Raw genomic sequence first — 57671 nt, 5'->3', positions numbered from 1 at the left:
GAGATCCAATCCCAAACGATTTGATAAATCGACCAGGGCCTCACCCACTGTAGATGCGGGAGTCCGAGCCGGATACACTTGTCCATCCACAGTCAACTCCACAGGGAGGCTTCGCGTAATCTTAACTTCTAATCCTTTCGTGATTCCCGTCTCGCGATTCGGCTTCACGATATCCTCAGGGTAAATACCAAGCTTTGAATGCTCAAGGGCTGCACCGACAGTTGAGTAGAGGGTTGTGAGGCTCTGTGTTCCTCCATCAATCACAACGGTGATGGTCTTGGCTTTCAACAAAAATACTGATGCTACGATGAATACTACAGTCAGTAACGTAACGGAGATTTGGGCTTTACGGGAGCTACGAACTAAGGAAAAAACCGAAGTTCGTGTCTTCTCTGACATCTCATCCCTCCATAATTTAACTCTGACCTACCCCATCATTTTAACCAAATCTCCCTCATCTGTCAAAGCTTTTTGGTTATATTTCCCATTTTCTTATGCATTTCCCAGTATATGGATAACTACCGGCCTTCTTCCCCATTGAATACATCGCTGTAAACTTGGAAAAAAGACATCAATAATATTGCCTTTAATCGCCCCTCCCGTATCAGCAGCTATGGCATAGCCATACCCTTCCACATAAACTTCAGTCCCTAAAGGAATCACGCGCGGGTCCACCGCAATCAACCCTTCTCGCGGCCAAACTCCCGTCGCCGTCGCGTTGCCTGTATAGGTATAGGCCGTAGCTTCCACCTCAAAGGTCTTGACGATACTGTACTGGCTGAGATCCACATCCTCCCGTTCTACAGGCTTTGTATTCTGGATTACCACCCTTTTCTTCGGGGCATTGAGCTCAAATCGATGAATGATGAGCTCATCGTTAATCTCCCCCCCTACGGTGGTGGTACGGATAACATGGCGCTCCATACCTACCTGGCCCTCTTCCTGAACCTGACTCGTACCAGGAAGCATATTATTCGACTCAATATACTCTGTACTGATGGGGATTTCCACATCTTCGATACGATAGGTCATGGCCACTTGACCACCGATAGTGGGAATGAGCGGTTCCCCATCCCCATGGACACTCTCCGTCACAGATCCCTCGGCAGCCCCTATCTCCCCTTCCGAAGAAAGAACCGTCCCCTCCGGATTCAGGAGGGTTCCCTCCCTTCCCAAAGCTGGGGCGTCGGGTATAGGAGATAGGGCTGGATTGTTTCTTTCGAACACAGGAAGTGTCAATTCGATTCTTTTGGGAAAGGCATCCGCTGGAGCATAGAGCAACGTACTTCCTGCCAGCACCAACGTCCCCCCCATGGTCAGACTACGATTTTTCGCTGAACGCCAATAATCCGTATAGGTAGCTATAGGTAATGAATACATACTATTCCCCCCTGCTAAAAAGGTATGTTAACCAAAGAAAAAAAAGAACATTGTAGCATAGAAAGCAAAAATCCCGGAGACATCCTCCAGGACTCTTGCTATTATATCCAGCTCATGCTGTGCTTTTAATCTTACAGCCCAAACAGCCTATTCCCATTCTCAAATGCCAGTCTTGCGACCTCCTCGGCCTCCAGACCCCGAATATCCCCAAACTTCTCCACCACCTGCCGCACATAAGCCGGCTCATTCCGCTTTCCGCGGTAAGGCTCCGGTGTAAGATAGGGAGAATCCGTCTCGACCAGGAAACGGTCCAGGGGGACCTTCTCAGCCACTTCCACCGTATGACGTGCATTTTTAAAGGTAAGGGGGCCCGCAAAAGACAGATAAAATCCTAAGTTAAGGATAATTTTGGCCATTTCCCAGGATCCCGAATAGCAATGGAACACTCCACCCTTTTTCGGGGTATGGGCCTTCACGATGTCTAAAAGATCCTGATGAGCATCCCGATTGTGGATAATGATGGGAAGCCCTGCTTGATCTGCCAATTCAATCTGGTGGATAAACACCTCCTGCTGAACTTTGCGCGGAGAGAGATCACGATAATAATCCAGCCCGATTTCACCCCAGGCGATGACCTTATCTTCCTGAGCCAGCTGAGTCAAACGTTTCCAGGTTTCTGACCTTGCCCCTTGAGCATCATGGGGATGAACCCCTATGGCGGCATAAATGGCATCATAGTGATGGGCTAAGCGAACGGAGCGCTCCGAAGAAGGCAAGTCATACCCTACATTGGTGACCCTGGTAATTTGGGCCTGGGCCATATTGTCCAGAACCCCCTGGAAATCCCCTTCATAGCGGGGATCATCCAGATGGGCGTGTGTATCCCAAATCATTTAACCCGTGCACCTGCAGGAAGTTCCTTATCCAAGGTCAGGACTTCCAGAACTCCTTCATGGGAAGCTGCCAGAATCATCCCTTCCGAAGTGATTCCCCGTAATTTCGCCGGCTTTAAGTTGGCTACGATGACCACATGCTTGCCCACTAAATCTTCCGGTGCATAATGCTGAGCAATTCCCGAGACGATGGTGCGGGGTTTGCCTGCTACCTCGATTTCCAATTTTAAAAGCTTATCGGTTTTTTCTACTTTTTCAGCGTGGAGAACCTTAGCCACCCGAAGGTCAATTTTGGCAAAATCATCGATGGAGATTTCTTCTTTTATCGGTTCAAATTCCACTTTATTTTCTTCGATTTTTTGAGTTTCGACTTCGCTCACAGGTGCTTTCTCCTCTTCAACACTAAATTGTGCCATATCAATACGGGGGAACAAAGCCTCTCCCCGTTTCACTTGAATCCCTTCTCCTAAAACATCCCACCGTTTGGCATCTTCCCAAGCGAGCATTTCCTCACCGACTCCACATTGCTGGAACATCTTCGCCGTAAGCTTGGGCATAAAGGGTGCACAAAGAATACCCAGGATCCGAATCGCCTCAGCAAAGGTATGGAGTACTGTGTCCAGACGGGCCTTCTGATCCTCCTGCTTGGCCAGAGTCCAGGGAGCGGTCTCATCCACATATTTATTCATGCGGGAGACCAGGCGCCAAAGGTTTTCCAGAGCCCCTGCCGGATCATGAGCCTCCAGTCGCTCTTCCACTTTAGCAATGACCTCATTCCCCAAAGCCCTAAGCTCTGCTTCAAGCTCCGTGGGTTCGCCGGCCTTAGGTATCACACCGCCCCGGTATTTTACGATCATCGCCAGACTGCGGGAAACGAAATTTCCCAAATCATTGGCTAAATCACTGTTTAACCGTTCCACCAAAGCATCTTCCGAGTATGCGCCATCGGTCCCTACCTGCATTTCCCTCAGTAAGAAATAACGAATGGCATCGGAGCCATAACGCCGGATCAACTCGAAAGAATCTTGAACATTCCCCCGGGACTTAGAGATTTTACCCCCTTCTTTACTGAGGTACCAACCATGGCCATAGACCACTTTAGGCAGGGGGACTCCTAAAGCCATTAAAATAATCGGCCAAATCACAGCATGGAAGCGGACAATATCCTTGCCCATCAGATGAACTTCCGCCGGCCAATAACGCTGATACAACTCCCCGTCGGGATACCCCAAAGCGGAAATATAGTTGATGAGGGCATCCAGCCAGACATAGACCACATGCTTGGGATCAAAAGGAACCTGAATTCCCCATTGGAAGGTAGTACGGGAAACGCACAGATCCTCCAATCCTCCCTCGATAAACTTAACCATCTCATTGCGTCGGGAAGCAGGCTGAATAAAATCCGGATGATCCTTGATATAGCCTAAAAGAGCATCCTGATATTTAGAAAGCTTGAAAAAATAGCTTTCCTCCTTAAGCAATTCCACATCCCGTCCACAGTCAGGATTCGGGCATTTTCCGTCGATGAGCTTATTTTCCGTCCAGAAAGTTTCACAGGGTGTGCAATACCAGCCTTCGTACTCTGATTTATAAATATCCCCTTGCTCATAAAGCTTGGTAAAAATCTTTTTAACCACCTTATGGTGACGATCTTCGGTCGTCCGGATAAAGTCATCATAGGTGATATCCAGCTCTACCCATAAGGCTTTAAACCGGTCCACCACCCCATCCACATAAGCCAAGGGATCCATTCCCTGGCTTTCAGCCGTACGAACAATCTTCTGGGCGTTCTCATCGGTACCGGTCAGAAAGTACACATCATGTCCTTTAAGCCGATGATAGCGGGCAAGGGTGTCAGCGGCTACGGTAGTATAAGCCGTCCCAATGTGGGGGCTGGAATTGGGGTAAAAAATCGGTGTTGTAATGTAATATTTCAATTTTAACCTTCCTCTCTTTCAGGACAGGCCACCGCAGTTTGTTCTGTTTACAGCTGTCCTGCTTATTAATATTATCATCCAGAAGGAACCCCTGCAAACCTCTCTGCAGAAAGTTTCTGTGCAGAGTCAGAGCCGAAAAAACTGAAAGCTGATTCTCCATGATTTTGCTTTTGGCGTTCACTCCATAAGCTGCGCGGAGCAATCTAATCGCTCAAGACCTCCGCTGCGTCGGGTGCCCGCCCAAATCGCTCCTGCTCAATGGGCGGTTGGAAACGTCCTGTTTCCAACCCGACTCCGCTGCGGTCTTTTCGCGAAGATTGCTTACCTGCTCGCTTAGAATCCGTTCTCTGCCTTAAAGCAAAATCCTTGGGTGGTTTTTCAAATATCTTTTCAGGATATTTCTTACCCGGACAAAGACTCGCAAGAGGCTCATAAAACGCCTCAAAAGAAAAGCTGAAAAAGACCCGCAAGCGTAGCTTTGCGCACAAAAGCGAAGGATTTTAGCGGAGGGGCGGTCGGGTCAAGGTCGCTTTCTTAACATAGCGGAGCCACCGGTTCACCTCAGGTATTACCCGGAGGTTTGGCGCCGAAAGTGTCCGGTGGACAGTTTCGCTCAAGGCGGCATTCCCCAAAGCATGCTTATCCGCCGCAGATGCAGTTAAGAAAGGGGGTTGACCAGCCCTGGAGCTATTAACTGAGCGTTGTGCGTAAAGCTACACGCCCCAGCAACTTTTTCGTCCTCCGCCGTCTACAGATACTAATCCATAGGATAAGAAATATTCTGAAAAAAATTCCATTTTTATTACAAAAAATCATTGACTTTAAATGGTACCATTGGTATCATAAGGGTGTTACATTGTGTCGAAAGATGTAGTTTAGAGGAGGACTAGTCATGAAATCAACCGGTATCGTAAGAAAAGTAGACGAACTAGGTCGGGTGGTATTACCTATCGAATTACGCAGAACCCTGGGAATCGATGAAAAGGATGCTCTGGAAATCTATGTAGACCAAGAAAAGATCATTCTCAAAAAATACGAACCTGCTTGTGTATTTTGTAATAATGCCACAGATGTTCAGATTTTCCGTGGGAAAAATGTCTGCCGTGAATGCGCCACTGCCATGGGCGAAGCTGCATCCGGCAACCAACCCGAAGCCGTTTAATTTCACCTAAGACAGATAGAAGCTACCTCATTGGAAATTATAATTCTACATAATAGAAGGCGTAAAGCCTTCTTTTCCTTTTTATGCGCTTTTTCTACATTTTCTTAAAGTTCTTTTACCTAATGCCGGTCTCTCAATCCTTATTTGAGAGAACTGCTTGGTAAACCTCCCTCTTGCTCACTCCATACTTTTGGGCAACCATTTTCATGGCATCATTGGGCTTCATCCCCTGTTCAGTGAGCGCCCCCACTTCCTCACGCCATTCCTGTTCCCCTCCCACAGGCGGGGCAGGAACATAGGGTGAAGTCAACACACAAATTTCCCCTCGGGGGGAAGTGACCTTAAATTCATGGATAAGGGTACTCAAAGCACCCTTATGGACACTTTGATGGAGTTTCGTAATCTCCCGGACCACAGCCGTCTCCCGGTCTCCGAAAATCTCCAATAAGTCTCCTAAGGTTGCTACTAAGCGATGGGGTGCTTCATAGAAAATTTGAGTAAAAGGCAATTGGGCATAACTCTGTAATTCTTTCTTGCGCGCACCGGATTGGGAGGGCAAGAAACCATGAAATAAGAAATGATCATTAGGCATACCTGAAAGGAGCAAGGCCGTCAGTCCGGCATTGGCTCCTGGTAAAACATCCAAGGGTATTCCTTTCTCCAAACAAAGCTGAATAACTTCTTGACCCGGATCCGATATACCCGGCATTCCCGCATCCGAAATCAAAGCGATGGCTTCCCCTTGCTCTAATCTCTTGACCAGTTCCAGAGCTTTTCCTTTTTCATTATGTTCGTGATAACTGGTCAGGGGCGTGGTGATTCCAAAGTGATCCAACAGCTTTCGTGAATGACGGGTATCCTCCGCCGCAATGAGATCCACATCTTTAAGCACTTCTAAGGCTCGCAAAGTGATATCCCCCAGATTCCCGATCGGTGTCCCGCAGATATAAAGGGTGCCTCTCTGAACCGTAGCCAAAAGAACCGCTCCCATCTTACTCAATCTTTGCGTAAAAAGCCCATACAGAAGAGACAATCACCCTCCTCTAAAGGCTGTCCAAAATGAAGATGACAGACATGAAACCCTTCTTGATAGAGGCGTTCCAGGTTATCATGGGCAACGCCCTGAATATGTTCAGCATTAGCAATGACCCGTGACCTTTCCTTCTCCGGCAGGGCACATAGCTCACGCTTCAGCCTGGCATTCTCTTCTTCCAGGCTTTTAACATAGGGCAGCAAACTCTGCACTTCTTCAATCAAGGAGTTAAGCTTCTCCTCCACTTCCGTTAAGGCCTGGGTTAATTGACTCATACCTTCTCACTCTTTCCTCTGTTCTTTTCTCCTTTCTTATGGCGTCCTTCTTGACGCCCTTTGCCGGCGGCCGCTACGGCAGGACCACGTTCTTCCTTAAGCTCTTGATCCTCCAAAGCTTTGAGCACCGAATCCTCGCTGAGAACCAGGATGTCTTCTTCCCTTTGATGGCATTGTTTTCCGCACTGATCTTTGCAGTGAGACTCTTCATAAGCCCCATTCTCATATTTCAGACAGCACATAAGGCGTCCACAAATCCCTGATATTTTCGTCGGGTTAAGAGAGAGCTTCTGATCCTTGGCCATGCGAATGGATACAGGCTCGAAATCCCCTAAAAAGCTGGAGCAGCACAGCACTCTGCCACAGGAGCCGATACCTCCCAGCATTTTGGCTTCATCCCGAACACCAATCTGGCGAAGTTCGATGCGGGTCCGAAAAATCGATGCCAGGTCTTTAACCAACTCCCGGAAATCCACCCGACCTTCTGCAGTAAAGGAAAAGATAATTTTGTTCCCGTCAAAAGTATATTCCACATCCACCAACTTCATGGGCAGCTGATGATCTCCTATTTTTCTCAGGCATATGTCAAAGGCTTCCTTCTCCTTGTTTTGATTGGCCTGAACGATCAGTTCATCCTCAGTAGTAGCCTTGCGGATAACCGGTTTTAAAGGCATGACCACGTCTTCCTCTGATACCTGACGGGGTGCCAGGACGCATTCTCCATACTCGACTCCCCGCGCGGTTTCCACGATCACCTTATCATTGGCATTCAGGGCAAGATCCCCTGTAGAAAAATAATATATTTTACCTGCTCGCTTAAAGCGAACCCCCACGACCTCAACCATTCTGATTCCCTCCTTACCGGAATAATTTTAAGGCTAATCCTTCTATGACTAATCTGGGGTTAGCCTGCATTTGAATTTGATCTATAGCTTGACCGATCGCCAACATAGCCTGTGGATTGACTTTATGTTTTCGAGCTACCCCTAAAGCCAAGATATGTAAATAGATCTCAGCTTCTTTTTTCTCCAGAGGGAAAAGAGGGAAAAGCTTGAGAAAATCCCCGTCCTCTACAGCCTGTTCGAATCCCTGAGTCCACTCCTTAACCTTTTCTACTCCCAGCGTCAAAATCTCGTAAGCCAATTCAGGATTATGGCTGCTCAAGCGAAAAGCCTCTTGGGCTTCCCAGGAATCTATGGATTCATCAAGGGATTCCAGCCATTCCTTCTCCCCTCGGAAGGGAAAATAAACTGCCTGGGCCCTGCTTTGAATAGTAGGTAAGAGAACTTCGGCATTCTGAGCGCTTAGAATGATAATGGTCCTTTCCGGTGGCTCTTCAATGACCTTGAGCAAAGCATTAGCTGCGGGAATGGTTAATTTATCAGCCTCTTCAAGGATAAAGACTTTATATTTTCCCTCATAATGCTTGCGGTATACCCGCTCCTGCCAGTCCAGAACCTGTTCGATCCCCATGGACATCTTGGCAGGCTTGACCACCTCCACATCCGGATGGTTCCCGGAAAGAATCTTTTTGCAGGAAGGACAGTGTCCGCAGGGCACCTCCTGATCCGAAGTGCAATTCATCCTCTGGGCAATCTCTAGACCAGCCTTACGTCTCTCCGGACTACTCCCTCCATGAAAGAGAAGCAAGTGAGCAAGCCGCCCATCCCGAGCAGCTTTTTCGATAAGATGAAGTGCAACGTTCACATTAAACCTCCTCAACAATCCAGACTTCTCGGCCAATATCCTCCCAGCCTTGCCAGCGTCCCCTATGCCGGGTCAGAAGCTCTAGGATCTCAGGAGTCATCTCCTCTCCCATAACGATCAATGGGATACCTGGAGGGTAAGGGGAAATGCTCTCACCCAATATTTTACCCACACTCTCCTCAAGGGGGATCTTGCGCTTCCGGGCGAAATAGGCCTGGCGGGGAGTAAGTCTTCCGGGGGGTAAAGGCATTTCGAAAGCTATCTCCTCAGCAGATGTCGTAATGCCCTTTCTTAAGCCCTCTAAGCTTAATAAACCCTTGGTCAGGATCTCCACCTCTTCGGGAGTATTGCCAATCCCTAACAGAAATAAAATATTCTCGTCATCCCATAATTCAGGGTCAATTCCATAATTCCTGCGTAAATGCTTTACACAAAAGGGGGCCGAAACTCCCAGTCTTTTGGTATTGATGAGGATCTTCGTCCAATCCAGTTTGGCAATCCCGTAAGTCCCCACATCCTGAGGGTTTAATATCCGTAAAGATCCACCTGCACGGCGATGGAGTTCCTGTACCGCTTCATAAAGCAGCTCCCAGCGTCTGCCTTCTAAAGCATGCTCGACAGCCCTTTCCAGGGAGGCCATCAATAGATAGCTAGGGCTGGAAGATTGCAGAAGTTCAAGAGCCTTCTTAATAGCGGACAGGGGAACCCGCGATCCCTTTACATGAAGCATAGCCGCTTGAGTCAAGGCGCTTAAGGTTTTATGAGTGCTGCACAGCACCAGATCCGCCCCATATTCCAGGGCCCCCTTGGGGAAGAGTTCATGTAAATAATGGGAACCATGAGCCTGGTCCACCAAAATACTCACTTGAGGAGCCTGGCCATCTCTCTGGGTTGCTATCTTTTCTAAATCCGGCAATGTTCCATAATAACTGGGATAAGTCAGATGAACCCCGAGAAATTCACCCAAATCCACTTCATCTATGGATTTTAATCCCAAGGGCAGTCTGAATTCCGGATGAATCACACTGGGAATATATTCCGGTTCACATCCTGATAACACCAAGGCCGACAACACGGAGCGGTGGGATTGCCTCTCCACCAAAACCCTGGATCCCTGAAGGCTCTCCCCTCGCTTCCCGGTACCGGCCAAAGCCATGAACATCCCTTGGTTGCCCACTGTTGCCCCATTGATTAAGTAAAAACTGGCATCACTTTGATACACAGCGGCAGCCCGGGCTTGAGCCTGAGCAATCACTCCTTCGGGGGAGTGCAGCATATCCAAGCCCGGCAGTTCTGTAAGATCCTGACCGGGAAAATGCAAATCCGTAAAAAATTCCGATTTCCCTTTATGTCCTGGAGTATGAAAGGAAATCAGCCTTTGAGCCTCATACTGCAACAATTTATGGCCTAAATACAACACATTCTCTCCTCCAGGGTTGACAAAGGTAATACACATCATTATATCATAATATTTCCATTGAAGCACCTATTGAAGAGTATGGGAGCCTCCACTCGCTCCATTTTCTTGAGGGCTTACCGGTGAATTGCGAGCCAGCCCCGCATGCTTAATACAAACCTCGATATCATAAGCTACCGGAATATCTGCAATCCCTTGGGGCCAACTCCCCTTGATTTCTTTCCAGTACTTTGGTTTTTTAATTTCTATCTTTCGTCCAATCCCGATAAAATCCAGCTTAAGCTTTTCGCTTTTCGCCACAGCCGCTTCGCATTCTTCCTGAATTGCCTGAACCAATAGGGGTTTTAATTCTTCAGCAAATTGCTGCCAACGTTTGGTATTCATTTGTTCATGCGTCCCCATGATTTCATTGATTGCAACCTCGGCCTTAATTATGAATCGAATCCCCATTTTACCCTCGATGTTTTCGACCTTATACTTTGTTTTAGAGCTCAAGACCCAGGCCGTCACTTTGAGACCCTTTCCATCTCCCTTCTCAAGAATCCGGCTTTGAATCTCGTCATCCAGCCAGAGATAGCCCTTTGTTTCTTGGTCGTTAAGAGTCGCCAGTAATTTTCCGCCATCAAATACTGCCGATTCATGAATGAGGATTTCTTGCGCTCCTTCATCAGGATAGAATAATCCATGCTCCCCCGATTTGATACTCTCAACCAGAGGAATAAGAGGATTCTGGCTTTCCCGCCCTAAAACCGTCAGATAATGCCCTAAACGAGTTATAGGGAAAACCGACTGCCTTTTTTGCCCCTCGATGGTATCGAATAAACTTAAGCTGGGAATCTGTCTTGTGCGGAGCTCTGTCTCCATGATGTCTTTAGCTTTTCCTTTGGCGACGACAAGATAGACCGTCCTCCGAAACTCATAAAAGCGTTGGAAATAATCTAAAGCCTCATTGATCCCTGATTCAGCAAGATCTTCGCCAATGACAATGACCCGCACTGTTCCTGCAAAAGGCTGTTTGTCAAAAGCTTCAGCCACCCGTTCTGTCGTTGTGGCCAGACTCGGAGTTTCCACACTGATTGTCCAATTGTCAAGCTCTGCGGCCCCACCTCCGCTCGCTTTAGGTTGAGCGGTCTGCATGGTAACGAGATAGGTCCCCTCTTCCTTTCCTTTATCAATACCTATACCCAGCACATAGGCCAGTTCATCGGCTTCACGCTTCCCACCGCATCCTCCGAGGAACAGAATACTGATAATAAGGAGCAGTACGACGGAAAGCTTTAAATTGAGAGACTTTTCTTGCGACGCTTCCATCGATCCACCCCCCATACTAATGCTACCCATATAACTGTAAAGGGAAGAATTAAATAGTCATCTACTAACTGTATTTCCACTACTACATTGATACCGGTAAAAGCATATAAAGGGACCAGCACATAAATAATTCCTAAAATAACACCCACTTTACGGCTTTTTATGCCAAAAACACTTCGTATACCCCATACTCCTGCAAAAAACAAAGCTGTAACTTTTAAAGTTAAGGCGCCCGTCCAGATTAGAGTAAAAATCACCTCAACTCCGGTTATGGTCCGGGAGATCTCGATCATGTTCCCAAGAACCAAAAGGCCATAGGTAAGGCGGGCCGTTTCAAAAGGACCAAAGGTCATGATTTGAACCATAACCATCAATGTGTTTAACAAAATAACCATTAAAAAGGCTTTGAGGACACCCTTTTTTAATACTTTTAAATCTTTTGCCTTACGCGGCAAAAAGGGTAACAGCCCTGCTAAAAAAAGAATATATTCCATAGGCCAAGGCGCGACTCTCAGCGTGGCCTCAATCAAGGGCGTGACTCCATTGTCTAGAATGGGAAAAAGCTCCCCTCTCTCAAAGCGAGGGATGCTGGATAATGCTATAAAAACTAAGGATAAACAAACAAAAGGAAATACAACTTCTGAAAAGCGGCTTAAGACCTCTATTCCACTAAAATAGAGGTAGGCAACAAGAAGGAAGGTTCCTAAAATCACTACATATTGAGGCATCAGGGGAAGAACACTGCGGTTATACATATCCACTCCCTGACCTAATAGGATTGCGCCAAAGTAGATCATAACAGCGCTGTAGAGAAGCCCCAACCCCTTACCGAGCCATTTCCCCAGAACCTTCTCTGATATCTCTATTAAATTCATATTAGGGTATTTGGGCATCAAGGAAAAAACCATGAAGGCCAGGGGGATCCCCAGCGCAAACCCGAACAGGATAGCCATCCAGCCATCCCTTCCTGCTGCTCCCGCCGTCATTGACCCAGCAACCATATAAGTTGTCCCCAGTATGACTGCAGCACTTAATATAGTAAATTGATGGGTGGATATGCGTTCCACTTATTTTTTCCTCCCTGACTTAGTATCGTGAACATCTACTAAATCCGGTACATCACCGGAAGCCCACCAGGGTGCCCTGACGAAAGTATCTTGAAGAAAGGCACGGAGTTTAAACGGGGCAATAGGACTAAGGTAAGGAGTACCAAAGGACCGCAACCCAAGCAAATGGATTATAGTAAGGTAGAGCCCGATTCCTAGGCCGAAAAAGCCCATCGTTCCCGACAAAATCATCAGGGGAACCCGAATCAGACGGATGGCAATCGCCAGGTCGTAGTAGGGAATAGTATAGCTGGAAACTGCTGTAAGACCGATAACAATAACCATGATAGGGCTGATCAGACCAGCCTTAACAGCTGCGTCTCCTATGATCAAAGCCCCGACGATCCCAATCGTCTGTCCGATGGGCTTCGGGAGCCGCAGTCCCCCCTCTTGAAGGATCTCCAGGGCAAGGAGCATGAGCAATGCCTCCCCAAGAGCAGAAAAAGGAACCGCTTCACGATTGGCTGCAATACTCAAGACCAAGGTCGTGGGCAGCACTTCCTGATGAAAGGTGGTTACGGCAATATAAAGGCTAGGAGCCAAAAGCGCTATAAATGCCCCCCAATATCTTATCGTACGTACAATAATAACAATCATCGCTCTTTGATAATAGTCATCATTGACTTGCATAAAGATGGGTAAGGTAACCGGAACGATCAGAGCGGAAGGAGTGCCGTCCACCATAATGGCAACTCGCCCCTCCAAAAGGTCGGAAGCCACGATGTCAGGACGCTCCGTATTAGAGACCTGAGGGAAGGGAGAATAAGGATGATCCTCAATCAATTCCTCCAGCATGTCTCCCGAAACTATACCGTCGATTTGGATACGACTCAGTCGTCTAAGAACCTCCGAAACCACGTCCATATTGGCCATATTCTCGATATAGGCAATCACCACGTCCGTTTTCGAAAGATCCCCAATTTTCATGGAGACCAGCCGCAGTGACGGATGTTTAATTCGCCTTCTTAGCAAGGAGGTGTTGGTTCGTAGTGTTTCATTGAACCCTTCCTTAGGTCCACGGATGGAGGATTCATTCAGAGGAACATTTACTCCTCGATTTGCCCAGCCACGGGCACTAATCACAAGAGCCTCTTGGCCTTCCTCAAGGAAAAGAACTGCATCCCCGGATAACATAGCATCAATGGCTTCCCCCAAGTGGCTTATCTTCTTCACTTCATTCGTCGGGGTAAAAAGATCCAGCAATCCATCAAGGACATGTTCAAAAGTCATTGCTTGAAAGAGAGGATCATCGACGGCCTCGACCATGAGCGCCCGCAGTACATAAGCATCCAATATATTTTTATCAACTAAGCCATCGACTACCCCAAGCACACAGGGTATTTCCTCTTTAACCCGCAAAATGAACTTCCGAAAAATTATATCACTGCTTTTGGCTAATTCTTCTTCAATCCGTGCAAAAGAAATGGGCTTATCCCATTCTTGATCTATGGGAGTCCTCTGGACAGGTCGTATTTTTTTCTTATAAGGACGCTGAGTTAGCTCCTTTATTACGGTAAAAAAACTTTTTGACAATAATACCACCCCCTCCTCATGTCCTTATTGTCCTCGAAAAGCTTTTCCCTTATACACGAATGCAGCATTTGAAAAAGGAGATAGAACCCCTTCTCAACAAACAGGTTCTATCTCCCCTAGTTTAAATTCAATAATTTTCATGCAAGAGTCTTATATTCCTCCAATCTTGTCCTCCATTAAGTTTTCCCTTAGGGTATCGAATAGCGCCGCATGCAGATGTTCATCAATGAAATTATGCTTCAGCTGAGTACAGAATTCCCCGCCTGGGTCTTCTCCCCCTGCGACTAAATCTTTAATCAATTTCTTATAATCACTCATGGCCTTTCTTTCCAGCTCAATATTCAGCTGAAGAGCCCTCTCCAGACCGGTTAAAGACATTAAATTACCTAAGGACATGCCGATGATGGGAGAAGCCACTTCTCCTAATAGTGTAGGGTTGCCCCCTAAACTCATAATGCGGCCGGCCACATTATCTACATGGGATTGTTCTATCGAGACCACTCTCTCAAAGACTTGCCCCGCATAGTGATCTTTAAACTGCTTGCTTTGCGCCTTATACACTTCCACTTGGTTCACCTCTAAGCTGTAGAACCAATTCAGCCTTCGTATCAGATCCTCCCGCTCCATGCCCATCTTCCTTCCTTATAGAAGCCTTTTTCATATACAATTTCTGATAGTTTAACTCCGCTTAGAAAGAATTATTCTTCTGAAAAGAGCTCCGGTCCAGACTCCCTGGGACATTTTGTCTTCGAATAAATTCCATACCTGAAGTTAATGAGCGGTGTAGGATAAGTTATAATCGGTTAATGTCTACAAAAGCTCCGCATTCTGGAGTAGAGCTATAAGAATGAGTATGGTACAGAACATGACAAATCCATCAAAGATTAAGCTTTTTCCTGATGGCCGGGTTCCAACTGAATTTGTCTCAATTGTTTTTGACTCAACTTGTTTTTCATTACCTTGCTGTCTATCCATTGAACACAACTCCTTCTACAAGTTACTAAAAAGTCCAAAATTCCTCCTACTGGGCAAAAGAACCGGCACCAGATCCGCAAGATGAATACTCCGGCAAACAGCATAACCGGCAGCATTAACCACTGGACTGCAGTTCCCTCCCAAGCAAAAAGCGGAGCAAAGATCTCGTAGCTGCTGATACTCGGGTTCATCATCAAAAAAGCAAATACTAAAGCAATCCAGGCTAAGAATAAACGTAGATGTTTAAATCTTTTTATACTTCTTTCACAGGGCTTGTAACTCGTTCGGCTAAACCTCCCGAACGCCCCCAACAATTCAGACAGAGCTCCATAGGGACATATCCAATAACAATAAAGATTGCGTCCAGTAATGAGGATCAGAGCGAACACTCCAATAAGCAAGATTAACCAGAAAGGCATATTCTGCCAAGATATATTCCCGGAGATTACTGAGGCAATATTACCTAACGTAAGAAGTGCCTTCTGCCAATAACCTATTAAGAGGAAACCAGCGATAAGAGTTACATTCCTTAATTTATTCAGTTTGAATTTTTGAAACAAAAACACTGCAAAAAGGAGTCCCAAAAGCAAATAATGCTCTAAGGATAGTTTCAAACTAGTTGTCTGCGGTACCTCCATATTTAATTGAGTCATTGCTATCGTATGAGAAGCCTTGCGTACCGCTTCGGCTATTGCCCTGGAAGTAAACGTGGCATTGGTTACGCCATCTAAATCCTGACCAAGTTCAAATTGGCTATTTGCTTTTTTACCAAGGATATTATCCACGAATCCTACAGACATAACTTTATTAAAAAATGAAGGAGTCTCAGTTTGCTGAACAATCTCCAGCTTTTTAAGCTGACCCTCTTTGTCGATGAAAACCAAAACATCCACAGGACCGGCATAGCCAATTGCACTTTGCAAATTGAAGTAACCAGTAATCTCTCCCTGTTGTGAAGCTTCATAGATCTCTCCTGCGAGTTGCTTTACTTCACTTCCCTGTCCAGCCATTTCTCTCATCTTGGGCAGGTAATCTCCACCTGCCTGTACTTTATAAACTATTACACTGGCAGCAAGAATTAACAACGACATAAATAGCAAATACTTTTTTTTCATTCTAAACTTTTTCTCCTTAGCGAATATTAAAACTTATTCCTTCTTCCACCAAGTTTTTAAAATATTTTCATTAATAATATATTTTTTGAAACCAAGTGCTGGCTCCGGCTTATTTTTTGAGGAAACCATAGACAGATTTGCCATAGATTCAGTTAGCTCATCAGCCCAACTTGTGTACTTATTGTAGGGACAAGAAATAATACACTTATAACATTTTGTATTATTCTCAACACAGTATCGATAGCATTTTTCGGTATCGACGCTCTTATCAAATTCAGAACCATTCGAAGAACTAGAAATAGCATGAGCCGGACATACCTCGGAGCAGATGGCACAGGAAACACAAAAATCTTTCAATCCAAAAGCTATTGGTATGTCGGGTTCTAAATCCAGATCCGTAAATATCTTACACAACTGAACTCTTGGCCCATACTCCTTGGTAACCAGTAGTCCATTTCTACCGCATTCACCTAATCCAGCCATTATTGCTAAAGGGATACTGGGTGCAGTTTCATCGCCGCAGGGTTTAGCCTTGAAGCCTAATTCCCTAATAAATGTTGCGACTTTTTTTTCAGTTCCTGCCATTTGAGAATGGCCAAGGCCCGTTGAAGCGGTAGCTATTATCGAAGAGTTTATATAGCGGGTTTCATCTTTCATGACGAAGCCCATTACAATCACACTTTTAGGCTCGAAGGATAAGCCACTATGCATGTATCGCTTGTCATAATCGGCTATGCCGACTAGGTTAGCACCTAAAAACATGGCGGCTCTTTTTACTATATAGGAAGCTTGTGTAGCGTCTTGAAATTTCATCTTACTCTGATTGTGTTTGCTACTCCATTCACATAAATCTTGTTCATGAATTACGAAGCAGTTATCTTTTGCTGTATAATCACTAATTGCCGCTGCTGCTTTACAGATGGCATAATCAACTATGTTGTATTCTCGTTTTTTTGAAGATTGGTCCGCCATTGAAGTTCCTGGCTCTGATGGAACAGTGTTCTTCTCTATGCCACTATCGTTCTTCTCAGCCTTCTTCACGGAGGGCTTGTCCCTTATGGATTCTTTCAATCTCTGGGTTAAACCATGATGCCAGCTGGACCACTTATTATATGGGCAACAAGCTATACAATTACTGCACTCTGCTCCGTTTAGTGCCCAAAATTTATAGCATCTTTCAGGATCGGTATACCACTTTAATACCCCATCGCAATTAGACATAGAGTCCCCGTACATTGTAGGCTTGGAATCTAAGGGAATAGCACCCGTTGGACAAGAATAAGCACACTTTTTGCACTTCATGCAGAACTGACTCACTCCAAAAGTGATGGGTTTATCTGGTTGCAAGGGCATATCTGTCAATACTTTTAGAAGTCTTACTCTCGGGCCATATTCTGGGGTAATGAGCATTCCATTTCGGCCCAATTCACCGAGTCCTGCCTGTATTGCAAGAGGAATGCTTATGGCGGTATCATTCCCACTGGGAATAGCATTATAGCCAAGCATACGAATGAATGTTGCCATTTTTCTAGCTGTTTCTGCCATTTTAGAATAGCCAAGTCCTGTGGCAGCACTGGAAATTAAGGAGGGTGACGTAAGGCATCCCCTATAATCAGTGTCTACCGCTATGACGATAACACTCTTAACTGGAAACGGAAACTCGGCAGGAATACTTTCTTTTGTAGAAAAATCGTACCAAGTGGAATATACCCATTTTTGATCGTATTCAGCTATACCCACCAAACTCGCACCCAGGAACCTAGCAGCATCCTTGACGATCAGGGAAGCCTCCTTTAAATCAGTAAAGGTTGCCTTCTGACGACTCTTTTCTTCATCCCAGGCATACAAACCGGAATTCGCGCAGCCGTATTCATTTTTCGGAGCATATTCATAACAGGTTGACCAGGCAGCGATATTCAGTGCTCTATCAATCACTGTAAATCCTTCTGAACCGTCACCTTGTTTGTATTTATTTTCCCTTATTCGCTGCCGAATTGGAATGACTTGCGAATCCCAAAATCCACGAATGGTGACTATCTCCTTTTGCTGCATTCGCTTAAAATCTTTTGCCAATACTATGGGCGCCTTACTATGCTCTATGATCATCAGAAATCCCTCCCATCTCCAAAGGAAATAACCAACTTAGGGTTCACCTGAAATTTTGGTGAGAATATGGTAAAATTATAATGAAGATTTTTTTTGGAAAGCGAGGTGTTGACCAATATGGAAGCTAAGCCTAATCACTTTCCTTATATAGATTCCAATAGGGTGCCAGCCTTTTTCCAACATGTGGGTAAGAAAATAAGATATAACCAAGGGGAAATTCTAATTTATGCTGATGATCAGGTTGAAGATGTTTACTTCTTATTAAGCGGTAAAGCCAAGCAATACGTCATGTCTGAGGAAGGACGCGAAAAAATCCTGTTTATCCTTCAATCTGGTGATATTGTAGGAGATATCTCTATCTTTGAAAAAGGGGAGACTGGATTTTACGTAGAAGCCATCGAAGATTTAGAGCTACTACATCTTACCTTATCGGATCTCCAGGAGGCCTTGCGTAAATATCCGGAATTTAATTTATATATCCTTTCTTCATTAAGTAAAAAAGCGAGAAACTTAGTGGCTCAACTTGAAGATACTTGTTTTAAAGATGCTGAGACACGGGTATGTGATCTCCTTATAGAGTTGGCTTTTTATGAAGGCAAAATGGACAAGGATAATCCTAAAATCACGTTCCGAACCAGTCAGCAATTTATCAGCGATATGCTGGGGATCAATAGGATTACAACCGTTAAGATAATTAAAAACTTAAAGCTAATGGGATTGCTTGATGTAAGAGGCAATCAGTACACCATCAATGACCTTTCATTACTGCAAATGTACTCTCTAAAGGATTGTTAATATCTATTTTAGCACCAAAAAGCACATATTATATGTTTCAAGATTCGAACTTGCAAGCTGTAAAACGATACAGGGGAAGACCAACGATTGGTCCTCCCTTATTTTTTTAAACTGCCTCTTTTGGCGTATTCTTACTTGTACCGGGAACCGGCTTGTAAAAGACAAATCTGTAGACCAAAATGGAGAAAATCAGGAACAATCCCCCGAAAATCAGTGTTGCCATTCCGGCAGCTTGAGGTTCTCCTTCAGCAAGACTGGTTCCGATAAATCCCAGAACAAAAAGGCCTGACAAATACCATATTGCTATGATAACCCATTGATATGCTTTCACACTTAATTTTCCAGCTTTAATGTTTTGGTAAAGTGCCAAAGAACCAATCCCTGTTAAAATACCTATTAACCATGTTAACACTATCATTATAGTACCCTCCTTACCACCATTTAGGGACATTTTTATCGGAATCCCAAAATTCCTTTGGATTCTTATCATGAGTACCATATCCTAGTGCATCATCTAGCGTAGCAAAAGTACTATTAAATACAGTTGTCTTAGCTGAAACTCCTTTTACTACATCATGAATCCAGGTTTTTGGTTTATTGTAAGGACAAGCAGATAGACAGATATTACATCCCCCTCCATTTTCCACCCATTGATTCAGGCATGTCCATGTATTAACATACCATTTTTTCATACCTGGGTTGTTAGAGGCGCAAGCGACTTTATCTGAGGGATCTTTGTCTTTGGATATAGACTCAGAAGGGCAGGCCTCAGCGCATTTCATACATGTGCGGCAAAACTCTGCGGCTCCAAAACTGATCGGTTTATCAGGTGCAATAGGAAGATCCGTCAATACTTTAGATATCCGAACTGAACTACCATATTCCGGATGTACCAGAAGTCCATGACGGCCCAACTCTCCAAGACCAGCATCAATAGCTATAGGTACACTTAAGGAAGCGTCATTCCCCATAGGGATTGCATTATAACCTAGGCCCCTAATAAATTCGGCCATCTTACCTGCGCTTTCAGCCATCTGAGAGTACCCGGTTCCTACGGTAGCCTCTGATAAAGTCGTCGGTGCATACTTTAACATGTTTGGATTCATAGGCGCCAACATAACAATGACTCTATTCATGGTTTTGGGGATATAGTAGGCTTCTTCAGTAATCGTAGGCTTGCTATGCTCTGTAGAGAAAACGTATGGTTTTCCTTTTTCATCTTGGCTTAAGAACCATTGCTCATTTAAAACAGCGACTCCCGTGTCTCCAGACCCATATTCGTTAGCAACCTTTTTTATATATCGATTGTTTTGCTCCGGGGTAGCTTCCCATTTACCTACCGTTTCAGCTCTTTTTATATTGCTAACTCCCAGAGGCTCCCAAGAAAAGAGCGGTGTTCCTTTGTAACTAGCCCAAGCAGCATCATAAAAGGCATTGTCCATAAGTGAATAACCAGGAACGCCTTCTTTAATAAACTTCACGATATATTTTTCTGCCTCAATATGCCAAGGGTTGCCTCCAAACTTGTCCATTGATAATTCCTTACTGTAGAAGGCATTTTTGCCCAGTTCATAACGCTTTAAATTTTCTGCGTTGGCAAACGGGGGCAAATTATAAGGTGACTGATCGACTTCTTGGACTGCAAAATTGACTATTGCAGATTCTGACTCCTGTCCAGCATAAACCGGCTGACTCTTAGTGACCAACCCCAGAGCAGCTACTCCAGCCGCAATTCCTGATGCCTTAAAGAAGTTCCTACGACTTATTCCAACGCTTCGCTTCTCCTCCTTTTGATCTAGAGTATTTTCCTTTTCGCTATCCATTATAAAAACCTCCTTATACGTGAAAAAAATCCCATACACTATTAAAATAACATATAGAAAAAGTAGTCTAGACTACATATACGTACAAGGGACTGACCTTCTCAAGATTCGGCAAGGTAAATCCATAAACTGATACTTTATCATACCAACGTGCAAGTAAAGGGAGACCCTAAAAACTTATACTTTCCGATCAATCAAAAAAGAGCGGGACCAGCCCGCTCTTTTTGCCATATAGCATGAATCTTATTCGTATTTGTAACTTGCTAAGCGTTTGTAGGAATCCAAGCGAACCTTAGCATATTTCTCGGCACCTTCAAAGAGTTCTTCTGCAGTTTCCGGGAAGGTGTTAATCAAGGAGGTGTAACGAACTTCGCCCATGAGGAAGTCACGGAAGGAAGCTGTAGGTTCTTTGGAATCGAGGGTGAAAGGATTTTTACCTTGATCTTCAAGATCGGGGTTGAAGCGATAGAGATGCCAGTAACCGGCCTCTACAGCTTTCTTCGCTTCGGTAACGCTCTTCGACATACCGGACTTCAGTCCATGGTTGATGCAAGGAGCATAAGCAATGATGATGGAAGGTCCTTTGTAAGCTTCTGCCTCTTTCATCGCTTTAATGGTTTGAGCCATATTAGCGCCAAGAGCTACTTGAGCTACATAGATATAGCCATAGCTCATAGCCATCATACCCAGGTCTTTCTTGCGGATCTTCTTACCAGCAGCCGCGAACTTAGCAACAGCGGCACGAGGTGTAGCCTTGGAAGATTGACCACCGGTATTGGAGTACACTTCAGTGTCCATAACCAGGATATTGACATCGTCTCCGGAAGCTAAGACATGGTCTAAACCACCATAACCGATATCATAAGCCCAACCGTCTCCACCGACGATCCATTGGGATTTCTTAACAAGATGATCTTTTCTGCCTTTAATATCGGCAATCAAAGCGCTATCGCCTTCGTAAGCGTCCAGAGCCGCACGAACCTTAACCGTTGCAGCTTTAGAAGCATCTGCATCATCCATACCGGCGATCCACTCTTGGAAAGCTTCCTTCATGTCGCCGCTGATTTCAGTTTCGCAAGCTTCTTGCATCAACAGAACCAGTTTTTCCCGTTGTTGACGAACGCCAAGATACATACCGTAACCAAACTCAGCATTGTCCTCAAAGAGGGAGTTAGCCCAGGTAGGACCTTGTCCCTTAGCATTGACAGTATACGGTACGGAAGGAGCACTACCACCCCAGATGGAGCTACATCCGGTAGCGTTGGCAATCATCATGCGATCTCCATAAAGTTGGGTGAGGAGCTTAACATAAGCTGTTTCTCCGCATCCTGGGCAAGCGCCGTTGAACTCGAGGAGAGGTTGTGCAAATTGGCTGCCTTTGACGGTAGTAATATCAAAGCGCTCGGCTTTGTTGGATACGGTCAGCGCATATTCCCAATTACCGGCCTGCTCGGCAGTTTGTTCAGCCGAATCCTTCATGACCAAGGCCTTGCCTTTAGCTGGGCATACTTCGGCGCAGTTTCCGCAGCCTGTGCAATCCAGCGGGCTCACTTGAACGCGAAGTTGGAGGCCTTCAGCTTCTTTACCGAGAGCTTTCTTGGTCACGAAGCCTTCGGGAGCATTGGCAACTTCTTCTTCATTCAGCAAGAATGGGCGGATAGCCGCATGAGGACATACATAAGAGCATTGGTTACATTGAATACACTTTTCAACATCCCATTCAGGCACAACCACAGCAATACCGCGTTTTTCGTAAGCGGTAGTTCCTACAGGTACCGTTCCGTCTTCACGGCCTACGAAAGCGCTGACAGGAAGGCTGTCTCCTTCTTGAGCATTCATGACATTTTGGATGTTAGCCACATAATCAGGAAGATCCACAGTGGCAGCGGCTTCAGCTTGTGCATCGGCAGCATCAGCCCAGGAGGCAGGAACATCAATCTTGACCAGGGAATCCACTCCACGATCAATAGCAGCATTGTTCATATCAACAATGTTTTGGCCTTTTCGACCATAAGTTTTGACTACGGATTCCTTGAGATAGCCGATCGCTTCTTCTACAGGAATAACATTAGCAAGCTTGAAGAAAGCAGATTGCATGATCATATTAATGCGGGAACCTAAGCCGATTTCCCGAGCGATAGAGACTGCATCAATAATGTAGAGTTTAATATCATTTTTAGCAATGAATTTCTTCATAGAAGCAGGAAGCTTTTCTTCCAATTCTTCAGGCTTCCATTGGCAATTCAGGACGAAAGAGCCGCCTTTTTTCAGACCTTTGGTCAGATCATATTGACCAACATAAGCTTGGTTATGGCAGGCAACATAGTTAGCATCGGATACATAGTAAGGGGATTTAATGGGTTTTTTACCAAAACGAACGTGGGAAATGGTGATACCACCGGATTTCTTCGAATCGTATTGGAAATAAGCTTGAGCGTACATAGTGGTGTGGTCACCAATAATTTTAATCGCTTGTTTGTTGGCGCCAACGGTACCGTCAGAGCCTAATCCCCAGAATTTACAAGCAATAGTGCCTTCAGGAGCAGTGTTGATGATTTCATCTTCCGGTAAAGATTTGAAGGTTACATCGTCCACGATACCGATGGTGAAGTCATTCTTAGGCTCAGCTTGGGCAAGATTCTTGTAAACAGCCAGTACTTGGGAAGGAGTCGTATCTTTAGAACCTAAACCATAACGTCCGCCCACGATAACAGGCTTTAATTCATGGTTATAGAAGGAATCTTTAACATCCAGATAGAGAGGTTCACCGGTGGAGCCAGGCTCTTTGGTCCGGTCAAGAACTGCGATAGTTTTAACGGTCTTAGGAAGAACCTTGAACAGATATTTGGTAGAGAAAGGACGGAAGAGGTGAACCTTAACCACGCCCACTTTTTCACCTTTAGCTACTAAATAATCCACAGTTTCTTCAATTGTATCACAGACAGAACCCATGGCGATGATCACACGCTCAGCATCTTCAGCACCATAGTATTGGAATGGATGGTATTCACGGCCGGTGATCTTAGCATATTCGTCCATATAATGGGCTACAATATCAGGAACAGCATCATAATAACGATTCGATACTTCACGGCCTTGGAAATAGACATCCGGGTTTTGGGCAGTACCACGGAGAACAGGACGCTCAGGGTTCAAAGCATTATCCCGGAAAGCTTGAAGAGCATCACGGTCTAAGAGTTTTGCCACATCATCATAATCTGTCACTTCGATTTTTTGAATTTCATGGGATGTACGGAATCCATCAAAGAAGTGAAGGAAAGGAACTTTGGCTTTGATTGTGGCTAAATGGGCAATAAAGCCGAGGTCTAAAGCTTCCTGAACATTATGTGAAGACAATTGAGCAAAACCGGTAGCCCGTACGGACATAACATCCTGATGATCACCGAAAATGGAAAGCGCATGAGTAGCTAAAGCACGAGCACTAACATGGAATACGCTGGGCAAAAGCTCGCCGGCGATTTTATACATATTCGGAATCATTAAGAGCAAACCTTGAGAAGCTGTGTAGGTGGTGGTAAGAGCACCAGCCTGGAGGGACCCGTGAACTGCACCGGCAGCTCCTGCTTCAGATTGCATCTCAACAACTTTGACAGGTTGACCAAAAATATTTTTCTTGTTATGGGCAGCCCATTCATCTACCAATTCAGCCATGGTTGAAGAGGGAGTGATCGGGAAGATGGTTGCTACTTCTGTAAACGCATACGACGCCAGTGCAGCAGCTTCGTTACCATCCATTGTCTTCATTTTTGCCATTTGGTACATCCTCCTAAAAAGATAATTTAATAAAAGGGTTAGAAAAGAAATTCTTTTTTCACCCAAACCTTGCCCATACAAAAAGAATGAATAAATATAAGAAAAAAAGGATTATTCTTATATTAGACATATAAAAATTACTATTAATAAAATAGCAAGTATCAATCAAGTGCTATTTAGAATTTTTAAAATTTCGGGATCTAAATGATTAAATTTTCGCAAAAATTCTATAAAAATGCATTGAGGGAACTATTTCGGTACCTAGACCGAAACGTCCCCTGCAGTCAGTATCAGTATACTCTCAGCCGGATAAATCCGTCAAGACGTAAAATGGAGCTAGAGCCATAATTCTGTAAAAAACTCGTAATAAATGAAACGAATCACATTTAAAAACCAGATCTTCTCTAAAATTTGGATAATTTCTAAATATAGTAGAAAAAAAATAGAATCCCCAGCTTTTTAAATGCCTAAGACCTGTAGGCCCACTAAAGCCACGACTCCCGGGAATCCCAAAAGGCCGACCAAAGTTATGGTAAATACATTAATGGGAATACCGAATCCTACTACGCTCAAAACTAAATCAAAGATCCATAAGCCTACGATTCCCCCCAGGATATGAATCCCAGCCTTTAAGAACTTATTAGGTTGACCTAAGCTGCTCTTAACCACTAAAGCGATCAATAGAATGAATAATGCCAAAAAAATTAAGGTCATAACGAGTCCTCCTTTACCACTACTAGTCCACATTATGCAGAAAATGGATAAAGAAGAACTATTGACCTTAATTTTTGGAGAACCACTCTTTATATCTGGCGACGGCCTTCTAAAGCACGAGCAATGGTAATTTCATCGGCATACTCCAGATCTCCGCCCACCGGTAAACCATGGGCGATACGCGTCACCTTAATTCCTAAAGGCTTAAGCAGCTTGGATAAGTACATAGCGGTAGCTTCTCCTTCTACCGTTGGGTTCATGGCCATGACGACTTCCTTGATTCCTTCCAACCGCCCTAAGAGCTTAGGAATCGTGAGCTGCTCCGGCCCGATCCCTTCCAAAGGGGATATAACGCCATGCAAGACATGATAAAGCCCTTTAAATTCTCTTGTTTTCTCTAAAGAAACCACATCCCGGGGCTGCTCCACAATGCAGAGAAGGGAAGCATCCCTTTTCTCCCCGGTACAAATAGAGCAAGGGTCATGATCCGTATAGTTGCAGCATAGAGAGCACTGCTTGATTTCTTGCTGAGCCTTGATAATGGTTTCTGCTAAATTCTCGGCCACTTGGGGTTGCTGCAGAAGATAAAAAGCTAAGCGGCCTGCCGTTTTGGGTCCAATCCCAGGTAAGCGGGATAAACCCGCAATCAAATCAGCAAGGGGTTCAGGATAATTTAAAAAATCCATAGTTCCTCACTTAGAAGAGACCGGGAATTTTCAAACCATTGGTTAATTTGCCCATTTCTGAGGATACAAGCTCTTCCACCTTACGCAAGCCCTCGTTGACTGCGGCTTTGACCAAATCCTCCAGCATCTCCACATCATCAGGGTCTACAGCTTCCGGTTTAATCTTCAGCTCTACCAGTTCATTTTTCCCATTGACCACAACCTGAACGGCGCCCCCGCCTACAGATGCCTCAACTGTGCGAGTCTTAAGCTCCTCTTGAGCTCTCGCCATTTCTTCCTGGAGCTTCTGAGCTTGTTTAAGCATATTGCTCATATTCCCCATACCGCCGCCTTTAAATGCCATTTCAACTACACTCCTTATACTATTCTTCTTGAACAATCAATAAATCCGATCCAAATAAATCAGCTGCTTTTTTGACCATCGGATTCTCCTTTGATTTCTCAGCTTGATCTGAATCCTTGTTGCCTTTTACATATTCATTTTCCAACAGACTTTGTAAAGTATAGGCTTTGCCAAATAGACTCCCGAGAACCTCTTCGATTGTTTCCCTGTTTTCCTTCTGATTGACCTTATCGCGATGGAAAGAAAAACCTTCTTTAAATACGATAACCAAAGTATCTCCATCCAATTCAACAGGCTTACCTTCCATCAAAAAAGCATGGGTGGATTTTTTGCGTTTTCTTACTTGCTCTAAAACCTCTCCCCAATGCCCTTGGACATCCTGAAAGGACAGGGAAGAACTATCTTTGCCTTCCTGGGTACTTACAGGTTTATCCTGGACTGGAGACTCAACATGCTTTTTATGACTCGGTAGGTCGGAACTTCTCTCCTCGGCCTTCTTGGGTGATTCTACTTTACTTTCTTTGCGACTCTTCCCTGAAGAAAGGTTCTTGATCTCCTCCTCTAATTCCTGCAATCGTTCCAGAACTTGTGGAGATTCCTTGCCATAACTGGGCCCGGAGTCATAAATCACTTGAACCAAAAGAAGTTCCGCCGCTAAACGGGCATTAGCAGCATATTTTAACTGACTTTCTCCCTGAAGCAGAATTCCTATCCATTGCAATAGGGCTTTGAGTCCAATGGTTTCGCATTGAAAAGCCAAATGCTCCTTAAGATGGGGCGCAATATGAGGGAAGGCTTGAGTTGAAGTATAGAGCAAAGCTTGCCGCAGATAATCCAACAGTTCGCGGATAATCTGTCTGGGATCCATCCCTTGATTTATGCCTTCCCCTAAAAAACCTAAGGTCTTGGCATAGTCTCTAGCCAAGAGGTGATCCACAAGTTTGGCGCTGAATTCTTCCCCTACCATTCCCAGGACTTGATAGACCTGCTCCACTCCCAGCTTCCCATCCAGCAGGAGGCACTGATCCAAAATGCTCAAAGCATCTCTCAGCCCCCCTTCAGATTTTTGGGCGATAATCTGGAGGGCTTCTGAATCCACATCCCGACCTATAGTTTGGCATACTTTATCTAAATGTTTGTAAATTTGCTCCAAGGAAATCCGATGGAATTCAAAGCGTTGAACCCGGGAAAGAATGGTTAAGGGGATTTTATGGACTTCCGTGGTAGCCAGAATAAACACCACCCGCTCAGGGGGTTCCTCCAGGGTCTTGAGAAGGGCGTTAAAGGCTTCGGTAGTCAACATATGAACTTCATCAATAATATAAACCTTATATTTGCTTTCTCCGGCACTTAAGCGAACCTTATCCCGTAAATCACGGATTTCATCAATTCCCCGATTGGAAGCTGCATCGATCTCAAAGACTTCCATCGCGCTTCCTTGATCGATGCTCAGACAGGAAGGGCATTGATTGCAAGGCTCAACCCCATCCCGGTGCTCACAATTTAAAGCCTTGGCCAAGACCTTCGCTGTAGTGGTCTTACCAGTCCCTCTCGGTCCACTTAAAAGGTAGGCATGAGCTACTTTACTCTGCACGAGAGCGTTCATCAACGTCTTTGTGACATGCTCCTGCCCTACCATATCTTTAAAATTCTTCGGTCTCCATTCGCGGTATAAGGCCAAATAAGCCATTGGGCTCCCACCTTACGCAAAAAAGATGGTACTAGACCACCTTTATGATAATATTTAAGGCCGTGCACCTTTACTCGAACAGACGCTTCCGGACGAATCCGAGATTCACTGCTCAGCCTAGGCGACCTTGCGGCACACAGAGTTTGCTCCTTAGTGCTGCTTCCGTCAGGACCTGACACGGTTCGAAGTGCTCTGTTGCGCAAGACCCAGACCTCATCACAATTAGCCCCGGCCGCTCCACAAACGCTGCCCTCATGCAGGAGTTCCACCTCGCTAAAGCGGGTTGCGAGTACAAGGATCCGCTACCTCCCCGTCTAGCACGGCCAAATCAATTATAACAAAATAAAAAGCCAAAGTCGAATACGAAACGAATCAAACTTGGCTAAAATGCGCTTATGGCGGAGAGAGAGGGATTCGAACCCTCGACACAGGTCAACCCCATGTACTCGCTTTCCAGGCGAGCGCCTTCGACCAGCTCAGCCATCTCTCCGTGTTCGTCTTGTCAAAAGACTATGAAATTTGGTGACGAAGCTTATTATAAGCTAACATTAGAGACATGTCAATAAAAGACGAATAAAATAATATTTCCGCCAATGGAATAAGCAGTAAAATCACCAAAAAGACATCTGTCTGTACTTATCCAAACGCTGATATTGATTCAAAAGATGATCCAGCTCTTGACTTAACTCTACGACCTCATCATCAACTAAGCTGCGTGTCGTAGCATATCGATACAATTTTCTACGAAGCACCTCAATCTTCTTTAATAACCTCTTTTCCACATTAATTCCTCCCGAAATTGCTTTCAAGAAGATTTTAATCGATTCACATGCAAATAACAACGAAATTAAATCCATAATAAGGTAAATAAATGTCGATAAGAGCAAGGAAAGCGGGTAGTCCTGACGAATATTAACCATGGGAGTGAGGTGGAATTTATGGAGTTTAAAAGATTAACATTGGACAATCTGGATTCCGAACATATTTGCTGTGCAATTACCGATAAAAAAGGAGAATCCGGGGTTTCATCAAAAAAAGATTGGCTCAGAAAACGCTTATCCGAGGGATTGGTCTTCGATAAATTAGATGTACGTGGAAAAGTTTTTATCGAATATATTCCTGCAGAAAAAGCGTGGTGCCCTATTGTGGCCGATAACTATATGTTCATTAATTGCTTCTGGGTTTCCGGACAGTACAAAGGTCAGGGATATGCTAATTTATTACTGGAACGCTGCATCAATGATTCAAAGGAAAAAGGGAAAGAGGGGATTGTTATTTTATCTACGGAGAAGAAAATGCCCTTTCTCTCTGATCCCAAGTATCTGAAATACAAAGGCTTTAAAATAGCAGATAAAGCGGTTCCTTATTATGAACTGCTCTATCTTCCCTTCAGTGCCCAAGCAAACATTCCCCAATTCAAAGAGTGTGTGAAAAACGACCTTATTGATCATAAAGGCTGGGTTATCTATTATACAAACCAATGTCCCCATACTGAAAAATATGTCCCGATCCTTATAAATCATCTAACATCAAAAGGGTTTGCTGTTCAAGCCATTAAACTTGATACAACGGAACAGGGACAAAAGGCACCCAATCCATTTACCACCTATGCCCTTTTTTATAACGGCAAATTTATTACCAACGAGATACTTTCCGAAAAGAGCTTCGACAAGCTTTTAATCAAAATGAAAATTTGCTGAGTTCAGGGTATCAGATATCTTTATCTCTCCGCTGGACCTATCATGTCATTTTACCCTATAGGAGATTCTTGCCGCTAGCCGCCCTACCGCCCCCATAGGGACGATCCGCGCCAGTGCCGATGTGAACCGGCCTAATTTGCGGTAAAAAATATTAAATAAGAGATAAGATTTTCGTTGTGCTCTATGCTCCGGCATACGGCGCAATATATTGGGAAAGGAGTAAAACTCCCGGTATATCCAAAGGTAACCCTCGTACAATTCCTCCGCTGTCATGCCTTTAGGTTGAAATACTACATGAGCCGTATTGTACTTTGACAGCTCATGATCAGTTATTCGTCCTTCATCTTTCATTCGGCGATATAGCTCTGTGCCGGGGTATGGAGTGAGAATATGGGAAGTCAGGGTTTCGATCTTATTCTTTACCAGCCAATCCAGTGTTCTCTGAAAAACATCCGGTTCATCCCCGTCCAGGCCGAATACCATGCTGGCATTGATCATAATGCCTCGGCTGTGAATTTCTGCGGCAAGCTTTTCATATTTCTCAAAGTGATTGTCCTTATTTACCCCATGCAAAGACGAGTTATTGATTGATTCAAAGCCGATAAAAAGACTTTGGCAACCCGTCTCAGCCATTAGATCCAGCAAATCGGGATGGTCGGCTATTTTAGTGGTCACAGCCGCACTCCATTTAAGGTCCATTCCCCGCAGCTTATTAAGTAATTCACGAGTGTAGGAAGGCACACCGATAAAATTATCATCAATAAAAAGGATATGCCGGGTTCCCAGGAATTCGATATCCCTGAGCACATCCTCGACAGGGCGACGGATATACATCCTGTTTTGGCAGCTGTTATAGCAGAAGTCACATCGGTTGGGACAGCCGCGGCTTGTGGTGATAACGTTTGTATAGAGGTAGCGGCTTTTATCGATTCTGTTGTAGGCCGGAGGGACAATCTCATCTCCCCGAAAATCCGCCATGTCATGATAAACCTGCTGAAGCCTGCCCCGTGCAGCATCTTCTATCATAGATGCCCATACCCGCTCGGCAGCGCCGATACAAACAGCGTCGAAATATCCGCTGCACTCATCCGGACTGCTCGTAACGTGAATTCCGCCTGCCACCACAGGTATTCCCAGTCGGCGGAATTTTTTCGCAATCTCTGCTGCTCTGGGCATGACATCCAAAGTTATGGTGATGCCGACCATCTCCGCACCGCAGTGATAATCTATTTTCTCCACATTTTCATTAACCATGATCACTTCATGACCCTCAGGTGTAAGACTCATCAGCGTAAGCAGTGACAAAGGAGGAGCCATACGAGTCTTCAAATCAGTATCCATAGGCCTTTTATTCATTTTAGGTTGAATCAGTACGATTCTCATATCCTATCTCCATCTGCATACCAGCACATAAACCAGGTCTGCCAGCACTACCGTTGTCCAGTGTATGACGATGAACAGAGTAAACTTTTCAACAATGCCGTTAGGCTCACTCAATATCATCAGATAAAATCCGGCAATGGCGGCAAGTGTAAGGATGGCAGCTACTGCAAGGCACTGGATAAGGTAGGCTGTGTGGTACTCATCATAGTGATGACGGCGAAAGATCAGCATAAGTACAACCAGTACGGTTATCCCTATTAAGGCATAAGCAATGTATGCGTGATGTCCGGAAGCCAGAAAATTGCTCCAGCCGGTCCAAAAGGGATGAATGGCCGTTGCCCGATTGTAGTATAAGAGATTTTCAAATTCAAGATGTCCGGAAGTAACAATAAAGATTAACCCGTAGAAGGCGGTAAATAGGCTTAATCCTATCGCATTGACTGCCGGGTTTTTGAGAAAATGCTTCATTTCCTATCCTCCTCTTTGAACAGAAACAGCGCCTCAATGGTTACACTAAAGAATTGCGCCAGATCATACGCCAGCCAAATGGATGGATCAAATTTGCCTGTTTCTATGGCATTGATGGCCTGTCGTGAAACTCCCACATGCTCACCCAGCTCTTTTTGAGTTAGTCCACGCTCTTCCCGGAGACGCTTTACATTATTTTGCACGGCATTACCCCCTGCTATGATGTCAGGTACACCTTACATTAAAAATAGCAGATCGGCGGTATGGTGTCAAGTTAACCTTACACCATAGATAAAAAAGTGCTTAAGCTAGGAAAATGCTCCAAAGGGTACATCTTTTATTCCCCTCCAGTCCTTGGCCGTCGCGGGAGAGATCGGAGACTTCGGTTCTGGAACCGGGCATTTTACACTACAAAAGAGGGGGAACACGTTAAAAACCCCCTCCTTGTAGGCAGTGCTATTAAAAAAGCTTAATCGCCGATTTGTTCCTCATTATATTTTTCTATTGAATCCAATACCGCTTTTCTGACTCCCTTAATAATGCCTATGGAGGTCATGCTCGAACCGGTAATCGCATCAACCTCTAAAGTTTGTTGCTTTAAAATTGCAGCCGGAATTACAAGCATGGCCTCTTTGTAGTATTTGGAATCCACCTCAAAATGCTGCAGAATCTTGATCTTCTTGACGAAATTATCCTCAATGGTGACCTCTAATTTCAACCCGGGACTATAACCGGTACTTTCAGTTATATAGGTTCCATTGGCCAGCTCTAGCCCTTTAAAAGAAAAATAATAGGGTAAATCAGCTTGGTTAGGGGCGGGATTAGAACTTGTATTATTACTGGTGTTGTCTTCCTTTTGCTGCTCTTCTACCATTGCTTCATAGGTAACATCACTATTCATTTCGGATAGTATTCGAAAAATATTAATACCTCCGACATCAACAATATGCCAAACGAGGGTTACTACAAAAAGAATTGTTAAAGCTTGATGTATAGGTAGCCATTTAGTTTTTAAGTTCTTACAAACCCAACTGATGCCTAAGGCAATCGTCACTAACCAGTTTAAGGTGCCGATATTCACACTTAGCACCGGATCAGAAGAATGTGCCCCATGAATTAAGCTTATGACAATAAGGACAAAGCCTAAGACTATATGAGGGGTCTTTAGATATCTATTAATTTCAACCAACCGGGAACGCTTTTCCCCTTGAACTTTGGGTATTAGTTTTCGGAATAAATACTTCGAGATCAAAAAAATTCCAATTAGAACTGCTAACCAACCAAATACATAATCCAGAATAAAACCTATCATAGCTATACTCCCGAGAATTATTTTTTTAATCATTCAAAGGGCAAAAAAATTAATAATAACCAACAACCAAGAAAGCCTTTTACTTCAAAGTTGTTGGTTATTATTTTTTTAGAGTGATTATTAGTTTAAATTTTTAGAACCAGGGATATTGTCCCATTACTGAAGAATAAAATAGAATACGTCCTGTTACCTCCCCGAGAACCACTCCAACCAGGGTTAAAGCAGCAAATGTACTGCTGGATTTTTGGTTAGCGATAAATACTCCTGCAAATACCATGGGAAGTAGAATACCGATCATTAAGCGCACAGCGAAGAAAAATGAAGCAAAGGTTGCTGCAACTGCGGCAGATTGTTCAGCCGATGCACCATAGGTTTGAGCGAAGGACCCCAGTACCAAACCCACAAGTACAACAGCAGCTATAACGAAGATACCCAGTGTTCTTCTAACTTTCTGACCGGCTTCCCCTTCAATCTTACTTAGAAGGAAAGCTACAGATACAGATCCTAAGAGTAAAGCTGTAAGAACAAAGGCTGCTGTAGTTTGCCAAGAATTCCATGCTAATCTAGCAGGTAAGGCATAGACTTTGCTGGAAATTACTATTGCTATTAAACCAACACCACTAAGAAGTAGACCCACTATTTTTTTGGAAGAACTAGCCGGTGTTTTCCACCACATATAGCTGTAGATAAGAGCCAAAACTCCTACAATCACGAAGGCCAGAATCTCCATACTTAATTTGGAAACTCCAAGATTGCTAATAGCTTTAATAGCACTAAGGGGCTGGCCTAAGTGGAATACGGAAAAGATTATACCTAGACCTACTAATGGTAAAACAGAGATACCGCCCACCCTTAATTTTTTCAAGGAAGCTTCATCTAAATCTGAGGAAAACATATATTCTACTAGTGTGATAGTTAGGGCTAAGCCGATAGCCCATTGACCAAGAACAGTGAATAATACTAATGGGAATTCCCATGTGCCCATTTAAAGCCCTCCTCTCTATTTTTTAAATGCTTTCGCAGGATTGATGATAATAGCCGGATTTGTGATGCTTGCAGAAGGTGTTATGGGTAGTTCTTGAACTCCGGAATATTTAGCCTTTAATTCTTCAATATCGCCGGCAACCAGGTTACCCCCGGGGCAAGCTTCTACACAGCGAGGCTCTAAGCCTTGTTCAATACGTTCTTTACAATAACTGCATTTACTGGTTTTACCCTCTTCCGGGTCATACTGAGGGACACCATAGGGACAAGCCATGACACACATCCTACAGCCGATACATTTGCTATGATCTTGGTAAACTATGCCATTATCTAATCTGGTATAAGCACCGGCCGGACAGTTAAGCAAACACTGCGGGTTCTTACAATGGTTGCATCCCATTGAAATAGTTGCATGGGAGGCAGGATTTTCGGTATCGAATTTACGGACTTTACGCCATTGAACACCGGGAGCAGTTTTTTGCTCAGATTTACATGCTACCATGCAGGTTTGGCATCCGTAACAGTTTGCCATATTAATATAGAAGCCAACTTGTTTAGCCATGGGTTACGCCTCCTTCCTAATTTCTACTAAGGTATTGTTACAACTGTGGCCACCACCAAGTGGTTCGACAAAGTCACTTGTTACATAGCTGCTGCTGCCGCCGTGTTGTTCCCACCACCCGTTTTCCAAAGCTACGATGCCTTTCTTAATGTGGTCTTTAACAATAGCAACACATTTGTGTTCGCCACGGTCATTAAAGGCTACTACCCGATCTCCATCATTAATACCGCGAGCTGCAGCATCTTCCGAATGAATAAGCACATGTGGTTTATCACCGCAGGTTTCCAAAATCCAGGGTAAGTTACCAAAGGTAGAGTGAATAGTACGATTGATTTTTCTTTGTACAGCCATCAGTGGGTACTTGGCAGCCAACTCTTTATCCCCGTGGATAAATTCGTTGGGTCTGATGTAGGTAACAACTGGATTAAAGCCTTTTGACTTCCACATTGGCATATATAATTCAGCTTTTTGGGTCGGTGTTTTAAATATACCGTCTTTGTAGGGTATATATGGATCAGGGGTCCCCAGCACTGGCCCTTGCTTCAACTGTTCTAGGGTAATGCCTGTGCCTTCAAGACATACTTCGATCAACTCTTCCGGAGTTTTATCAAAGGCTTCACCGAAACCCAACTTTTTAGCTAACATAGTAAAGATCTCCAAATCGGATTTTGCTTCACCCGGTGGTTTAACCGCCTTTTCCATAAGCTGGACATAATGGCTGCGGTTATTGGCTAACAAATCTGTATACTCAAATACAGTGGTGTTGGGCAATATCAGGTCCGCATATAAAGCCGTAGGAGTCATCAAGCTATCCACGACTACCACGAAAGGAATCTTCTTTAAGGCTGCTTTTACGGCATTGGTATTGGGGAACTGGGTCATTAAGCTTGTCGTCATTACCCAGAGGAAGCCGATCTTATTGGGCTTGTCGGCTAAAAGATACTCACCAAGTTTTGGTGATGGAATCGATCCGAACTCGCCTTGAGGTTTTGGGGATTTGATGGGAGCATTAATCTTAAGATTAGTTTGTACCCCGCCCGCATCACAAACACCATTGCCTGGTTTACCCCAGTTACCCGTGAAAACTGAAAGGTAGAATTGAATGCCTACTGCATAGGATCCGTATTCGGTACGTTGGAAACCACCCATGTTGGTGATCATCATGGCAGGTTTGATGGTTGCATATTCATGTGCAAGGCGAATCACGGTTTCAGCCGGAACGTCTGTCTCTTCTTGAACCTTTTCTGGGGTCCAGATCTTCGTCTCTTCATAGATCAGGTCAAATACTGTGGTATATTTTTCCGAAATTTCGGTGTTTGCCACGCTGAGAGCCGGAGAAATTCCTTTTGCATCATGGGCCACTATGCTTTTGCTAATTTCATCATATACCAGATAACTTGTTTCGTTATCATCTGCTTTAGCCTGATCTCCGGTAGCCTTATCTACCAAGAAATGAACACTACTATGATTCTGTAAGAAATCAAGATCATATAACTTCTCTTCGATAATAATCTTTAACATACCTAGACCGAGTGCTGCATCGGTACCCGGCAAAATCGGTATCCACTCGTCGGATTTAGCTGCTGTCTCACTAAAGCGCGGATCAATCGTAACCATTCTGGCACCATTACTCATAGCGTCCATATATCTATACATGTATGATTGCATGGTTACTGCCGGGTTTGTTCCCCAAACCAGGATGTATTTGCTATCTTGAATGGTATCTCTGGTATCTTCGTAACGGGAACCAAGCATGGGTGGCATGGTCGTCGTTACTACTTGGCAACATAAAGATCCGACAAATGGAGTAGATCCCCCAAGGTAATTAAAAAACGCACCTGATAGTGGATTGACTAATTGACCAAAGTTACCGGACCCACCCTTATAGGCTATCCCTTGGTTACCCAGTTCCTTTTGAGTTTCTTTAATCTTGGTTACGATTAGATCGGTGGCTTCGTCCCAACTAATTTCTTTCCATTTGCCCTCACCTTTTTCACCGGTTCTCAGCATTGGCATTTTGATTCTGTCGGGATGATTGACCCATTGCACCCGGCTCAAACCTCTCAAGCAGGCTTTTGTAGGATCATCTGTATTAGCCTCCACTTTCACTAGTTTTCCGTCTACTACATAACCTTTTAAGTTATGGTGCAGGCACTCCATGGTACAGCTGGAAGTGAATGTTTTAGCATTTGTTAGATCTACCGGAGCTCCTTCTGCGACATCAGCCCAAGTACCAACTATTCCCGCACTACCAAGAGTAACTGCAGCTGCCGCAGCACCGGAACCTTTGATAAAGGTACGTCTTGAGATTTTTGTGGCTTCTTTTCTTTTATTCTCAGTTGTCATGACCATTCCCCTTTCCTTAATTTCTTTTACTGTGTTACTAGGACAAAATTATTGGACATAAAAGCGTGCTAATGATTGACATAGACAAGAGCTTTCGGTGTCACACCGGCCTGAATAGTATCCAAAATTGTATAGTTACTGGTGTCTACTACAAAAACGGTGCCCTCCAGCAAATTAGCAATATAAGCCTTTCTTCCATCTTTCGAAAGAACTATATCCCCGGGCTGACCGCTTAATGGGCAATTATCGATAACCCGACCCGACTCAGTGTCTAGCCCAACACATTTTGCTTCTTCTTCCGTAACCACATATAAAACGGTGTCATCTGCAGAAGAGGTAATACTAACCGGCTTCCCACCGACTTTAAGCTTGTCTACATTACCACCCCCTTTCAATTCCATGCTTAAGATAAAATCATTGATATCTATTTCATTACCGGCGGCAGAAACATATAATTTGTTATCCGTGCCGCTAAGAATCATCTCATTAATTCCAAAAGTAGCGTCAAAGGTTGCGACTTCTTTTTCCTCTTGAAGGTCAATAACTGCGATATCCCAGGTACCCATATTCCCAACATAAATCTTTCCTTTTGCCTCATCCAGCACTATAGCTGAGGGCTTGCGTCCGGCACCCAGTGGCTCTCCGAATATATCATTGCAACAATCTGGTGGCTCGATCCTTTCTTCGAACCCAAAAGTATTTAAAGGGTAAAAGCCTATCATTGAACGAATACTTAAATCAACAATACTTACTCTGTTTAAGTAATAATCAAGGGCATAGAGGACTTCGCCGGTTGAGTTAATCGCCATTGCCACCGGTTGATTACCAATAGCAATCTTAGCTTCTATCTCTCCAGTTGAAGTGTTTATCCTATAGACATCACCGGAGCCGCTATTGGCTACGTAAATATATTTTTCATCCGGCGACTTTAAAAAAGCCATGGGCTTAGCCCCAACGGGAATTTCCTTGACTGTTTCACCGGTTGCTAAGTCTATTACTGCTACCTGGTTTGTTGTGTATCGGCAGACATAGAGCGCTTCCTTAGGCATCTCCCTTTGCTCATCAGCAGGATCCTTGGCGGGAGCTTGGGCAATCTTTTCTCTCTGAACCGGTTCTGTCTTACTTACTGGTTGGGCACAGGCAGTCAATGCTAGTGAAATTACTAAAAGCAATAATAGGATTATTTTGTTATGCTTGATCATGCTTCACAAGCCTTCCTTCTTGCATAAGATAGCGTTTATTAGCTTTTTCTGCCCAGTGGGAATTATGAGTAACCATAACCACAGCACCACCACGTTCTACGACCCCAGCCAAAAGAGACATAATCTTCCCTGCCCACATCTCATCCAAGTCATTCGTCGGCTCATCGGCCAGGACAAGCTGGGGGTCGTTGATTAATGCCCTGGCCACAATCAGTCTTCGACGCTGTCCGACACTTAGTTGGTTAGGTAGAAAATTTCGCCTTGAACTCAGTCCTAATTCTTCTAAATAGCGAGAAATTTTTGCTTCATCTGGTTTTCTATCCTTACCTACACTTTGGACAAACCGTAAATTGCCTTCCACTGTTAAGGCTTGAAAAAGATTAGTTTCCTGGAACACAAATCCTACAAGGTCTCTTCGCAGCTCAGTCACTTTGGCATCTGACAAGCTTCTAAGATGATGATCCTTTAATAAAACTTCTCCCCCTGTAGGCATCAATAAGCCACACATGATGTACAACAAAGTGCTTTTGCCTGTACCGGAAGGGCCTTCGATGGCTAGGAAATCACCCTTTTCAACCGTCAGTGAGACTTCATTGAGTGGGCAAACCACTTCACCCATTTTGTAGGATTTACTGACCTTTTCAAGTCTGCAAAGGCTCATATCTAGTCTACCTCCCCCCTGGCAATTGCTTCTTGCGGATCAAGTCTCGAACTTTTCCAAGCCGGATACACAGAGCCTACGAACCCTAAAAGCAATGCTACAAAGATTCCTAACACACCGCTCCCTAAGGCAGAGCTCCAGGACCACTGACCCATCGGCAAGCCCATCGAACTTCTCAGTGTCGTTAAAATCGAACTAACTCCAAGGGCGCCAAGGATGCTGCCTGCTATACCACCCGCGCCTGCCATTAACCATGCTTCTAACAGTATCAGCCTGAATACCTCTGTTCTTTGAACTCCGATTGCTCTAAGGAGTCCGATTTCTTTTTTTCTCTCCCGGGCTAGGGCACTAAAGCGACCAATTAAAGCCAAGCAGGCAACAAAGAATACAGCCAGCCATAAACCGAGGATTAGCTTCGTGACAATGAGTATTTGCGATCTCATGGATGAGACTACTTCACTAGTCGCAACAGCTTCCACGGCAAGCCCTAAGTTATTTATGTCTTCTGCCACTTGAGCCGGTTTATATCCCTCGGAGATCTTAATCAAAATGGCTGAAATGAGCTTTTCTGGGGATTCCTTTTTCCATAGTCCCAGAAGATAAGGGTTATCTTGGGCTAACTGCCTGGCAACATTAATGTTCATGAATAGTGTTTCGTCCATCCCACTTCCCGTCGGGTATAAGTTACCTACGACTGAGAACACACCCCCTAATACTGAGGCTTGGTTACCAAGGAAAGCAGGAATGTTACCACCGATTATTATTTGGTTATCTTCTAAGCTCGTAAGGTTATGTTCATTTAGCCAAGGTTTCAAAATAAAATCCGTTGCAGGATCGTAACCTACTAAGCGAGTTGCCCCACCTATCGAACAGCAGCTCTGATCCAAAGTCTGAGTAAAGAACTGCGAAGTCAGTTGCTCTATCCCCTTGACTTGAGCAATTTGCTGGGTAATATCTTGATTCATATAAATATTAACGGGCTCGGCCGTAAAGATGGTTTGGAAGGCATCAGCGTTACTTTTGTTAGGTAAAACAATAATATCTGCGCCTAATCGGTCATTGGATAGCTTTAACCCCTCTTGCAAGGTAAATAGCACCGAAAAAGCTAGAACAAAGGTTAACACGGTTAATCCCGTTATTAAAACTGTAAGTATGGATTGTCCTTTACGACGCATAACATTTTCCCAGGCTATAAACCACATCCTATTACCCTCCATCCTGTGAAATAGTTCACATTCCAATTCAATAAGTTATTAAAACTATCTAAATACTCTTTAAAAAACTGTTTCACCTATATAACGTTTTAAATTCAAAAACCTTTCGCTTTTTCCCCACGAGAAAAAAATATTTTTCACTTGACTTCATTGACGATGGATACTAATTTAGGGGTAAGCAGATAACTCAAAATAATCGAAAGAAGGTATATCAATGAAGTTTTTCACTCAGAAACACCTTGCCTATGGATTGCTGGCTATTATTGCGATTGTGATAGGAGCAATTTATATTTGGGCGCCGGTCTGTGACGGGTTACTGGAATTGAAAAATGGCAATATGGTACATATGAAGTGCTTTTATACAGCCCAAGCCTCCACCATCATTGCGATACTCTTATTGGTACAGTCAATATATACTATTATCACCAATAAAAAGAATCCCTTCATGGTCATTGCCTTAGGGATCATGCTCATCTTGGTAACTTTTGAATCAATAATCGGGATTGGCGTCTGTAAAAAAGTCATGGCCTGCCATGAGACAGCATTCTGGTTAAGAGCCAGTGGCACCTTAACCATCGTGATCGGATTAGTCTCTCTCTTTAAAAAAGAGCTCGATACTTAACCCCTTTCTCTACACATCCAGTTGGTGTTTAGATCCATAGGCCTTAATACCTTTTCGAGTAAATAAAAAAGATGCCTCATTTTTATTTCTGAATTGAGGTATCTTTTTCTATGATCGCCTTGTGAAGTTGAATTGACCTGGGTCACTGTGAATCGGCTAGGAGATTCTTTTCCTGAAGAAACTCCATTAGGAGTTTTCCGGTTCCCCCTGTTATTTTGAGACAATTTCGCAGATGCTCCGGTGAATCAAAAACATGGGAGTTGAGCGCTCGACAACATGTTGCTCCGAATTTTGATTCAAAACGATCATGAAATTCTTTCGACAGCTGATAAACACTATCCCTACTCTCCGTCGTCTGGGTACGTCCTTTTAATATCCCAAGTACCATAGCTGAACCCGCTAATGCTCCACACATACATCCAGCATGGCCAAGTCCTCCGCCAAAACCTGTCGCCAATTTTACGACCTCAGGACACATGGGGTTACTACACATTTCGTTAAAAGCCTTGACGATCGACTCAGCGCAATTAAATCCTTGTTTGAAGTTGTCGCCCGCTCGATTACGAGCTTCCAAAGATAAATCTTCCATCTCTTTCTCCCTCCTATTTCTTATCTTTATATTGATAGTATATTCGAAATTTTCAGTAATATAAAGGGGAAAGTATAGCGGAGATTTCAATCAAATCATTGAGGTTCATTTTTATTGTTTTCAATGGCCCATATATCATAGAGTATTTAGCCATTTGAAAGCAAATAGGGCAGAGGTTATTGCTTCGTCAAGCATTAATTTCTGCCCTTGTTTTTGCCGAAAATGTTAACATGCTTTGCGAGTTAGTCTCTTTCTATAAAGATACCGCCGTCGTCGCCAACAGTAACATCATAACCCTCTACCGGGGAAGAGATACTCGTCTCATAGCTGCCATCCACATGTTCAATCAGGGTGAGCGTACCGCCATTTTTAATATCTTTTAGGTTGCTATCAAAGCCGCGGCGGTCAAGCTCCATTGCGGATTTTGAATACTTACCCTGCTCGACCAATGCTTTCATTTCGTCAAGTTTCTTATCTGCCCAAGCTTTGTATTCGCCATAGGACATGACGTGTTTTGTACCAGCTTTGACCTCTGATTTACTGTTATTGACAATCGGGGCGTTGGTTATAAATTCGCCGAGCACTTCATCAAGATATGTTTGGGCTTTTTCGGGGTTAGCCATTGACTTATCAATCGGCAGGTCAAACACGACGCTTGCCCCGTCAAAATCCGGGTCGGCTGTCAGCATACCCGTATTCTCATCATAGTTGAACGCCTCTGAATTGTAGAACGAGCCGGTATTGACGCCGAGATACAAGCCTCTGTCGGCAAACATGGCTACTTCGTCACAGTCAATGATTCGATACATCACGCCGTCCACGACATTTTCGATATAGCCGCCGTTCAAGGTATGGGCATTGACCTGCCACGGCTTCAGCCCCTTGATATAGGGGGAAACATAGAACGACGGGTAATTCTCATCCTGCGCAGTTGGCATAGGGCTCCCGTCTTTCTTTTGGATGGCAACCACGGTGTAGGTGCGGTCGCCGAGAATATCGCCGTTGCTGTTGTAGGCCGGGTTATCGGTAATGTCTTTGCCCGAAACAAGGCCGAGCAGGGTAAATGTATAATCGCCTGACGTAATGGACTGATTGATATTGACGGCTGTTGGGCTGTCGAAGGCAGCGGAGAGCGTCTTATCGCCAAGCTGATTGGCAACATCGCTGGGCTTCAGAAAATATGACGCGGCAAACGCGGTTGTGGCGAAGATGACAAGCGCCATAGCAGCGGCGGCAACCGTGCTGAAAGAACGCCTGATGGTTGATTTTCTCAAAACAGGTTCCTCCTTAACATACTGGGATTTTACTTTTTGAATGAGCTCCGGGGTGGGCTTTTCAGGGCTGGTTAGGGCTTTTCGGAGCAATAAATCCACATTGGACTTTTCATTTTTTATAGTCATAATGAATCGCCACCAATCCTCTCTCGACAAGTTTTCTCGCTTTGAATAATCTGCTCTTGACCGTACCGGCCGGTAATTTCAAGGTTACGGCTATATCCGGCACACTCATTTCCACCGTATAGTACAGGATTGTCGGGATTTTGAATTTATCGGGCAAGGCTTCAACCAATTCCTGGACGATACGAATTTCCTCCTGCTCCATAAAGCTAGCTTCCGTGCTGACGCTACTCGGCACATTTTCGTCTAACGGCTCTGCTGGAGCCAAACGGTTGCGGCGGGCATATTTGCGTTTCCAGCTTTTCCAGATAAACACTGCTGTGGAAAATATAAAGCCTTTTGGGTTGTCCGAATCGTTTAATTTCGGTAGCTGTTCAAATATCTTAGAAAATGTTTCTTGAAATAAATCGTCTGCATCCTCTCTGGAGTAAGTAAGGCTGAGGCAAAATTTATAGAGGGAATCGCCGTACTCATCCACGAGGTCGGCAAGCATATATTGGGGGGTTGCTTGATTGACTTTTATTGTGCGCACAAGTTCCAATGTAGACCTCCTTTCGAAATCCCGTACACCTGTAAATAGTCACGGAAACATAAACGGTTCATTTATATATAAAAATTTTCCTGATCAAAGGTTTTTTATTGTAAAACTTTGTCCAGATTATTTTAGGTTTTATACTTCTTACAAGTTCACAAGGCAAGAAAACGGCATAGAATACCCTATACTAAACCAGAAAGGAATGAAAATTGTAATGAAAGAGACTGTAAATATAGAGGATATGAACTATCTTGATTTATTGGGCTGGCTAGGTATAGGTAGTTCTCATCCCGGAGGGTTCCGTTCAACGAAGCTCACTTTAGCAACGTTAAAAATAAATACCTCAGACTATGTTCTTGATGTCGGATGTGGCAGCGGCCTAACTGCATGTCATTTGGCCAAAACTACAGGGACCAAAATTATCGGTATTGATATAAATCCCCTGATGATTGAAAAGGCGTGTCTTAGGGCAGAGCAGGAAGGAGTAACCCATCTTGTTGAATTCAAATTAGCAGATATATATTCACTGCCCTTTGAGGTTAACTTATTTGATTGGGTCATTACCGAATCTGTAACAATATTTTTAGATAAATTTAAAGCGTATAGTGAGATTTACAGAGTACTTAAGCCCCAAGGTCAGGTTGCTGATCTTGAAATGATAAAGTTAAAGGAATTACCTTCTGATGTTGAAACACAAATGAAAGATTGCTTTGGTGCTGACACAGAACCTTTGTCTATAGAAGAATGGTGCGGTATTTTATCAAAAGTTGGGTTTATTCATGTAGAAATCAAAAATAAAAGGCTTCTAAAAACAGGCTTCCTAGGTATTGACTTAAATAAAATAAAAGAGGACTGGCTACTGCTAAGGGACCTTAGGTACAAAATAAGTGATCATCCGGTAATATTACAAAGATTAAAAAAGAATGCCGTGTTTATTAAAAAAAATAAGAAATACTTTGGATTTGGTCTTTTCTATGGACAAAAACCATAAAGATTATCTCCTAACTTGTAAGTAATTACAATTACTTCTCATTTTAACTTAGTTGCATATATAACACTTATAACAAAAAAAGGAAGGTTCAAACCTTCCTGTGAAGCCAATTAAAGACTGAAATATTTTAGATGAAAAAGAATGGAAAGAAGAACGGAAAGAAGAATGGATCACGCCACCGTGCTCTTCTATAATAAGGCATTTTGGCTACCCCCTTTCTTTAAAAAGAATAGCAGAGCAAGCATTTAGATAAAAAGAATATCTTTTTAAGCCATTTTGTTTCTTTCAAAGATTGAAATAGATATTTGCTTCTCTGAAATACTATATGAAAGATAGCCCTCTTATGGAACTTATTGGTAAAGTCTAACAAGCTATTATATTATATTTTTCACGGTTTATAACCTGTTGGATGCTTTATCATTATACTCCATGGCCTTTCCAACAAAAACAATCGAGCCATTACCATAGATTTCATCCATCATTTCTATTACCTCTCGGCTATTCATATAGGCATGATATATACGCCTGAATGCTTCTGAAATGTCATCCTTCTCAGATATTTCTTTAAATGTTTCCTTCCACTCATCTACAAGTTTTTGAATTTCGGGATTGCTTACATCTCTTCCTTTATGGGCTGTAATCTGCTTAACAATACCATCAAGCTTTAATTGTAACTTACCCATTCCTTTTTCCGGCAAGGGTTCTTTTTTTAATGATTCGATATACTTATCAATACTTCCATAATGCTTCACGGCAGATTCTTTGATTTTAGCTTCGTTTTTCATCATACTCTCAATACATGCCTCAATGCTTCCATATTGGCTTATCAAACTCTGCTGGTAATATTCATCCAATTGCATAATCCGGCTTCTGAAAACTTCTTCTAATTCATTATGCTCAAATACTTTAAAATCCATGGTGTTGTCCCCTTCCAGAATCTGTTCCATCTGTTCAATCAACTTATTTAGGCGATTTCTTTTTGCAACCAAAAAGTCTTTCTGATCTTTTATTGCAGTCTTTTGATCGAACGAGGACTGATTCATAATATCCTTTATTTTCTTAAGCGGTAGATCCATTTCTTTATAAAACATTATCTGCTGCAAACGCCTGAGCGAATCATCGTTGTATTTCCGGTATCCATTTTGCTCAATGCAGCAGGGTTTCAACAGATCTATCTTATCATAATAGTGCAGTGTCCTTACGCTGATCCCACTGTAATTGGCCAATTCGTGAATCGTCATCATATAGCTTCCCTCCTTTCAATGTCATACTACACTATGACCTAACGTTATAGTCAATAGCATTACCTTGACGAATTACTGAACAGTTCGTCATCTATTTTAGTGGCAAAATATAATTTATTGGCATGAAATAACCTCTAAATAAAAAGCGCCGGCTTAGCCGGCACTTTTCTTTATTTCATAGTAAAACTAAATTGCGAAGTTTGGTAAATAGAGATGTCAATACTTTGATACACATTATTCTTATTTTATATGGTTCATGTCGCAGTTTCCATCTTTGTAATCAATCACTATCTTTTTACATTTTCGACAACAAAAAGCTTACAGAGGTGGGATTCGCTCCGCTCGGGTACCCTCGCTATCACGCCGGGTCGGGAAAAATGCTTCCAAAGGGCGCATTTTTTATTCCCCTCCCGTTCGAATCCCACCTCTTCAACTATTTTCATTCCAATTAAAAAAACCGTATTGATTTACTAATACGGTTTTACTTTCAAATGGCGGAGGAGGTGGGATTCGAACCCACGGACGGTTGCCCGTCAACTGATTTCGAGTCAGCCCCGTTATGACCACTTCGATACTCCTCCACACTATAAAGCTTAAATGACAATCAACAATCTATTCTCACTTAAGCAAATTAAACCTTACCTCAGCTTTCGGAAAAAATCCTTAAGAATCTGAGAACACTCTTCTTCCAGTATCCCCGCCACGACCTCCACACGGTGATTCCAGCGGTTTACATCCAACACATTGGTCACGGAACCTACCGCCCCACCCTTAAGATCAGCTGCCCCAAAGACAAGAGTCTTTAAGCGAGCCTGGACCAAACTACCGGCACACATAGGGCATGGTTCCAGAGTCACATAGAGGGTGGCTTCAGAAAGACGCCAAACTCCCAAGGCTTGAGTTGCCCGCTGCACAGCCAAAACTTCAGCATGGGCTGTGGGATCCTGCCTCAATTCCTTTTCATTATGGGCTTTAGCGATAACCTGATTATCATGTACCACTACTGCCCCGATAGGAACTTCCCCATATTCAAAGGCGATTCGTGCTTCTTCAAGGGCTAAGCGCATATAGTCTTGATGATTCATAGTACCTCTGTTTAATGGTGGCCCCGGGAGGACTCGAACCCCCGCAAGACAGGGTTTAGGAAACCCCCGCTCTATCCACCTGAGCTACGAGGCCAAATATTGACTTACACAAAGCACCTATACTACTCCAATATCAACAGTATTGACAATTGGTGCTTATAGAAAACTCGGCTTTACGCCGAGAAAAGTTACTGCTTACATAAATGATCCTACTTACTGTTCAGCCACTTACATACCAAGTATATAAAAAATAACAGATTAGCTTTTAATGGCGGAGGGGGTGGGATTCGAACCCACGGCCCCTTGCGGAGTCACCGGTTTTCAAGACCGGCTCCTTAAACCACTCGGACACCCCTCCGTATAGGAAACTTACTTCAGGTGGAGTTTTGACTCCACCTGAAGTTTAGTTGACTTATCCAGGGACTTAGCGCCACTTATCCCGTCCTCACCACTTAAGCTTTAGTGGAGGTTAGTCATCGGGCAACGTGACGAAATCTAGTATATCACAAAATTTTTTATGTGTAAATGTTTAAGCCCTATCTAATTTTTAGGAAATTTTCATGTCACCAGATAAAAACAATCTTAGAGCATAATGACAATTATCCAATGTATTCTACACCCATATAAGGTTGTAAGGCCTTAGGAACTCTTACTCTTCCATCGGCTTCCTGATAATTTTCAAGAATAGCGGAAACAGTGCGGCCAATAGCTAAGCCGCTGCCATTAAGGGTATGGAGAAATTCAGGCTTGGCTTTTGGTGCCCGGCGGAAGCGAATATTAGCACGACGAGCCTGGAAATCTTCAAAATTACTACAGGAAGAAATCTCCCGGTATGTATTAAAACTGGGGAGCCATACTTCCAGATCGTAGGTCTTCGCTGAACTAAATCCTAGATCTCCCGTGGACAATGCCATAACTCGATAAGGAAGCTCAAGCTCCTGCAGAATGCTCTCTGCGTCTCGGGTTAATGACTCCAGCTCCTCATAGGAGTTTTCAGGCAGGGCAAATTTCACCAGTTCCACTTTATTGAATTGATGCTGCCGAATGAGACCGCGGGTATCCCTGCCTGCAGAACCCGCTTCAGCTCGGAAGCAAGCACTATAGGCACAGTGATGGATCGGTAATTGATCGGCTTCAAGGATTTCTTCCCGATACATATTTGTTACAGGGACTTCAGCTGTAGGAATTAAAAAATAATCTGTCCCAGCAACCTTAAAGGCGTCTTCTTCAAACTTGGGAAGCTGCCCGGTACCAATCATGGAATTACGATGAACCATATAAGGGGGAAGAACTTCCACATATCCTTTCTCAGTATGCCGATCCAGCATGAAGCTAATCAATGCTCTTTCCAGCTTAGCTCCCAAGCCTTTATAGAAGGTAAAACGAGCTCCCGTAACTTTTCCAGCCCGGGCAAAGTCCAATATATCCAGCTTTTCGCCAATTTCATAATGAGGCAAGGGTTCGAAATCAAAGGATCGCGGAGCCCCCCAGGAACGGGCTTGAATATTCGCCGTTTCATCAATCCCTACTGGAACGGATTCATGAGGAATATTAGGAATTTCATAGAGTACCGTTTCCATGCTTTTCTCGATATCACCTAATTTATCTTCGAGATCCTTAATCTCTTGTCCCACTTCCCGCATTTCTATAATAAGCTGCTCGGCATCTTCGCCATGTTTTTTCCGACGGCCTACTTCTTCAGAAACCGTGTTTCTTTTGGCTTTTAATGATTCCACCTCGAATAAAAGCTTACGGCGATCTTCTTCTTGCTTTAAAAAACCTTCTAAGCTGACATTGGAATTTCTCTTTTTAAGAGCTTCCTTGATAATTTCGGGGTTCGTGCGCACAAACTTGAGATCTAGCATCTGAAATCCTCCATATCTGACCACTTAGTTTCAAATTTCTTCATTGACAATATCCAGAAAATAACGGTAAATACGATCATCTGATGTTTGTCCAGGATAAAAGGTGCTGGCCAACATATTCCCCTGTCGTACAAACACTATTTTACCATTATATTCTGATAAAATCCCTACATTTGGGGCAATTTCCTGGATACAAGGCGCCTCACTGAAGATAGCCTTCATTGGGTTGACCCCTAAGGCAGGGATGGATAAATAAGCCTCCGTTCTCCCCGCCATAGGTTCCTTTGCTACTGTCAGATCCATAAGTCCTAACTGACCCTTCTCATAACCAAGAGATCCTTTACACAGTAAAACCATTCCTGCACATAGTCCAAAGATAGGAAAATCCATAGCCGCTAATTCCTTGATCCTATCCCCTAACCCACTTATTGAAAGGCTGTTCTCTCTATTTCCTGGGCCTGTAATAATTAAACCCTGAATATTGATTAAATCCTCTCTTTGTTGAACCTTGATCACTTCGCACCTAAGTTCCTTCAAAAACTGGCAAGGATCATTATCGGTTCCCTCCAGAGACAACACTCCAATCCTCTCGTTCATGGATAATCAGCCCCGTTCTGCATATCTCTCTGCACAGTGAGATGGTTCATGCTTAACACTGGCCTTATATTATATTTAGATTATTCCTCAGATTCTATTTCTTCTAATTCTGATTCCTCATTCTCTTTATTGTCAACTACGGCAATGGCTACCACTTTACTTTCACCGGTTCTCATAGCCATGACTCCCTGGGCTGAACGGCCTTGTTTAGAAATACCGGATACTTCTTGGCGGATAATAATTCCATCTTCAGTAATGATCATGATATCATCTTCAGGTCTCATGACCTTGAGCCCTACCAGTTTACCTGTTTTAGCATTTAACTTCGTGGCAATGATACCCTTCCCGCCCCGTCCTTGCACTCTATACTCGGAAGGACTGGTCCGTTTGGAGAATCCATGCTCTGTCATGGATAGTATTTCTGCTTCTTCTTCGTATATCACATCCATGCTCACAACAAAGTCCTCTTTTTCCAAAGAGATTCCTTTGACCCCATGAGCAGTTCTCCCCATTTGACGTACATCAGATTCTATAAAACGAATACATAGACCATTCTTAGTAGCCATGATAATGTGCTCATCGGCCTTGGTTAAGCGGACACCAATAAGTTCGTCATCACCGCTTAAGCTTATGGCAATTAAGCCATCTTTACGTGGGGAGTCATATTCCTTCAGCAAAGTCTTTTTAACAATCCCATTCTTGGTCGCCATGAAAAGATGGAAATCCTCATTATACTCTCTTATCGACAAAACGGCTGTAATTTTCTCTTCACTGGGATTGATACTTAAGAGATTGACGAGGGCTGTTCCTTTTCCTGTACGGCCTGCTTCAGGTATTTCATGGGCTTTTAGGCGATACACCTTGCCTCGGGTGGTAAAGAACAGAATATATTGATGTGTGGAGGTGGTAAAGATTTGCTCCACAAAATCCTCTTCCCGGGTGGCCATGCCATGAACTCCTTTACCTCCACGCCGTTGGCTTTTGTAGGTATTCAGGGGCATTCTCTTGATATATCCCCTGTGAGACATGGTGATGACCACTTCTTCATCATCAATTAAATCCTCTATATCCATATGGGTAGCATCAAAGGAAATTTCCGTACGTCGTTCATCACCGAATTTTTCTTTGACTTCTTGCAGTTCCTGCTTAACAATATCAAGAACCATTTGTTCCGAATCAAGAACTGCTTTTAAATAGGCAATGGTCTCTTGAATTTTTTTATACTGTTCTTCAATCTTCTCTCTTTCCAAACCGGTGAGTCTCTTCAGCCTCATATCCACAATGGCTTGGGATTGTTTATCGCTGAGCCCGAAACGAGCCATTAAATTTTCCTTGGCGTTTTGCTCATCTTCGGAGGTGCGAATTATATTAATGACCTCGTCGATATAATCCAAGGCAATTCTCAAGCCCTCTAAAATATGGGCTTCCGCTTCCGCTTTATTCAGTTCAAAGCGGGTTCTGCGGGTAATCACATCTTTTTGATGCTCGATAAAATAATGAATAATTTGTTTAAGATTGAGAACTTTGGGTTGACCGTCCACTAAGGCTAAAATATTGACCCCGAAGCTGTCTTCCATCTGGGTATGCTTATAGAGCTGATTGAGAAGCACCTGAGGATTCACGTCCCGGCGCAGTTCCATAACAATCCGCATCCCTGTCCGATCCGATTCATCCCGGAGATCCGTAATGCCTTCGATCCTTTTCTCGCGAACCAGTTCAGCAATTTTTTCAACCAAGCGGGCCTTATTCACCATATAAGGAATCTCGGTCACGATAATCCGCATTTTCCCGGATTTCTCCATCTCCTCAATATGGGCTTTGGCACGGATTCTAAAGCTTCCTTTACCGGTTCTGTAGGCAGAGATAATTCCTTCCGTTCCCATAATGGAGGCACCGGTAGGAAAATCAGGTCCCTTGATATAGTTCATCAGTTCTTTAATCTCGATCTCGGGATTATCGATCTGAGCAATCGTTCCCTCAATCACTTCTGTGAGATTATGGGGAGGGATATTCGTAGCCATCCCGACCGCAATTCCTGCCGAACCGTTGACTAAGAGATTAGGGAATTTTGCCGGCATAACCTTGGGCTCTTGTTCCCGCTCATCATAGTTGGGTTGAAAATCCACGGTATCCTTATCTATATCAGCCAGCATATATTGAGTGATTTTAGCCATTCTTGCTTCAGTATAACGCATGGCAGCGGCAGAATCACCGTCAACAGAGCCAAAATTGCCATGTCCGTCGATCAAGGGATAACGGGTGGAAAAATCCTGTGCCAACCGAACCACAGCATCATAGATAGAGGAATCTCCATGGGGGTGAAATTTCCCCATGCAATCCCCCACCAGACGGGCCGATTTACTGTAAGGCTTATTGGGAGTCATCCCTAATTCATGAAGGGTATAGATAATGCGCCGATGAACCGGTTTTAAACCATCCCGTACATCCGGCAAAGCCCGGCTGACGATAACACTCATGGAATAATCGATAAACGATTTTTTTAGTTCCTCCGATATTTCGATAGGGAGAATCTTTCCTCCCTGAATTTCAGTCGACATGTGCTATCCTCCCTTAGACGTCCAGATTACGGACATATTGTGCATTATCCTGGATGAATTCACGCCTTGGCTCGACCACATCACCCATGAGAATGGTAAAGAGCTCGTCCGCTTTAATGGCATCCTCCATGGTCACTTGCAGAATAGTTCTTTTAGCCGGATCCATGGTGGTTTCCCAAAGCTGTTCCGCATTCATTTCCCCTAAACCTTTATAGCGTTGAATTTCTACTCTATCGCGGCCAATTTCATCTTGTAACTTGGCTAATTCTTCATTGCTGTAGACATAATGGATATCCTTCCCCTTCTTCACTTTAAACAGAGGGGGCTGGGCAATATAGACATAATTGTTCTCAATCAAAGGTTTCATATAGCGGAAGAAGAAGGTCAGGAGCAAAATCCGGATATGGGCACCATCCACGTCGGCATCGGTCATAATCACCAATTTATGATAGCGGGCTTTTTCAATATCAAAATCCTCAGAAATCCCCGTACCCATCGCTGTGATCATCGCTCTGATCTCAGCATTGCTTAGAATTCGATCCAAACGAGCTTTTTCCACATTGAGAATTTTTCCACGCAAGGGCAGAATAGCCTGAAAACGGCGATCCCGGCCTTGTTTTGCCGAACCCCCCGCACTGTCTCCCTCCACGATATACATCTCACAAAGCTCTGCTTCCTTCCAGGAGCAATCGGCTAATTTCCCCGGCAAAGCGCTGACTTCCAGAGCGCTTTTGCGCCGGGTTAATTCCCGGGCCTTGCGGGCTGCTTCCCGGGCCCGGGAAGCCTGAATGGATTTTTCAATGACTTTCTTGCCTGTGGCGGGATTTTCCTCAAGAAAAACGGTTAAGCCTTCTCCGGTGATGGAATCCACAATAGAACGAATTTCTGAGTTCCCCAATTTGGTCTTGGTTTGACCCTCGAACTGAGGTTCAGGAACTTTAACCGAGATAACAGCGGTTAAACCTTCCCGGATGTCCTCTCCCGATAGATTGGCTTCATTGGCTTTAAGAATATTATTTTTCCGGGCATACTCATTAGCCACCCGGGTCAGAGCCGCTTTAAAACCGGATTCATGGGTTCCCCCTTCATGAGTATGAATATTATTGGCATAAGAAAAAAGATTTTCCACATAGCCGTCATTATATTGCATGGATACTTCAACCTGAACCCCATCCTTTTCTGCTTCAAAATAAATGGGCTCAGGATGAAGAGCTTCTTTGGAACGATTGATATACTTTACAAAATCATAGATCCCACCGGTATGATAATAAACCTCTTTTTTGTCTTCTCTTTCATCGATCAAGGTAATCGATACCTTTTTATTCAAGAAAGAAAGTTCACGAAGCCGGTGGGCTAAAGTATCGAAGTGAAAGATAGTATCCTCGAAAATTTCCGGATCAGGAGAAAAAGTGATTTTAGTTCCGGTCCTGTCTTGATCCACATGACCGATAACTTTAAGTTCTGTCTTGGTTTTACCGCGCATAAACTCTTGATGATAGATCTTTCCGTCCTTCATAACCTCCACATGGAGCCAGGTGGATAAAGCATTAACCACGCTCATCCCCACCCCGTGAAGTCCCCCGGATACTTTGTAAGCACTGCCGCTGAATTTTCCTCCAGCATGAAGAACGGTTAAAGCTACTTCAACAGCCGGTTTTCCCAACTTGGGATGAATATCCACCGGAATACCCCGTCCATTATCCACTACCGAAATACTATTATCTTTGTGGATAACAACTTCAATGGTGTCGCAATACCCCGCCAAGGCCTCATCTATGCTATTATCTACGATTTCATATACCAAATGATGTAAACCGCGAGGACTTGTAGAACCGATATACATCCCCGGTCTTTTTCTAACCGCTTCTAACCCTTCAAGTACCTCAATCTGCCCTGCATTATAATCATTGGTTGGAATAGTATCCTTAATTTCGGCGTTTTCTTGCAAAGCTGATCCCTCCCAAATTCCCTCTACTTATACATCTAACCTTTTAATTATACGACCTTTCAACGCTTTATTCAAATAAAGGAGTCTCCAGGGCTAAAACGAATCAAAGAAACCTCACATTCCTGGAGAGGTTTCTTCTTTTTAATCCTTACTATTCTTCACCGATAATCATGGAACTGGATCGTTTTAATAGTGTGGTTGATGAGATAGGGGAAAAGTAATTTCCATCCCTGGCAATGACTAAAGATTTTTCTTTACCTTTTTCCGAGATATAGTTTATTTTTTGTTTTTCTTTAATTTTATTTAAGAAACTTTCTGAGGTTGAATTAGTCATAGCCGTCTCCAAATCCAGAATTGCAATGATCTTTTCCTGATTAATCAGTACATCGCCACCTAAATGTAAAAACATTAATTAATCAATCCTCCCAATCTGCCCTTTTTCTACTTTAAGCATTAAGGATGCTCTATGAGTAAGGGTTTCCGCACTGGTCATGGTCATAATGGTTTGTTGTAAAGATTTAATATAATCTAACAAATAGTCTCTCCTGAATCGATCCAATTCAGACAACACATCATCCAGCAAAAGCAATGGATATTCCCCTTTTTCCTGGTGAATAACCTCCAGTTCAGCTAATTTTGTGCTCAAAACAATGGAACGCTGCTGACCTTGGGATCCATAGAGACGGGTAGAACGATCATTGAGTTTAAAAAGAATGTCGTCACGATGGGGCCCAATTAAAATCATCTTTCTTTCAATCTCCAAAGGCATCTTTTCCTCTAAGAGTTTAGGAAAACTAGCTAAAGCTTCTTCCAGATTATTTTTTCCTAGAGAATGATATTCCATAGTCAGCTCTTCTTTCCCTGAAGAAATCTGTCCATAGATTTCTTTGCTCTTTCGGGAAAGCAAACCTGTAAATTCCCAACGATTCTTGATGATTTCTGAGCCAATCCGGAGGATTTGTTCATTCCACAACTCAATTTGACTTTTAATCCCTCCTTGTGAACGTTTAAGAAGGGCATTTTTTTGCTGAAGTACCTTGTTATAGGCATTAAGAAGTTGAATATGTTTCGAATGATGCTGGGCAATATGCAAATCCAAAAAACGTCTTCTTTCAGCAGGCCCACCTTTGACCATAACCAAGTCATCCGGTGAAAAAAAGACCACATTAATTGTGCCAACATATTCAGATAGTTTTCGACAAGGAATTTGATTAATCTTAATAATTTTTTTCTTATCCTTATAATGGCTTTCTAAACATAATTTTCGCCGCTGAACAATAAAGTCACCGTAGAGATGGAATTCATTTTCTCCCCAGCGGGCCAGTTCCTGTTCCCGGTGGACACGGTAAGATTTTCCAGTCAGAAGATAATAAATACCTTCCAGTATATTGGTCTTACCCTGTCCATTCTCCCCTTGCAGGACATTTAAACCTGGCTGAAAATCCACTTCTTGATCATCATAATTTCTAAAAGACTTTAAATGCAGCCATTTTATTTCCATGCTTATAGGCCAACTTAAGATGTGCGTACAGGTAAAGCAAGATAGAGATAATTGGGATCATCTACTGGACGAATAATTCCCGGGCTATAAGAACCAGATAATTCAAAAACGATCTCATCGGAATCAATAATCTTAAGAACATCCAATAAAAATTTGGAGTTAAAAGCAATTTTAACATCATTACCCTCTTTTTTAACTTCCATCTGCTCGGAAATCTTACCTAATTCCGAGGTTTGATCAATGGATAATCGTTCTGTATCAACTGAGAGTTTGATGATACTGGTATGGCTCCCATCCCGGGCTAATAAAGAAGCTCTTTCCACAGAGTCTTGGAAGAGTTTTGCTGATAATAAAATCTTTGTTTGACAGGATTGGGGGATAACTTGTTTATAATTGGGGAATTGTCCTTCAATTAAACGGGAGAGAAGATGAACGGATCCAAACTGAAAAACGATTTGAGCTTGATTAAAGCGGATGGATAAATGTTCGTCTTCATCCTTAAGCAGGCGGTAAATTTCCCCTAAAGTCTTGGCAGGAATAATGCCTTGGAATTTTATCTGTTCGGGATTAGATATTTCGGCGATCCGGTAGGCTAAACGATGAGTATCTGTGGCGATCAGACGTAAATTAGAATCTTCAATCTGGAGAAGACAGCCTGTAAACACTGGGCGGCTTTCTTCTGTAGAACAAGCAAAAATAGTCTGCTTAATCATCGTTTTAAAGATGGACACAGGTAAGTTAAAGGTTTCTGCATCAAAGAGGTCCGGTAATAAAGGAAATTCCTCCGGGTCATATCCTCTGAGAGATAAATCCGATTCATTATAATGAATATTGATCACATCATCCTGCAATTCCAACTCAATTAAAGCGTCCGGAAGTTTACGTACCAGATCAGAAAAGAGTCGGGAAGGGAGAACGATAACTCCTTCTTTTTCCACTTGGGCTGGGACCACACAGCGGATTCCTATTTCTAAATCCGTCGCTTCAAAAACCAAAGATTGTCCTTCGGCCTTAATCATAATTCCTTGGAGAACAGGCAAGGTGTTTTTATTCGATACTGCTTTTTGGACAGTATTTACCCCCGTGATAAGGGAATCCTTGGAACAATAAATTTTCATAAAAGCAGCCTCCTCAAAAACTTATCAACAGTGGAATATTTTTAAGAGAATAATAATAAGATATTAATTTAAGTCGTATTAGTACTATAGCTTGTCTCAATGTGGATAATTCAACTTATCCCTTAGCAGAGTATGGTTTGAAATGAGTAAAAACATGTGAATTAATCATTGAATTTATCCACATGTTAACAAACTCATTTTTATCTAAACTCTATCCCAAAAGCATTAACACTTTATACACATAGATAACCCCAGTTATAGGGATTGGATAATTTGAATGATTTCATTAATTTTTCTATCCAGTAAAGGATCATTACGGCGTCCCTCGGAGATTTTTTCATGGGCATGGAGGACGGTGGTATGATCTCTTCCTCCAAACTCATCACCAATTCTGGGCAATGAATTATCGGTAAGCTCTCTGGATAAATACATGGCGATTTGGCGTGGAAAAGCAACAGCCCGTGTTCTTTTTTTGGCCTTAAACTCACCTAAAGAAAGATGATAAAAATCTGCTACTGCCTGCTGAATCATTTCAATGGTTATTTCCTTAGGCGTGTTGACAGGTATGATATCCTTAAGGGCCTCGGCTGCTGTCTCAACGGTTATGGGATTGGAAGTTAAAGATCCAAAGGCCATGACCCTAATTAAGGCTCCTTCAAGTTCCCTGATGTTGGAGTGAATTTTATCTGCAATATAGACCATGACTTCATTGGCGACCTGCAGGTTTTCCAGCTTTGCTTTTTTTCTCAGGATGGCGATTCTTGTCTCCAGATCCGGTGGTTGAATATCCGTTATCAATCCCCACTCGAAGCGGGAACGCAAACGATCTTCAAGGGTGGGAATTTCTTTAGGGGGACGGTCGGAGGAAATAATAATTTGTTTATTGGCGTCATGAAGTGCGTTAAAGGTATGGAAAAACTCCTCTTGGGTACCTTCCTTACCGGCAAGAAATTGAATATCGTCAATCAGCAAAATATCTACATTGCGATAATGATTGCGGAATTCGATAGGATTTTGATCACGGATGGACTCAATGAGCTCATTGGTAAACTTTTCACTGGATACATAAAGTACCCTGGTACTGGGAGAACGCTGAATGACTGCATTGCCGATAGCGTGCATAAGGTGAGTTTTGCCCAGTCCGACTCCTCCATAGATAAATAATGGATTATAAGCAAGAGCAGGTGATTCAGCCACCGCCAGAGCAGCCGCATGGGCAAAGCGGTTGCTGTTGCCAATGACAAAGGTATCAAAGGTATATTTTGAATTTAAAGTTTTATTGTCAGGGGAGTCAGGGGATTCTGTCTTGGTATCAGAAGGAGTTTCAGCTTGATTGTCCCCTTGGCGAAAAGATTCGTGCATTGAGGTGACAACAAAACGCAAATTCATGGATTGCCCAAGGATGGATTGAACAGTAGAGCGAATGATGGGGGCATAGCGGCTTTCCAACCAATCCTTAGCGAATTCATTAGGCACACTGACGATCAGAGTGTCTCCTTCGATATCGAGGAGGTATGTGGAACTGAGCCAGGTTTCAAAACTTGGTTTGGAAAGTTCGTTTTCCAGTTTTGATAGAGTTTCTTGCCAAAGTACTTGTAGAGAACGGGGTGGCATTCAGTGGACCTCCCTTTGTCTAATTATGTAGAAAATATGACAATAAAAAAGTTATACACAAACTTATGCACATTTGTGGATAACTCAATAAAATTATTGCTGTGTACAAATGATTTAAGCGAAAGCGTGGTATTTAAAGGCGGTGTAAAATCATAATACCAATTTTTTTTGGGGTTATCAACAGGAAGTTAGTCCTAATAAAAATTTATTAACAAGTGGATAACTTTTTTAAGGGTAAAGTTATCCACAATATTATTGCATACTCTTATATACTCTGCTTGACAGGGCTAAAAAAGTTAGAGTATAATCTCTAGAGATGTGCAATTTTTATTTGTTTTTTCCCTTGAAGGAGGTGCAATAGCTGTATGAAACGGACTTGGCAACCGAAGAATCGTCGTCA

At 43.5% G+C, this 57671-nt stretch carries 51 protein-coding genes, 4 tRNA genes and 1 other RNA gene (1 of these 56 running past the window's edge); 5 read left to right on the top strand and 51 right to left on the bottom strand.

All coding sequences use genetic code 11. From position 1 onward, the window contains the following. The 4 genes from DESPCE1_RS0100275 to metG all read right to left on the bottom strand — a co-directional run. Positions 1-399: the start of a 3D domain-containing protein gene (locus DESPCE1_RS0100275; protein ID WP_019849113.1), read on the bottom strand. Its footprint begins 771 nt before the window's first position; 399 of the gene's 1170 nt are visible here — the first part of the coding sequence; the start codon lies at positions 397-399; its stop codon lies off the left edge, out of view. A 93-nt stretch (positions 400-492) separates the two neighbouring features. Beyond that, positions 493-1380 carry a G5 and 3D domain-containing protein gene (locus DESPCE1_RS0100270; RefSeq protein WP_019849112.1) on the bottom strand — a complete coding sequence of 296 codons (888 nt, stop codon included), beginning with the start codon at positions 1378-1380 and terminating at the stop codon, positions 493-495. A gap of 131 nt (positions 1381-1511) precedes the next feature. Beyond that, positions 1512-2273 (bottom strand): TatD family hydrolase, encoded by a 762-nt coding sequence (locus tag DESPCE1_RS0100265; RefSeq protein WP_014792052.1) that lies wholly within the window; start codon positions 2271-2273, stop codon positions 1512-1514. Continuing rightward, positions 2270-4210 (bottom strand): methionine--tRNA ligase, encoded by a 1941-nt coding sequence (metG, locus tag DESPCE1_RS0100260; protein WP_019849111.1) that lies wholly within the window; start codon positions 4208-4210, stop codon positions 2270-2272. The genes DESPCE1_RS0100265 and metG overlap by 4 nt, the downstream gene beginning before the upstream one ends. Positions 4211-5102: 892 nt before the next feature. Here metG and DESPCE1_RS0100255 point away from each other — a divergent pair. Further along, positions 5103-5372: an AbrB/MazE/SpoVT family DNA-binding domain-containing protein gene (locus tag DESPCE1_RS0100255; protein ID WP_005815009.1), complete on the top strand. Its 270-nt coding sequence runs from the start codon at positions 5103-5105 to the stop codon at positions 5370-5372. Positions 5373-5505: 133 nt separating this feature from the next. On the opposite strand, the gene rsmI is transcribed toward DESPCE1_RS0100255, so the two are convergent. The 11 genes from rsmI to DESPCE1_RS0100200 form a co-directional block, all read right to left on the bottom strand. After that, a complete protein-coding gene (rsmI, locus tag DESPCE1_RS0100250; protein ID WP_169314442.1) occupies positions 5506-6363 on the bottom strand; it encodes a 16S rRNA (cytidine(1402)-2'-O)-methyltransferase in 858 nt (285 codons plus the stop codon). A 5-nt stretch (positions 6364-6368) separates the two neighbouring features. Beyond that, entirely contained in the window at positions 6369-6680 is a 312-nt protein-coding gene (locus DESPCE1_RS0100245; protein WP_014792049.1) for an initiation control protein YabA, read from the bottom strand. Continuing rightward, positions 6677-7525 carry a stage 0 sporulation family protein gene (locus tag DESPCE1_RS0100240; protein ID WP_014792048.1) on the bottom strand — a complete coding sequence of 283 codons (849 nt, stop codon included), beginning with the start codon at positions 7523-7525 and terminating at the stop codon, positions 6677-6679. The genes DESPCE1_RS0100245 and DESPCE1_RS0100240 overlap by 4 nt, the downstream gene beginning before the upstream one ends. 13 nt (positions 7526-7538) lie before the next feature. Further along, on the bottom strand, positions 7539-8387 hold the full coding sequence (locus DESPCE1_RS0100235; protein ID WP_014792047.1) for a DNA polymerase III subunit delta': 849 nt from the start codon (positions 8385-8387) through the stop codon (positions 7539-7541). A 1-nt stretch (position 8388) separates the two neighbouring features. Further along, on the bottom strand, positions 8389-9807 hold the full coding sequence (locus DESPCE1_RS0100230) for an aminotransferase class I/II-fold pyridoxal phosphate-dependent enzyme (protein WP_028305408.1): 1419 nt from the start codon (positions 9805-9807) through the stop codon (positions 8389-8391). Between the two features lie 66 nt (positions 9808-9873). Beyond that, positions 9874-11115 carry a Ger(x)C family spore germination protein gene (locus DESPCE1_RS0100225; RefSeq protein WP_019849109.1) on the bottom strand — a complete coding sequence of 414 codons (1242 nt, stop codon included), beginning with the start codon at positions 11113-11115 and terminating at the stop codon, positions 9874-9876. Beyond that, the gene (locus DESPCE1_RS0100220; protein ID WP_019849108.1) at positions 11082-12182 is read right to left on the bottom strand and encodes an endospore germination permease; all 1101 of its coding nucleotides are present in this window, start codon (positions 12180-12182) and stop codon (positions 11082-11084) included. Before DESPCE1_RS0100220 ends, DESPCE1_RS0100225 begins: the two co-directional genes overlap by 34 nt. Continuing rightward, positions 12183-13763, bottom strand: a complete 1581-nt coding sequence (locus DESPCE1_RS0100215) for a spore germination protein (RefSeq protein ID WP_242835347.1) — start codon at positions 13761-13763, stop codon at positions 12183-12185. A gap of 141 nt (positions 13764-13904) precedes the next feature. Continuing rightward, positions 13905-14387: a demethoxyubiquinone hydroxylase family protein gene (locus tag DESPCE1_RS0100210; RefSeq protein ID WP_019849106.1), complete on the bottom strand. Its 483-nt coding sequence runs from the start codon at positions 14385-14387 to the stop codon at positions 13905-13907. Between the two features lie 251 nt (positions 14388-14638). Next, a complete protein-coding gene (locus DESPCE1_RS0100205; RefSeq protein ID WP_019849105.1) occupies positions 14639-15844 on the bottom strand; it encodes an FMN-binding protein in 1206 nt (401 codons plus the stop codon). Positions 15845-15877: 33 nt separating this feature from the next. Further along, on the bottom strand, positions 15878-17950 hold the full coding sequence (locus DESPCE1_RS0100200; protein WP_019849104.1) for a reductive dehalogenase: 2073 nt from the start codon (positions 17948-17950) through the stop codon (positions 15878-15880). A gap of 117 nt (positions 17951-18067) precedes the next feature. Between DESPCE1_RS0100200 and DESPCE1_RS0100195 the strand changes: the two genes are divergently transcribed. Continuing rightward, positions 18068-18745 carry a Crp/Fnr family transcriptional regulator gene (locus DESPCE1_RS0100195; protein WP_019849103.1) on the top strand — a complete coding sequence of 226 codons (678 nt, stop codon included), beginning with the start codon at positions 18068-18070 and terminating at the stop codon, positions 18743-18745. Positions 18746-18851: 106 nt separating this feature from the next. Here DESPCE1_RS0100195 and DESPCE1_RS0100190 read toward each other — a convergent pair whose 3' ends face one another. From DESPCE1_RS0100190 to DESPCE1_RS0100150, 10 genes are all read right to left on the bottom strand, one after another. Beyond that, positions 18852-19163 carry a hypothetical protein gene (locus DESPCE1_RS0100190; RefSeq protein ID WP_014792038.1) on the bottom strand — a complete coding sequence of 104 codons (312 nt, stop codon included), beginning with the start codon at positions 19161-19163 and terminating at the stop codon, positions 18852-18854. Positions 19164-19176: 13 nt separating this feature from the next. Further along, complete coding sequence (locus DESPCE1_RS0100185; protein ID WP_019849102.1) at positions 19177-20568, bottom strand: reductive dehalogenase; 1392 nt, start codon at positions 20566-20568, stop codon at positions 19177-19179. A gap of 243 nt (positions 20569-20811) precedes the next feature. Beyond that, on the bottom strand, positions 20812-24342 hold the full coding sequence (nifJ, locus tag DESPCE1_RS0100180) for a pyruvate:ferredoxin (flavodoxin) oxidoreductase (RefSeq protein WP_019849101.1): 3531 nt from the start codon (positions 24340-24342) through the stop codon (positions 20812-20814). Positions 24343-24801: 459 nt separating this feature from the next. Next, positions 24802-25056: a pro-sigmaK processing inhibitor BofA family protein gene (locus tag DESPCE1_RS0100175; protein ID WP_014792035.1), complete on the bottom strand. Its 255-nt coding sequence runs from the start codon at positions 25054-25056 to the stop codon at positions 24802-24804. Between the two features lie 89 nt (positions 25057-25145). Beyond that, positions 25146-25742 (bottom strand): recombination mediator RecR, encoded by a 597-nt coding sequence (gene recR, locus DESPCE1_RS0100170; RefSeq protein ID WP_014792034.1) that lies wholly within the window; start codon positions 25740-25742, stop codon positions 25146-25148. A gap of 10 nt (positions 25743-25752) precedes the next feature. Then, positions 25753-26085: a YbaB/EbfC family nucleoid-associated protein gene (locus DESPCE1_RS0100165; RefSeq protein ID WP_014792033.1), complete on the bottom strand. Its 333-nt coding sequence runs from the start codon at positions 26083-26085 to the stop codon at positions 25753-25755. 19 nt (positions 26086-26104) lie between these two features. After that, entirely contained in the window at positions 26105-27775 is a 1671-nt protein-coding gene (dnaX, locus tag DESPCE1_RS0100160) for a DNA polymerase III subunit gamma/tau (RefSeq protein WP_019849100.1), read from the bottom strand. A 60-nt stretch (positions 27776-27835) separates the two neighbouring features. Further along, positions 27836-28098: signal recognition particle sRNA large type (gene ffs, locus DESPCE1_RS22170), an RNA gene on the bottom strand. Between the two features lie 73 nt (positions 28099-28171). Continuing rightward, positions 28172-28265 (bottom strand) — tRNA-Ser (locus DESPCE1_RS0100155). A 121-nt stretch (positions 28266-28386) separates the two neighbouring features. After that, entirely contained in the window at positions 28387-28557 is a 171-nt protein-coding gene (locus DESPCE1_RS0100150; protein ID WP_014792031.1) for an aspartyl-phosphate phosphatase Spo0E family protein, read from the bottom strand. 156 nt (positions 28558-28713) lie between these two features. On the opposite strand from DESPCE1_RS0100150, the gene DESPCE1_RS0100145 reads away from it, so the two are divergent. Then, positions 28714-29475, top strand: a complete 762-nt coding sequence (locus DESPCE1_RS0100145) for an N-acetyltransferase (RefSeq protein ID WP_019849099.1) — start codon at positions 28714-28716, stop codon at positions 29473-29475. A 45-nt stretch (positions 29476-29520) separates the two neighbouring features. Here DESPCE1_RS0100145 and DESPCE1_RS0100140 read toward each other — a convergent pair whose 3' ends face one another. The 10 genes from DESPCE1_RS0100140 to DESPCE1_RS0100095 all read right to left on the bottom strand — a co-directional run bounded on the left by DESPCE1_RS0100140 (position 29521) and on the right by DESPCE1_RS0100095 (position 39595). After that, on the bottom strand, positions 29521-30858 hold the full coding sequence (locus tag DESPCE1_RS0100140) for a B12-binding domain-containing radical SAM protein (RefSeq protein WP_019849098.1): 1338 nt from the start codon (positions 30856-30858) through the stop codon (positions 29521-29523). A 3-nt stretch (positions 30859-30861) separates the two neighbouring features. Continuing rightward, on the bottom strand, positions 30862-31326 hold the full coding sequence (locus tag DESPCE1_RS0100135) for a hypothetical protein (protein WP_014792028.1): 465 nt from the start codon (positions 31324-31326) through the stop codon (positions 30862-30864). Continuing rightward, positions 31323-31529, bottom strand: coding sequence for a helix-turn-helix transcriptional regulator (locus DESPCE1_RS0100130; RefSeq protein WP_019849097.1), 207 nt, complete (start codon positions 31527-31529; stop codon positions 31323-31325). Before DESPCE1_RS0100130 ends, DESPCE1_RS0100135 begins: the two co-directional genes overlap by 4 nt. A 266-nt stretch (positions 31530-31795) precedes the next feature. After that, complete coding sequence (locus DESPCE1_RS0100125; RefSeq protein ID WP_019849096.1) at positions 31796-32638, bottom strand: FMN-binding protein; 843 nt, start codon at positions 32636-32638, stop codon at positions 31796-31798. Positions 32639-32771: 133 nt separating this feature from the next. Continuing rightward, positions 32772-33623: a DmsC/YnfH family molybdoenzyme membrane anchor subunit gene (locus DESPCE1_RS0100120; protein WP_019849095.1), complete on the bottom strand. Its 852-nt coding sequence runs from the start codon at positions 33621-33623 to the stop codon at positions 32772-32774. Positions 33624-33638: 15 nt separating this feature from the next. Continuing rightward, entirely contained in the window at positions 33639-34184 is a 546-nt protein-coding gene (locus DESPCE1_RS0100115; protein WP_014792024.1) for a 4Fe-4S dicluster domain-containing protein, read from the bottom strand. Between the two features lie 3 nt (positions 34185-34187). Beyond that, positions 34188-36530 (bottom strand): molybdopterin-dependent oxidoreductase, encoded by a 2343-nt coding sequence (locus DESPCE1_RS0100110; protein WP_019849094.1) that lies wholly within the window; start codon positions 36528-36530, stop codon positions 34188-34190. Between the two features lie 68 nt (positions 36531-36598). Then, positions 36599-37732 (bottom strand): YncE family protein, encoded by a 1134-nt coding sequence (locus DESPCE1_RS0100105; protein WP_019849093.1) that lies wholly within the window; start codon positions 37730-37732, stop codon positions 36599-36601. Beyond that, on the bottom strand, positions 37719-38393 hold the full coding sequence (locus DESPCE1_RS0100100) for an ABC transporter ATP-binding protein (RefSeq protein WP_019849092.1): 675 nt from the start codon (positions 38391-38393) through the stop codon (positions 37719-37721). Before DESPCE1_RS0100100 ends, DESPCE1_RS0100105 begins: the two co-directional genes overlap by 14 nt. Positions 38394-38395: 2 nt before the next feature. Beyond that, positions 38396-39595: an ABC transporter permease gene (locus DESPCE1_RS0100095; RefSeq protein ID WP_019849091.1), complete on the bottom strand. Its 1200-nt coding sequence runs from the start codon at positions 39593-39595 to the stop codon at positions 38396-38398. Between the two features lie 226 nt (positions 39596-39821). On the opposite strand from DESPCE1_RS0100095, the gene DESPCE1_RS0100090 reads away from it, so the two are divergent. Further along, complete coding sequence (locus tag DESPCE1_RS0100090; protein ID WP_014792019.1) at positions 39822-40229, top strand: DUF4418 family protein; 408 nt, start codon at positions 39822-39824, stop codon at positions 40227-40229. A gap of 142 nt (positions 40230-40371) precedes the next feature. Here DESPCE1_RS0100090 and DESPCE1_RS0100085 read toward each other — a convergent pair whose 3' ends face one another. From DESPCE1_RS0100085 to DESPCE1_RS0100075, 3 genes are all read right to left on the bottom strand, one after another. Then, positions 40372-40818: a C-GCAxxG-C-C family protein gene (locus tag DESPCE1_RS0100085; RefSeq protein WP_014792018.1), complete on the bottom strand. Its 447-nt coding sequence runs from the start codon at positions 40816-40818 to the stop codon at positions 40372-40374. 242 nt (positions 40819-41060) lie between these two features. Then, positions 41061-42218 carry a DUF4179 domain-containing protein gene (locus DESPCE1_RS0100080; RefSeq protein WP_019849090.1) on the bottom strand — a complete coding sequence of 386 codons (1158 nt, stop codon included), beginning with the start codon at positions 42216-42218 and terminating at the stop codon, positions 41061-41063. Then, positions 42202-42747, bottom strand: a complete 546-nt coding sequence (locus DESPCE1_RS0100075; RefSeq protein ID WP_242831421.1) for an RNA polymerase sigma factor — start codon at positions 42745-42747, stop codon at positions 42202-42204. The genes DESPCE1_RS0100080 and DESPCE1_RS0100075 overlap by 17 nt, the downstream gene beginning before the upstream one ends. Between DESPCE1_RS0100075 and DESPCE1_RS0100070 the strand changes: the two genes are divergently transcribed. Next, a complete protein-coding gene (locus DESPCE1_RS0100070; protein ID WP_242835346.1) occupies positions 42728-43741 on the top strand; it encodes a class I SAM-dependent methyltransferase in 1014 nt (337 codons plus the stop codon). The genes DESPCE1_RS0100075 and DESPCE1_RS0100070 overlap by 20 nt on opposite strands. 395 nt (positions 43742-44136) lie before the next feature. Here the strand turns inward: DESPCE1_RS0100070 and DESPCE1_RS0100065 are convergent, their stop codons facing one another. The 13 genes from DESPCE1_RS0100065 to dnaA form a co-directional block, all read right to left on the bottom strand. Beyond that, positions 44137-44985, bottom strand: a complete 849-nt coding sequence (locus DESPCE1_RS0100065) for a MerR family transcriptional regulator (protein WP_019849088.1) — start codon at positions 44983-44985, stop codon at positions 44137-44139. A 492-nt stretch (positions 44986-45477) separates the two neighbouring features. Continuing rightward, positions 45478-45566: transfer RNA gene (locus DESPCE1_RS0100060), tRNA-Ser, on the bottom strand. 57 nt (positions 45567-45623) lie between these two features. Further along, positions 45624-46070, bottom strand: a complete 447-nt coding sequence (tadA, locus tag DESPCE1_RS0100055) for a tRNA adenosine(34) deaminase TadA (RefSeq protein ID WP_014792011.1) — start codon at positions 46068-46070, stop codon at positions 45624-45626. 15 nt (positions 46071-46085) lie between these two features. Then, positions 46086-46164: transfer RNA gene (locus DESPCE1_RS0100050), tRNA-Arg, on the bottom strand. A 175-nt stretch (positions 46165-46339) separates the two neighbouring features. Beyond that, a tRNA-Ser gene (locus DESPCE1_RS0100045) sits at positions 46340-46428 on the bottom strand. 241 nt (positions 46429-46669) lie between these two features. Beyond that, a complete protein-coding gene (serS, locus tag DESPCE1_RS0100040; protein ID WP_014792010.1) occupies positions 46670-47935 on the bottom strand; it encodes a serine--tRNA ligase in 1266 nt (421 codons plus the stop codon). A gap of 30 nt (positions 47936-47965) precedes the next feature. Then, positions 47966-48532 (bottom strand): pyridoxal 5'-phosphate synthase glutaminase subunit PdxT, encoded by a 567-nt coding sequence (pdxT, locus tag DESPCE1_RS0100035; RefSeq protein WP_028305407.1) that lies wholly within the window; start codon positions 48530-48532, stop codon positions 47966-47968. Between the two features lie 80 nt (positions 48533-48612). Beyond that, complete coding sequence (gene gyrA, locus DESPCE1_RS0100030) at positions 48613-51090, bottom strand: DNA gyrase subunit A (RefSeq protein WP_014792008.1); 2478 nt, start codon at positions 51088-51090, stop codon at positions 48613-48615. Between the two features lie 13 nt (positions 51091-51103). Beyond that, on the bottom strand, positions 51104-53038 hold the full coding sequence (gene gyrB, locus DESPCE1_RS0100025) for a DNA topoisomerase (ATP-hydrolyzing) subunit B (protein ID WP_019849086.1): 1935 nt from the start codon (positions 53036-53038) through the stop codon (positions 51104-51106). Positions 53039-53189: 151 nt separating this feature from the next. After that, the gene (gene remB / locus DESPCE1_RS0100020) at positions 53190-53447 is read right to left on the bottom strand and encodes an extracellular matrix regulator RemB (RefSeq protein ID WP_014792006.1); all 258 of its coding nucleotides are present in this window, start codon (positions 53445-53447) and stop codon (positions 53190-53192) included. 3 nt (positions 53448-53450) lie between these two features. Continuing rightward, a complete protein-coding gene (gene recF, locus DESPCE1_RS0100015) occupies positions 53451-54539 on the bottom strand; it encodes a DNA replication/repair protein RecF (RefSeq protein ID WP_014792005.1) in 1089 nt (362 codons plus the stop codon). A 14-nt stretch (positions 54540-54553) separates the two neighbouring features. Continuing rightward, positions 54554-55657 carry a DNA polymerase III subunit beta gene (gene dnaN / locus DESPCE1_RS0100010; RefSeq protein ID WP_019849085.1) on the bottom strand — a complete coding sequence of 368 codons (1104 nt, stop codon included), beginning with the start codon at positions 55655-55657 and terminating at the stop codon, positions 54554-54556. 255 nt (positions 55658-55912) lie between these two features. Further along, a complete protein-coding gene (gene dnaA / locus DESPCE1_RS0100005) occupies positions 55913-57271 on the bottom strand; it encodes a chromosomal replication initiator protein DnaA (protein WP_014792003.1) in 1359 nt (452 codons plus the stop codon). Between the last annotated feature and the right edge of the window lie 400 nt (positions 57272-57671).

The sequence above is a fragment of the Desulfitobacterium sp. PCE1 genome (assembly GCF_000384015.1).
Classification (GTDB): Bacteria; Bacillota; Desulfitobacteriia; order Desulfitobacteriales; family Desulfitobacteriaceae; genus Desulfitobacterium; species Desulfitobacterium dehalogenans.
Note: the sequence above shows the minus strand (reverse complement) of the source record. Positions and strands in the feature narration are given on the sequence as shown.

What these genes read in the sequence shown, in the direction of transcription:
- DESPCE1_RS0100080 (WP_019849090.1), bottom strand. Translation starts at nt 42,218, where the DNA reads ATGACTATAAAAAATGAAAAGTCCAATGTGGATTTATTGCTCCGAAAA.
- DESPCE1_RS0100105 (WP_019849093.1), bottom strand. Translation starts at nt 37,732, where the DNA reads ATGATCAAGCATAACAAAATAATCCTATTATTGCTTTTAGTAATTTCA.
- remB (WP_014792006.1), bottom strand. Translation starts at nt 53,447, where the DNA reads ATGTTTTTACATTTAGGTGGCGATGTACTGATTAATCAGGAAAAGATC.
- DESPCE1_RS0100190 (WP_014792038.1), bottom strand. Translation starts at nt 19,163, where the DNA reads ATGATAGTGTTAACATGGTTAATAGGTATTTTAACAGGGATTGGTTCT.
- recF (WP_014792005.1), bottom strand. Translation starts at nt 54,539, where the DNA reads ATGGAAATAAAATGGCTGCATTTAAAGTCTTTTAGAAATTATGATGAT.
- serS (WP_014792010.1), bottom strand. Translation starts at nt 47,935, where the DNA reads ATGCTAGATCTCAAGTTTGTGCGCACGAACCCCGAAATTATCAAGGAA.
- DESPCE1_RS0100085 (WP_014792018.1), bottom strand. Translation starts at nt 40,818, where the DNA reads ATGGAAGATTTATCTTTGGAAGCTCGTAATCGAGCGGGCGACAACTTC.
- pdxT (WP_028305407.1), bottom strand. Translation starts at nt 48,532, where the DNA reads ATGAACGAGAGGATTGGAGTGTTGTCTCTGGAGGGAACCGATAATGAT.
- DESPCE1_RS0100240 (WP_014792048.1), bottom strand. Translation starts at nt 7,525, where the DNA reads ATGGTTGAGGTCGTGGGGGTTCGCTTTAAGCGAGCAGGTAAAATATAT.
- DESPCE1_RS0100090 (WP_014792019.1), top strand. Translation starts at nt 39,822, where the DNA reads ATGAAGTTTTTCACTCAGAAACACCTTGCCTATGGATTGCTGGCTATT.
- DESPCE1_RS0100195 (WP_019849103.1), top strand. Translation starts at nt 18,068, where the DNA reads ATGGAAGCTAAGCCTAATCACTTTCCTTATATAGATTCCAATAGGGTG.
- DESPCE1_RS0100125 (WP_019849096.1), bottom strand. Translation starts at nt 32,638, where the DNA reads ATGATAGGTTTTATTCTGGATTATGTATTTGGTTGGTTAGCAGTTCTA.
- DESPCE1_RS0100245 (WP_014792049.1), bottom strand. Translation starts at nt 6,680, where the DNA reads ATGAGTCAATTAACCCAGGCCTTAACGGAAGTGGAGGAGAAGCTTAAC.
- dnaX (WP_019849100.1), bottom strand. Translation starts at nt 27,775, where the DNA reads ATGGCTTATTTGGCCTTATACCGCGAATGGAGACCGAAGAATTTTAAA.
- DESPCE1_RS0100265 (WP_014792052.1), bottom strand. Translation starts at nt 2,273, where the DNA reads ATGATTTGGGATACACACGCCCATCTGGATGATCCCCGCTATGAAGGG.
- DESPCE1_RS0100145 (WP_019849099.1), top strand. Translation starts at nt 28,714, where the DNA reads ATGGAGTTTAAAAGATTAACATTGGACAATCTGGATTCCGAACATATT.
- DESPCE1_RS0100095 (WP_019849091.1), bottom strand. Translation starts at nt 39,595, where the DNA reads ATGTGGTTTATAGCCTGGGAAAATGTTATGCGTCGTAAAGGACAATCC.
- DESPCE1_RS0100135 (WP_014792028.1), bottom strand. Translation starts at nt 31,326, where the DNA reads ATGAAGCATTTTCTCAAAAACCCGGCAGTCAATGCGATAGGATTAAGC.
- DESPCE1_RS0100255 (WP_005815009.1), top strand. Translation starts at nt 5,103, where the DNA reads ATGAAATCAACCGGTATCGTAAGAAAAGTAGACGAACTAGGTCGGGTG.
- DESPCE1_RS0100165 (WP_014792033.1), bottom strand. Translation starts at nt 26,085, where the DNA reads ATGGCATTTAAAGGCGGCGGTATGGGGAATATGAGCAATATGCTTAAA.
- DESPCE1_RS0100140 (WP_019849098.1), bottom strand. Translation starts at nt 30,858, where the DNA reads ATGAGAATCGTACTGATTCAACCTAAAATGAATAAAAGGCCTATGGAT.
- DESPCE1_RS0100270 (WP_019849112.1), bottom strand. Translation starts at nt 1,380, where the DNA reads ATGTATTCATTACCTATAGCTACCTATACGGATTATTGGCGTTCAGCG.
- DESPCE1_RS0100175 (WP_014792035.1), bottom strand. Translation starts at nt 25,056, where the DNA reads ATGACCTTAATTTTTTTGGCATTATTCATTCTATTGATCGCTTTAGTG.
- DESPCE1_RS0100110 (WP_019849094.1), bottom strand. Translation starts at nt 36,530, where the DNA reads ATGACAACTGAGAATAAAAGAAAAGAAGCCACAAAAATCTCAAGACGT.
- DESPCE1_RS0100065 (WP_019849088.1), bottom strand. Translation starts at nt 44,985, where the DNA reads ATGATGACGATTCACGAATTGGCCAATTACAGTGGGATCAGCGTAAGG.
- gyrA (WP_014792008.1), bottom strand. Translation starts at nt 51,090, where the DNA reads ATGTCGACTGAAATTCAGGGAGGAAAGATTCTCCCTATCGAAATATCG.
- DESPCE1_RS0100100 (WP_019849092.1), bottom strand. Translation starts at nt 38,393, where the DNA reads ATGAGCCTTTGCAGACTTGAAAAGGTCAGTAAATCCTACAAAATGGGT.
- nifJ (WP_019849101.1), bottom strand. Translation starts at nt 24,342, where the DNA reads ATGGCAAAAATGAAGACAATGGATGGTAACGAAGCTGCTGCACTGGCG.
- DESPCE1_RS0100115 (WP_014792024.1), bottom strand. Translation starts at nt 34,184, where the DNA reads ATGGCTAAACAAGTTGGCTTCTATATTAATATGGCAAACTGTTACGGA.
- rsmI (WP_169314442.1), bottom strand. Translation starts at nt 6,363, where the DNA reads ATGGGAGCGGTTCTTTTGGCTACGGTTCAGAGAGGCACCCTTTATATC.
- tadA (WP_014792011.1), bottom strand. Translation starts at nt 46,070, where the DNA reads ATGAATCATCAAGACTATATGCGCTTAGCCCTTGAAGAAGCACGAATC.
- dnaA (WP_014792003.1), bottom strand. Translation starts at nt 57,271, where the DNA reads ATGCCACCCCGTTCTCTACAAGTACTTTGGCAAGAAACTCTATCAAAA.
- recR (WP_014792034.1), bottom strand. Translation starts at nt 25,742, where the DNA reads ATGGATTTTTTAAATTATCCTGAACCCCTTGCTGATTTGATTGCGGGT.
- DESPCE1_RS0100120 (WP_019849095.1), bottom strand. Translation starts at nt 33,623, where the DNA reads ATGGGCACATGGGAATTCCCATTAGTATTATTCACTGTTCTTGGTCAA.
- DESPCE1_RS0100210 (WP_019849106.1), bottom strand. Translation starts at nt 14,387, where the DNA reads ATGGGCATGGAGCGGGAGGATCTGATACGAAGGCTGAATTGGTTCTAC.
- DESPCE1_RS0100205 (WP_019849105.1), bottom strand. Translation starts at nt 15,844, where the DNA reads ATGAAAAAAAAGTATTTGCTATTTATGTCGTTGTTAATTCTTGCTGCC.
- DESPCE1_RS0100200 (WP_019849104.1), bottom strand. Translation starts at nt 17,950, where the DNA reads ATGATCATAGAGCATAGTAAGGCGCCCATAGTATTGGCAAAAGATTTT.
- dnaN (WP_019849085.1), bottom strand. Translation starts at nt 55,657, where the DNA reads ATGAAAATTTATTGTTCCAAGGATTCCCTTATCACGGGGGTAAATACT.
- DESPCE1_RS0100185 (WP_019849102.1), bottom strand. Translation starts at nt 20,568, where the DNA reads ATGGATAGCGAAAAGGAAAATACTCTAGATCAAAAGGAGGAGAAGCGA.
- DESPCE1_RS0100225 (WP_019849109.1), bottom strand. Translation starts at nt 11,115, where the DNA reads ATGGAAGCGTCGCAAGAAAAGTCTCTCAATTTAAAGCTTTCCGTCGTA.